This window comes from Flavobacterium succinicans, from assembly GCF_001662485.1.
Classification (GTDB): domain Bacteria; phylum Bacteroidota; class Bacteroidia; order Flavobacteriales; family Flavobacteriaceae; genus Flavobacterium; species Flavobacterium succinicans_A.
This window is the reverse complement of the sequence record NZ_JMTM01000017.1, coordinates 346029-403699: the sequence shown is the minus strand read 5'-3', so window position 1 is coordinate 403699 and position 57671 is coordinate 346029. Positions and strand designations below refer to the sequence as shown.

45 protein-coding genes and 1 pseudogene (2 of these 46 cut by a window edge) are annotated in these 57671 nt (G+C 35.0%); 18 read left to right on the top strand and 28 right to left on the bottom strand.

The window, feature by feature from the left end; translation table 11 throughout:
• The 4 genes from FLB_RS03955 to FLB_RS03940 all read right to left on the bottom strand — a co-directional run.
• Nucleotides 1-61, bottom strand: the 5' portion of a protein-coding gene (locus FLB_RS03955) for a DUF3820 family protein (protein ID WP_064714652.1). Its footprint begins 170 nt before the window's first position; 61 of the gene's 231 nt are visible here — the first part of the coding sequence; its start codon is at nt 59-61; its stop codon lies beyond the left edge, outside the window.
• A gap of 8 nt (nt 62-69) precedes the next feature.
• Nucleotides 70-2031 carry a LysM peptidoglycan-binding domain-containing protein gene (locus FLB_RS03950; RefSeq protein WP_064714651.1) on the bottom strand — a complete coding sequence of 654 codons (1962 nt, stop codon included), beginning with the start codon at nt 2029-2031 and terminating at the stop codon, nt 70-72.
• A gap of 124 nt (nt 2032-2155) precedes the next feature.
• On the bottom strand, nt 2156-3685 hold the full coding sequence (guaA, locus tag FLB_RS03945) for a glutamine-hydrolyzing GMP synthase (RefSeq protein WP_064714874.1): 1530 nt from the start codon (nt 3683-3685) through the stop codon (nt 2156-2158).
• Nucleotides 3686-3763: 78 nt separating this feature from the next.
• The gene (locus tag FLB_RS03940) at nt 3764-4438 is read right to left on the bottom strand and encodes a hypothetical protein (protein ID WP_064714650.1); all 675 of its coding nucleotides are present in this window, start codon (nt 4436-4438) and stop codon (nt 3764-3766) included.
• A gap of 402 nt (nt 4439-4840) precedes the next feature.
• Between FLB_RS03940 and FLB_RS03935 the strand changes: the two genes are divergently transcribed.
• From FLB_RS03935 to FLB_RS03910, 6 genes are all read left to right on the top strand, one after another.
• Complete coding sequence (locus tag FLB_RS03935) at nt 4841-5227, top strand: RidA family protein (RefSeq protein ID WP_064714649.1); 387 nt, start codon at nt 4841-4843, stop codon at nt 5225-5227.
• Between the two features lie 59 nt (nt 5228-5286).
• Nucleotides 5287-6540, top strand: coding sequence for a chloride channel protein (locus tag FLB_RS03930; protein ID WP_064714648.1), 1254 nt, complete (start codon nt 5287-5289; stop codon nt 6538-6540).
• A gap of 171 nt (nt 6541-6711) precedes the next feature.
• The gene (locus FLB_RS03925) at nt 6712-7716 is read left to right on the top strand and encodes a DHH family phosphoesterase (protein WP_064714647.1); all 1005 of its coding nucleotides are present in this window, start codon (nt 6712-6714) and stop codon (nt 7714-7716) included.
• Between the two features lie 4 nt (nt 7717-7720).
• The gene (gene gldI, locus FLB_RS03920; RefSeq protein WP_064714873.1) at nt 7721-8350 is read left to right on the top strand and encodes a gliding motility-associated peptidyl-prolyl isomerase GldI; all 630 of its coding nucleotides are present in this window, start codon (nt 7721-7723) and stop codon (nt 8348-8350) included.
• A gap of 16 nt (nt 8351-8366) precedes the next feature.
• A complete protein-coding gene (locus FLB_RS03915; protein ID WP_064714646.1) occupies nt 8367-9473 on the top strand; it encodes a peptidylprolyl isomerase in 1107 nt (368 codons plus the stop codon).
• 94 nt (nt 9474-9567) lie between these two features.
• Nucleotides 9568-10782 carry a peptidylprolyl isomerase gene (locus FLB_RS03910; protein WP_064714645.1) on the top strand — a complete coding sequence of 405 codons (1215 nt, stop codon included), beginning with the start codon at nt 9568-9570 and terminating at the stop codon, nt 10780-10782.
• Nucleotides 10783-10984: 202 nt separating this feature from the next.
• Here the strand turns inward: FLB_RS03910 and FLB_RS03905 are convergent, their stop codons facing one another.
• From FLB_RS03905 to FLB_RS03850, 12 genes are all read right to left on the bottom strand, one after another.
• Entirely contained in the window at nt 10985-11425 is a 441-nt protein-coding gene (locus FLB_RS03905; protein WP_064714644.1) for a hypothetical protein, read from the bottom strand.
• A 239-nt stretch (nt 11426-11664) separates the two neighbouring features.
• Nucleotides 11665-12261, bottom strand: coding sequence for a GNAT family N-acetyltransferase (locus FLB_RS03900; RefSeq protein WP_064714643.1), 597 nt, complete (start codon nt 12259-12261; stop codon nt 11665-11667).
• A 401-nt stretch (nt 12262-12662) separates the two neighbouring features.
• Nucleotides 12663-13019: a hypothetical protein gene (locus tag FLB_RS03895; RefSeq protein WP_024981137.1), complete on the bottom strand. Its 357-nt coding sequence runs from the start codon at nt 13017-13019 to the stop codon at nt 12663-12665.
• A gap of 128 nt (nt 13020-13147) precedes the next feature.
• Nucleotides 13148-14326, bottom strand: a complete 1179-nt coding sequence (locus tag FLB_RS03890; protein ID WP_064714642.1) for an AIR synthase related protein — start codon at nt 14324-14326, stop codon at nt 13148-13150.
• A 141-nt stretch (nt 14327-14467) separates the two neighbouring features.
• Entirely contained in the window at nt 14468-15949 is a 1482-nt protein-coding gene (locus FLB_RS03885) for a carboxypeptidase regulatory-like domain-containing protein (protein ID WP_064714641.1), read from the bottom strand.
• Nucleotides 15950-15994: 45 nt separating this feature from the next.
• Nucleotides 15995-17368, bottom strand: coding sequence for a CsgG/HfaB family protein (locus FLB_RS03880; protein ID WP_064714640.1), 1374 nt, complete (start codon nt 17366-17368; stop codon nt 15995-15997).
• A 1-nt stretch (nt 17369) separates the two neighbouring features.
• Nucleotides 17370-17774 (bottom strand): curli production assembly/transport component CsgF, encoded by a 405-nt coding sequence (locus tag FLB_RS03875; protein WP_064714639.1) that lies wholly within the window; start codon nt 17772-17774, stop codon nt 17370-17372.
• Between the two features lie 12 nt (nt 17775-17786).
• On the bottom strand, nt 17787-18086 hold the full coding sequence (locus tag FLB_RS03870; protein WP_064714638.1) for a CsgE family curli-type amyloid fiber assembly protein: 300 nt from the start codon (nt 18084-18086) through the stop codon (nt 17787-17789).
• A gap of 23 nt (nt 18087-18109) precedes the next feature.
• A complete protein-coding gene (locus FLB_RS03865) occupies nt 18110-18526 on the bottom strand; it encodes a hypothetical protein (protein ID WP_064714637.1) in 417 nt (138 codons plus the stop codon).
• 2 nt (nt 18527-18528) lie between these two features.
• On the bottom strand, nt 18529-19047 hold the full coding sequence (locus FLB_RS03860; RefSeq protein WP_064714636.1) for a hypothetical protein: 519 nt from the start codon (nt 19045-19047) through the stop codon (nt 18529-18531).
• A gap of 65 nt (nt 19048-19112) precedes the next feature.
• On the bottom strand, nt 19113-19958 hold the full coding sequence (locus FLB_RS03855; RefSeq protein WP_064714635.1) for a hypothetical protein: 846 nt from the start codon (nt 19956-19958) through the stop codon (nt 19113-19115).
• A 347-nt stretch (nt 19959-20305) separates the two neighbouring features.
• On the bottom strand, nt 20306-22495 hold the full coding sequence (locus tag FLB_RS03850) for a glutamine synthetase III (RefSeq protein WP_064714634.1): 2190 nt from the start codon (nt 22493-22495) through the stop codon (nt 20306-20308).
• Nucleotides 22496-22790: 295 nt separating this feature from the next.
• Between FLB_RS03850 and FLB_RS03845 the strand changes: the two genes are divergently transcribed.
• Complete coding sequence (locus FLB_RS03845; RefSeq protein ID WP_064714633.1) at nt 22791-23744, top strand: TerC family protein; 954 nt, start codon at nt 22791-22793, stop codon at nt 23742-23744.
• 68 nt (nt 23745-23812) lie between these two features.
• On the opposite strand, the gene FLB_RS03840 is transcribed toward FLB_RS03845, so the two are convergent.
• The 3 genes from FLB_RS03840 to FLB_RS03830 all read right to left on the bottom strand — a co-directional run bounded on the left by FLB_RS03840 (nt 23813) and on the right by FLB_RS03830 (nt 26175).
• Nucleotides 23813-24310 carry a hypothetical protein gene (locus FLB_RS03840; RefSeq protein ID WP_064714632.1) on the bottom strand — a complete coding sequence of 166 codons (498 nt, stop codon included), beginning with the start codon at nt 24308-24310 and terminating at the stop codon, nt 23813-23815.
• Between the two features lie 74 nt (nt 24311-24384).
• On the bottom strand, nt 24385-25236 hold the full coding sequence (locus tag FLB_RS03835) for an alpha/beta hydrolase (RefSeq protein ID WP_064714631.1): 852 nt from the start codon (nt 25234-25236) through the stop codon (nt 24385-24387).
• Between the two features lie 66 nt (nt 25237-25302).
• Nucleotides 25303-26175, bottom strand: a complete 873-nt coding sequence (locus FLB_RS03830) for an AraC family transcriptional regulator (RefSeq protein ID WP_064714872.1) — start codon at nt 26173-26175, stop codon at nt 25303-25305.
• A 184-nt stretch (nt 26176-26359) separates the two neighbouring features.
• Here FLB_RS03830 and FLB_RS03825 point away from each other — a divergent pair, with 184 nt between their 5' ends.
• Nucleotides 26360-26755, top strand: coding sequence for a FimB/Mfa2 family fimbrial subunit (locus tag FLB_RS03825; protein ID WP_064714630.1), 396 nt, complete (start codon nt 26360-26362; stop codon nt 26753-26755).
• A gap of 90 nt (nt 26756-26845) precedes the next feature.
• Here FLB_RS03825 and FLB_RS03820 read toward each other — a convergent pair.
• From FLB_RS03820 to FLB_RS03805, 4 genes and pseudogenes are all read right to left on the bottom strand, one after another.
• Nucleotides 26846-27076, bottom strand: a pseudogene (locus FLB_RS03820) (hypothetical protein); the annotation flags it as partial.
• Nucleotides 27077-27122: 46 nt separating this feature from the next.
• Nucleotides 27123-30143 (bottom strand): Ig-like domain-containing protein, encoded by a 3021-nt coding sequence (locus FLB_RS03815; protein ID WP_082923201.1) that lies wholly within the window; start codon nt 30141-30143, stop codon nt 27123-27125.
• A gap of 2 nt (nt 30144-30145) precedes the next feature.
• Nucleotides 30146-34222, bottom strand: coding sequence for a S8 family serine peptidase (locus tag FLB_RS03810; protein WP_064714627.1), 4077 nt, complete (start codon nt 34220-34222; stop codon nt 30146-30148).
• Nucleotides 34223-34697: 475 nt separating this feature from the next.
• Nucleotides 34698-38138, bottom strand: a complete 3441-nt coding sequence (locus FLB_RS03805) for a methylmalonyl-CoA mutase family protein (protein ID WP_064714626.1) — start codon at nt 38136-38138, stop codon at nt 34698-34700.
• A gap of 287 nt (nt 38139-38425) precedes the next feature.
• Between FLB_RS03805 and purU the strand changes: the two genes are divergently transcribed.
• Nucleotides 38426-39280, top strand: coding sequence for a formyltetrahydrofolate deformylase (gene purU / locus FLB_RS03800; RefSeq protein ID WP_064714625.1), 855 nt, complete (start codon nt 38426-38428; stop codon nt 39278-39280).
• A 43-nt stretch (nt 39281-39323) separates the two neighbouring features.
• Nucleotides 39324-40040, top strand: coding sequence for a DUF4197 domain-containing protein (locus FLB_RS03795; protein ID WP_064714624.1), 717 nt, complete (start codon nt 39324-39326; stop codon nt 40038-40040).
• A 193-nt stretch (nt 40041-40233) separates the two neighbouring features.
• On the opposite strand, the gene FLB_RS03790 is transcribed toward FLB_RS03795, so the two are convergent.
• The 4 genes from FLB_RS03790 to prfA all read right to left on the bottom strand — a co-directional run bounded on the left by FLB_RS03790 (nt 40234) and on the right by prfA (nt 44291).
• A complete protein-coding gene (locus tag FLB_RS03790) occupies nt 40234-41019 on the bottom strand; it encodes an alpha/beta fold hydrolase (RefSeq protein ID WP_064714623.1) in 786 nt (261 codons plus the stop codon).
• Between the two features lie 97 nt (nt 41020-41116).
• Entirely contained in the window at nt 41117-41923 is an 807-nt protein-coding gene (locus FLB_RS03785; protein WP_064714622.1) for an ABC transporter substrate-binding protein, read from the bottom strand.
• 297 nt (nt 41924-42220) lie between these two features.
• Nucleotides 42221-43042 (bottom strand): orotidine-5'-phosphate decarboxylase, encoded by an 822-nt coding sequence (gene pyrF / locus FLB_RS03780; RefSeq protein ID WP_064714621.1) that lies wholly within the window; start codon nt 43040-43042, stop codon nt 42221-42223.
• 172 nt (nt 43043-43214) lie between these two features.
• A complete protein-coding gene (gene prfA, locus FLB_RS03775; protein WP_064714620.1) occupies nt 43215-44291 on the bottom strand; it encodes a peptide chain release factor 1 in 1077 nt (358 codons plus the stop codon).
• Nucleotides 44292-44816: 525 nt separating this feature from the next.
• Here prfA and FLB_RS03770 point away from each other — a divergent pair.
• The 8 genes from FLB_RS03770 to FLB_RS03735 all read left to right on the top strand — a co-directional run bounded on the left by FLB_RS03770 (nt 44817) and on the right by FLB_RS03735 (nt 56459).
• Nucleotides 44817-46241, top strand: coding sequence for a TlpA family protein disulfide reductase (locus FLB_RS03770; RefSeq protein WP_157490525.1), 1425 nt, complete (start codon nt 44817-44819; stop codon nt 46239-46241).
• A 162-nt stretch (nt 46242-46403) separates the two neighbouring features.
• Complete coding sequence (locus FLB_RS03765; protein ID WP_231891037.1) at nt 46404-47246, top strand: retropepsin-like aspartic protease; 843 nt, start codon at nt 46404-46406, stop codon at nt 47244-47246.
• Nucleotides 47247-47490: 244 nt separating this feature from the next.
• Nucleotides 47491-47967 (top strand): DUF6265 family protein, encoded by a 477-nt coding sequence (locus FLB_RS03760; protein ID WP_064714617.1) that lies wholly within the window; start codon nt 47491-47493, stop codon nt 47965-47967.
• Between the two features lie 191 nt (nt 47968-48158).
• A complete protein-coding gene (locus tag FLB_RS03755) occupies nt 48159-49670 on the top strand; it encodes an ankyrin repeat domain-containing protein (RefSeq protein ID WP_064714616.1) in 1512 nt (503 codons plus the stop codon).
• A 107-nt stretch (nt 49671-49777) separates the two neighbouring features.
• Nucleotides 49778-50257: a DUF2271 domain-containing protein gene (locus FLB_RS03750; protein ID WP_064714615.1), complete on the top strand. Its 480-nt coding sequence runs from the start codon at nt 49778-49780 to the stop codon at nt 50255-50257.
• 113 nt (nt 50258-50370) lie between these two features.
• Nucleotides 50371-52554: a PepSY domain-containing protein gene (locus tag FLB_RS03745; RefSeq protein WP_064714614.1), complete on the top strand. Its 2184-nt coding sequence runs from the start codon at nt 50371-50373 to the stop codon at nt 52552-52554.
• A 390-nt stretch (nt 52555-52944) separates the two neighbouring features.
• Nucleotides 52945-53937 carry an FAD:protein FMN transferase gene (locus tag FLB_RS03740; protein ID WP_064714871.1) on the top strand — a complete coding sequence of 331 codons (993 nt, stop codon included), beginning with the start codon at nt 52945-52947 and terminating at the stop codon, nt 53935-53937.
• A 227-nt stretch (nt 53938-54164) separates the two neighbouring features.
• A complete protein-coding gene (locus FLB_RS03735) occupies nt 54165-56459 on the top strand; it encodes a TonB-dependent siderophore receptor (RefSeq protein WP_064714613.1) in 2295 nt (764 codons plus the stop codon).
• Nucleotides 56460-56535: 76 nt separating this feature from the next.
• Here the strand turns inward: FLB_RS03735 and FLB_RS03730 are convergent, their stop codons facing one another.
• Nucleotides 56536-57671, bottom strand: partial view of a valine--tRNA ligase gene (locus FLB_RS03730; RefSeq protein ID WP_064714612.1) — the 3' portion only. The gene runs 1498 nt beyond the window's last position; only the last 1136 of its 2634 coding nucleotides appear in the window; its start codon lies off the right edge, out of view; its stop codon occupies nt 56536-56538.

Below are 57671 nucleotides of genomic sequence, written 5' to 3'. Positions count from 1 at the left end.
ATTTTCCAAATGGCATTTTAGTGTGTGCCAATTGAATCAAGTGTTTTTGATTTTGATCCAAAACAACAATTAATTAGCTTGCTTAATCGTCATGTCCGAATCGTAATACAAAATATAAACGCCTTTATTCGTATAGCCGCCGTCTTCTTTTTTATAATACTCAAAACGGTTTTCTACTTGTTCTGTAGCGGTATTTTCTATGGTTTCTTGAAATGTTTTATCCTGAGCCATTCGCATCAGCGTATCAAAAGTTACATCAAAACCTCTTGTAGCAAACGAACTAGGATACACTTTATTTTCCTTTCGATATTTTTGTGCAAATATTCGCGCTTCTTCCGTTTCGTTTTCTCTAGTTGCCGAAGGATACATCAACTTCAATTTAACCAAATTGGCAAATGAAATTTCGTCGGTATCCAACGTAGGATTAGTTTCTAGGGTAACTAATTGTACATTATGTGTTTTCATTACAGACAACAAAGTAGCTATAGTTGCTTTGATCATCATTGTACTTCCTGTCTCTAAGATAACATAATTCGTTTTGTCTTTTTGCAACAAACCTTTCAATGCTTCAACATTTATGCCACCTGCTGGAGTGAGCGGTGCGATTTTTACCTCTTTTTGAAATTGATTAAAATAATTTCTTGACGACTCTTTTTTCTTATCGACAACGGCAATAATATTTCCGTTCTTACTTCTCATGTAATCAAAAACAGCATTTTTGACAACATCAGCAGAAACAATAGATTGATACAAATTTGGAAATGCTTTGCCAGACTCTTTTGATAAAGGAGAAATGACAGCTACATTCGTTTCACTGAGCAATTCAGCTGTTTTCTCAACATTATTTTGATAAAATGGACCAATTACCACTTGAGCCTTTTCAATATCATTACTTTTAATTAAAGAAGGAACCTGAGAACTCATTTTGGTTTCTTGAGAATCAAACACCTGAACATCCACATCAATTCCTAATTGTTTAGCCGAATCTACAGCAACCAAAGCACCAGAATAGAAATCCAAAGTCATATTCAAAAACTTGTCTTTTTTTAAACGTTCTGTGGTAGAATTTCCTGCTTCATTGGCAATTGTCGCCATATTAAACGGAAACAACAATACCAATCTTTTTTTATCTCCTGTGTTTTGATGATTTAGCTGTACGATTTCTTTTTTGGTTTCTAATGGAGCGATCAGTTTTACAGCTGCAGGTAACTTAATAATCATCCCTTCTTGAACACCATTTTTCAATTCAGGATTTAAAGCAACCAGTTCATCTTGTGACAAACCAGCCATCTTGGCCAAACTGTATAAGGTTTCCTTTGATTTAATTGCATAATTTTGAAAATCAGCAACAATAGGTTTTGTAATAACAGTTGTCGGAAGGTCTTTTTTATCAGCAATTACGGGAATCTCTTTCGTTTCCTTTGGTCGATTTCCTTTAATCAATAAATTAAAACCAACCGGAAGATTCACCACAACTTCTGGGTTTTTCTTTTCTAATTCTTCTATGGTAATGTTATACTTCTTAGCAATAGAAAACTTGGTTTCCTGAGGTTGAACCAAATGAAAAACTGGAGTTACGGTTTTTGAAGCTACTGTTACAGTAGTAGTTTTACTAACAACGCCGTTTGGAATTACAAGTGTTTGACCAATTTGTAGCCCATCTTTTTCTAAAAAAGGATTAGCTTTAAACAAGGCTTCTTCAGTAATATTATATTTTTTTTGGATTCCAAATAAGGTTTCCTTGGGTGTTACCTCATGGGTAATTTTCTTTGAGACAACCACAGCATTAGTGGTCGTTTTCGGTTGAACTTTTGTACCCGCTTTTGGAATCAACAAAAGCGTATTTTGGCTAATTCCTGCTTGAGCATCTGGATTTAATTGATAAATGTCGTAGGGACTTACTTTGTACTTTTGAGCAATTTGTGCTATGGTCTCCCCTTTAGCTACTTTATGAGTGATTGCTTTGTCTTGAGCAAAGACAGTTCCAACAAAAAACAAACTGCAAAGCCAAATCTTTCTATAATAGTGCATCCGAATAAATTATAAATTAGTACCGCCAAAGATAGCAAAACGGTATCAAATTTTAATTCAAAATCTGATACCGTTTGCGTTTTATTAATTTACTATTTCTAAAAAAAGTAAGTAATACATTCAATTATTCCCACTCAATTGTGGCAGGCGGTTTGGAACTAATGTCATAAACCACGCGATTTACTCCTTTTACTTTATTGATAATATCGTTAGAAACTTTCATCAAAAACTCATAAGGTAGATGAACCCAATCCGCCGTCATACCATCGGTAGATTCTACCGCTCTTAGCGCTACTACTTTTTCATAAGTACGCTCATCGCCCATTACTCCTACACTATTTACGGGTAACAAAATTGCACCTGCTTGCCAAACTTTATCATAAAGCCCCCAAGATTTTAAACCATCGATAAAAACTTTATCAACATCTTGCAAAATTTGCACTTTCTCTGGCGTAATATCTCCCAAAATACGAATGGACAAACCTGGTCCTGGGAAAGGATGTCTACCCAAAAGTTCAGGATCTATTCCTAAAGTTGCTCCAACTCTACGTACTTCGTCTTTGAAAAGCATACGCAATGGCTCAACAATTTTCAGTTTCATAAAATCTGGCAAACCACCTACATTATGATGCGATTTGATTGTTGCAGAAGGCCCTTTTACCGAAACAGATTCGATAACATCAGGATAAATAGTTCCTTGAGCTAACCATTTCACATCTTCTAATTGATGTGATTCGTCGTCAAAAACTTCGATAAAAACACGACCGATAATTTTTCTCTTGGTTTCTGGATCGCTAACTCCAGCCAATTCTGACAAGAAACGATCTCCAGCGTCTACTCCTTTTACATTCAATCCCATTCCTTTGTATTGATCCAATACACTTTGGAATTCGTTTTTGCGTAACAAGCCGTTGTTTACAAAAATGCAATATAAATTTTTACCAATTGCTTTATTCAATAATACCGCAGCTACTGTTGAATCTACTCCGCCGGAAAGACCCAAAACCACTTTATCGTCTTGAATTTTCTCTTTCATTTCGGCTACAATTTCTTCAACGAAAGCGTTTGGTGTAAAGTTCTGAGGCACTTCGGCAATTTTCACCAAGAAATTCTCCAACATTTTAGAGCCATCTGTAGAGTGAAAAACCTCTGGATGGTATTGAATAGCGTAAGTAGTTTCGCCTTCAATTTTATAAGCGGCAAATTCTACATCGTGAGTACTCGCTAATTTAACACCGTTGGTTGGCAATGCTTTGATACTATCACTATGGCTCATCCAAACTTGACTGTTCTCAGAAACACCTTCGAAGAAGATTTCATTTTCTTTGATGAAAGACAAATTGGCTCTACCATATTCCCTAGTATTAGAAGCTGCTACTTCTCCACCGCTAAAATGCGCTAAATATTGTGCTCCGTAACATACGGCCAGCATAGGAAGTTTTCCTCTAATTTGAGATAAATCTGGATGTGGCGCATCTTCTGAACGAACAGAAAATGGGCTTCCGCCAAGAATTACTGCTTTGTAAGATGATAAATCACTAGGAAAGTGATTGTAAGGGAAGATTTCGCAGAATATGTTTAATTCTCGAACTCTTCGCGCAATAAGCTGAGTGTATTGCGATCCGAAATCTAAAATAAGTACGTTGTGTTGCATGCGCAAAAATACTTCTAAATTTCGGAATTGAAAAATCGAATTTTGAAAAATTTTAATTTTGTACAAAAGAATAAAACCTTACTCTTTCACCAAGAGTATAGTCCCCTTAAAACCAGTGGCTAAGTTGTCCCAATAATTTTTGGAAAGCACTTTTTTATGGTCATCGATGATGATGATTTCGGCGGTGTTGCCTCCACTGGTTCCTGTATTAAGCGCCTCGAAATCTAGTTTATTAAAGCCTTCGCCTAATAAAATTTTAATATCAGTAAAAGAGTCCCCAAGAAAAACCTGCTCTCTTACTATAGTTGCATTTTGATATATTCGAAGTAAATCACCATCTACATAAATATAATCTCGAACCCTTACAATTACATACTTGGACTTGGTATTGATTTGACCAAAATCGAAATTGCGACGGAGCAAAGGCATATTATTTTCGTTCAACGTTTTATCGACGTCCTTTTGCATCTTTTTTAAATATTCCTCGCCCACGTTGATAAATTTCTCTTTAGGAAACATATCCACATCATTCGACTTTGAGATTGAAGTTGATGCTTTATTGGGATTTTCTGGCGAATTAAACACGTTGGGTTGTTCTATTTTGGGCAACTCGGCTGGTGGAATAACTTTTTTCTTTGGCGCTGCAGGAAATTTAGCTGGCGGAATGGGTTTGAATTTTGGACCAAACTCCGCTTGAGCATTTCCTTTGAATGCCAATACCAAGAATAAAAAAAGGAATAGAAATTGTTTCATGCGCTAAGATGCTTTTGTAATTTCGATTGATTACAAAGGAAGAATCCTTTTGTGTTTGCAAAACTAACTTATTTCTTATTTTATACTAAGGTATTAGAAATATCTTAACATTTAATAGGTGTTTTCTATGTTTGTTTCTCGTTGTTCCTAGAAATATATTAAAAAATGTATACAAAAAGACTCCTTGTTTCCTGCTAGCCCCGGGAGGAGCGGCATCCTTTGCTGCCGGGGTTCGGCGGCAAAGATATAGCGGATCACGGGACGATGATGGCAAAAATGCGCGTTGTTTCTGCTACAAAAAAAATGTAACTTTTAAGGTACCGTAATCGTTTTTTTATTGAACGATGATTGCCTAGTTTTGTTGTTCTATTTATAACCAAAAAGTAATTTTAAATTAGGAAAATGAAAAGACAAAATATTTTGACTGGCTCTCCGTGGGAGGATAAAATGGGGTACTGTCGTGCGGTTCGTATTGGAAACATCATAGAAGTTTCGGGAACTGTAGCGATTGTGGATGGCGAAAAAGTGAAGGCGAATGATGCGTATGCTCAAACGCTGAACATACTCGAAAGGGTTGAAAAAGTTTTACAGGATTTGAATGTGGGGATGAAAGACGTGATTCGAACTCGCATTTTCACAACCGATGTTAGCACTTTTGAAGATGTTGCGAGAGCACACTCGGCATTCTTTAAAGAGGTGAAACCTACGACTGGTTTTTATGGCATTAATCAATTGGTCGCGCCAGAATATTTGGTTGAAATTGAATTTACGGCTATTGCGGCTGAATAGTGCTCAAAATTTATATTGAATGCTTACATTAGCAACATTATTTGCTTTTGTTTCTCACTATGACTTTTGACACTATAAAAAATAAAGGGCTTACGCTACTCCAATGGATTTTCGTTTGTGTAGTGGTAGGCTTTTTTTCTGGGTCGGCATCTGCGCTTTTTTTGTTGGCTTTAGAAAAAGTTACACAAATTAGGACGGCTAATTTCTGGATTATTGGATTCTTGCCTTTGGGTGGATTTGCCATTGGGTTGTTGTACCATTACTACGGGCAAGCAGTAGTCAAGGGCAATAATTTAATTTTGGAAGAATACGACACCCCACAACAAACCATACCATTCAGAATGGCGCCTTTGGTTTTGATTACCACCTTACTCACACATCTTTTTGGAGGTTCTGCTGGACGCGAAGGTACAGCGGTACAAATGGGAGCAGCGATTTCGGACGGAATTCAGCGCTGTTTTAAATGGGCTGTTATTGACCGAAAGACTATGTTGGTTCTCGGTATCAGTGCGGGTTTTGCTTCGGTTTTTGGAACACCAATTGCGGGTGCGCTCTTTGCTATGGAGGTACTGAGTTTTAAAAAAGTAACTTTTAAGACCATCTTTTTGTCTTTTGCAGTGGCTTACGCAGCCTATTATACTGTAGAATTATGGCCGGTGACGCACACTCACTATAGCATTCCGATTGTGCCTGAATTTTCGTTTACAACTATTTTATGGACCGTTTTCGCAAGCGTTCTCTTTGGACTTGCCGCACTAGTTTTTTCGCGTTCGACTCACTTTTGGGGTCATTTATTTAGCAAAACTATTGCTTATGCACCTTTTCGACCTTTGGTAGGCGGTTGTATTTTGACTTTGGTGATTTTTACTTTTTCGGTGCAAACTTATATTGGATTAGGAGTACCAGTGATTGTTGACGCTTTTAGTACTGCAAATCCTTGGTATGCTTTTTTATTGAAAATTCTATTTACTGGTTTCACCTTGGGCGCTGGTTTTAAAGGAGGTGAAGTTACTCCTTTGTTTTTTGTGGGCGCTACTTTAGGAAGTGCTTTGTCGCTTGTTGTTCCGATGCCCATCGCACTTTTGGCAGGAATGGGATTTGTGGCTGTTTTTTCAGGCGCCACACACACACCTATTGCTTGCACCCTAATGGGTATAGAGCTTTTTGGTTTAGAAAGCAGTATTTATATCGCTTTGGCGTGTATCATTGCTTATTTTTGCTCTGGAACATTAGGAATTTACAAATCGCAAATTGTAAAAGGGCCAAAAGCTATTTTATATGAGAACATTAGAAGGAAACTTCCCTTTCGTTAATATCCCAAATAACTCTTAATGGTTTTTACATTAGATAAAAAAATGTAATTTCGCAACTTATGAAATGAACATCACTTCTAATGGAGTTCAACACCCATAACTAAACATTTTGGTCAACAATGAAAAAGCAAAGCAGTTATTTGGTGTTCTTTAAAAAAATCAAAATTACGAATGACAATACAAGATATTCAAACTGTTCAAGAGCTGTTAGCTACACCTAAAAAAATTGCCATAATTCCACATCGCGGACCTGATGGTGATGCCATGGGCTCTACTTTGGCCTTATATCATTTTTTACTGAAACAAAATCATCAACCTATTGTGATTGCCCCTAATGAATTTCCGGATTTTCTGGCTTGGTTACCAGGTTCTGAAACCGTAAAAATATACGAGAAGGACAAGGACAATTGTACCGCAATTTTAAAGGATGCCGAACTTGTTTTTACCCTAGACTTTAACGCTTTTCATCGTACTGGCGAGATGGAAACGGTTTTAGAACAACTTACCGTTCCTTTTATCATGATAGATCACCATCAAAAACCTGATGATTATGCTACTATCATGTATTCGGATACGCAATTTGGTTCAACATGTGAGATGATCTATAATTTTATTTCCTTTTTGGATCAAAAAGCAAGTCTAGACAAAACCATTGCAACTTGTATTTACACAGGTATTTTAACCGATTCCGGTTCGTTTCGCTTTCCTAAAACTACAGGAAACACGCATCGCATTGTTGCCGAATTGATTGATTTAGGTGTTGAAAATACCGTCATTCCAACCCAACTTTTCGACAACAGTTCTTATGACCGATTACAATTGCTAGGAAGAGCTTTGCAAAACATGAAAGTCATTGCTGAAAAACAAACTTCTTACATTACCCTTACTCAAGCCGAATTGAATGAATTTCATTTTGTAAAAGGCGACACCGAAGGCATTGTCAATTACGGATTAAGCATCAAAGGCATTGTATTTTCGGCTATTTTTATTGAAAATCAAGAAGAAAAAATCATCAAAATCTCGTTCCGTTCTCAAGGTAATTTTGATGTCAACGAATTTGCAAGAAACCACTTTAATGGAGGAGGACACATCAATGCTGCTGGTGGAAAATCAGAAGAATCGCTTAGTGCTACAGTAGCAAAATTTGAAGAATTAGTGCATCAACTTAATGTATAACCCCATGAATCGTACAAAAAACAATATAGTATTAATTCTTCTTGCTTTTAGCATCTATAGCTGCCAACAACAACAAGAAGCTAGACGACCCATTTCGCAAGCCTCGGGTAGTTTTATGAAAAAATCGATCGATCGAAACAAAAAATTAGTTGCTTCTGAAGAAGATCAAATAAAAGCGGTCATCAAAAAAAATGCAGCGATCGAGTTTTTAGCTTCCAAAAAAGGGTATTGGTATCATGTTTCAAATAAAAACATTACAGACACCCTTACTGCGAAAAAAGGAGATATTGCTTTCTACGACTATGAAGTGAAAGATTTAAAAGGTAACATCATCTACACTAAAGAAGAAACCCAACCTCAAACCTATTATGTGGACAAACAAAACATCATGATGGGACTAAGAGATGGTATCAAATTAATGCGTAAAAAAGAAACGTTTGTTTTCTTGTTTCCTTCACACATGAGTTATGGCTATCACGGAGATAATAAAAAAATTGGCACTAATGTACCCTTGCTTTGCACCGTTACTTTAAATAATTTCATGTCTGAACTTGAATTCAAAAAACAAGAAGCACAAAAAGCCAAAGCACTTTTGCCACAAAAAACTATTGTAAAAGACACATTACATCAATAAAATTAATACACTAGAAATGAAAAAAAGAATTATTCTTGGATTACTGACCTTAACAGCATTCTTCTCTTGTAAAAATGAAGAAAAAAACGATTTACCCGATGGATTATATGCCAAAATTGAAACCAATAAAGGGGATATTATTTTGCAATTAGAATACGAAAAAGCACCAATAACAGTGGCTAGTTTTATTACACTTGCAGAAGGCAGCAATGAATTTATCACCAATCCAAATTTAAAAGACCGTCCGTATTATGATGGATTAAAATTTCACCGTGTCATAGAAGATTTTATGATTCAAACGGGAGATCCATTAGGGACAGGATCTGGTGATGCAGGTTACAAATTCAAAGACGAATTTAACGATCTCCGCTTTGATAAAGGAGGGGTTTTGGCGATGGCCAATAATGGGCCTGCAACCAACAGCAGCCAATTTTTCATCACACACTTAGATACGCCTTGGTTAGACGGAAAACACACTGTTTTTGGTCACGTTGTAGGTAACGGAATGGAAGTAGTCAACCAAATCAAGCAAGGCGATCACATGAAAAAAGTGACCATTATCAGAAATGGAGAAGCAGCCAAAAAATTCAACGCTGTAAAAACATTTCATGATTACTACATCGTAGAAGCAGAAAATCAGAAAAAACTTCAAGCTGAACTAGACGCTTATAATGCAAAATTCAAAGCTGTACAAGATCAAAAAGTAGCCGATTTCAAAGCCTTAAAAGCAAAAGCTACCAAAACCAATACAGGTTTAGAATACGTTATCACTCAAAAAAGCAATGGTAAAAAACCTGCTGTTGGTGCGAATGTGTACATTCACTATGCTGGATTTTTAGAAAACGGAACTTTATTTGATAGCAGTATCGAAAGCGTTTCAAAAACCTTTGGAAAATTTGATGCCGCTCGTGCCGCAGCCAAACAATACCTACCAATTCCTTTTGAATATGGTAAAAAAGATGGTTTGATTCCGGGATTTATTGAAGGAATTGAAAAATTAAAATTTGGTGAAAAAGCTACTATTTTCATCCCATCAGCTTTAGGTTATGGATCACAAGGTGTAGGACCAATTCCACCCAATGCCAATATAATTTTCGAAATTGAGTTATTAGAGAAAATGTAGTGTTTAGTGAATAGTACTTGGTGATTAGCTATTTACTAAGTACTATTTACTAACAGCTAAGGACTAAGTACTAATTAAAAAACCATCAACACAAATGAAATCAAAATTGTTTTTTTTGTTATTCTTCGGGATAGTAAGCATCAATGCACAAGTAAAAAAAATAGCTACTCCTGCTAAAAAACCAGCAGCCAAAACCGCTGTTAGTCCAACAAAAGTTGCCCCTGGAGAAGGAATATTTGCTACCATCGAAACCAATAAAGGAACCATTGTTTTGACACTTGAGTTTCAAAAAACTCCGGTAACCGTAGCTAATTTTGTAAGCTTAGCAGAAGGAACTAATCCTTATGTAAACAAAGAAAAACTAAAAGGAAAACCATTTTATGATGGATTAAAATTCCACCGAGTAATCAAAGACTTTATGATTCAGGGTGGTGATCCAGAAGGCAATGGTTCTGGAGATCCAGGATATAAATTCAAAGACGAATTTACCGATTTGAAACACGACAAAGGCGGTATTTTATCTATGGCGAATTCAGGTCCCGCAACCAACGGCAGCCAATTCTTCATTACACATAAAGATACGCCTTGGTTAGACGGAAAGCACACGGTTTTTGGTCACGTAACCGAAGGAATGAATGTAGTAAATGCCATCGAACAAAACGATGTAATCACAAAGGTTACCATTACACGTAAAGGTGCTTTGGCTAAAAAATTCAATGCTACTAAAGTTTTCACAGACTATTATGCCAATAAAGCAGAAGATGCCAAAAAACAAGCCGCTATTGATGCTGAAAACAAAGCGAAAAAAGCCGCTTTAGAAGCCGAAGCGAAAAAAGCCTATGAAGCAAAATTTGGTCCCGTTATGAAAGCAAAAGCCGATTATATTGCCTCAGTTAGAGCGTCAGGAACAAAAACGCCTTCGGGATTGATCTATCAAATCATCCAAAAAGGAACCGATGTAAAACCAGCTGATGGAACTCCGATTTATTTTCACTACGCCGGTTATTTTGAAGATGGAAACCTGTTTGACAGCAGCTACGAGGACGTCAACAAAGCTTACGGAAAATTCGATGCGAACCGCGCAGCTCAAAACGGCTACCAACCTTTTCCTTTCGAAGCTGGCAAAAAAACAGGCATGATACCTGGTTTTATTGAAGCCTTGGGTATTTTGAATTTAGGTGAAAAAATGATTGCCATTATGCCCTCCAATTTGTGCTATGGCGAAAGAGGCGCTGGCGGAGTAATTCCTCCCAATGCTAATCTTGTATTCGAATTAGAAATAATGGATAAAAAACCAGAAACAAAATAAATCTAATAACTTCTATAAATAGTCCATTTTGTCAGTTCGAGCGCAGTCGAGAACCCTCACTATATCTCGACTGCGCTCGATACGACAAAAACACGATTGGACTATATTTAAATAGTGTTTGATGTAAATTTCATTTTGTAACAAAATAAAAAACCGATAACAAGTAAAATGTTATCGGTTTTTTTTATGCTTTAGAAAGGGCTTATTTCTTTCCAAATTTCCAGTCAAATTCGTCTTTTTGATTGATAATCGCGCCAATCTCAAACTTTACTACTTCTTCAAATTCAGTTTGTAGAATAAACCAATTGTCTTCGTTGAAGTAATTTTCAAACGTATCAAATTCTTCTTGAGTGAATTTGGTTATTCCTTTTGCAGCCAAGTCTTTTTTAACCGATGCAATGGGTTTATCAATAATCAAATTACCAAACAATTCTAATTTTGGACTCGAAGCTACGATATAGCCTAATCTCAACTCTTCTTCTTGATAAAAAGTCAAACGCATTTTCAATTTGTTGTACACCAAAATCACGTTATCATCTTCGTCTTTGTAATTGCGGTCTGGTTTACCATAAATGGCGGTCACATCGTTTTGTTTCATCCCGAACAAAAGCTGCTCAATCCCGCTTTTTAAATTTATTTTCATATGAAAGTGTGTTTAAATTGTATAACTAAAGCGCAAAGGTATTTCCATTTTTTGGGATAACCACCCAATTCCAAAAAATAATATCGAAACATTATTTTATATCAGGAGCAGATACAAAAGGCTTTATCAGGTAGCATCGTCCCGCTTTCCGTTACAATCTTTGCTGCCGAACCCCGGCAGCAAAGGATTTTCACTGCAATCAGGGCTAAAGAGAAACATCCTGCCTTTTTGGAAAGAGATTACAATTGTTGCTCCAAATTCATTTTCACTTTATCGAACCACTCATCCCTCAAAATACTCAAAATAATACTATCTCTTCGTTTTTCGTGAGTATGCGTAGGCATATGACTTCGCAAAATACCTTCTACCGTGCAACCAATACGTTTCATCGCCGCAATACTGCGTTGGTTATTGGCATCGGCTCTAAATTCTACGCGCTCCATTCCTAAAGTCTCGAAAGCAAAACAAAGCAACAAATATTTGCAATGCTTGTTGAGTCCTGTTCCTCTAAAATCCTTTCCGTACCAAGTGTAGCCCAATTGCAGCGTTTTGAATTCAATATTGATATCATAAAAGCGAGTGCTTCCAGCATATTTGCCCAATTGTTTATCATAAACGATAAAAGGAAATTCTTTCTGGGTTTCCTTTGCCTTCAAGGCTAATTGAATATAGTTTTCGAGATTGGCCTGACCATCGGCTTTTACTAACGAGAATTCCCAAGTTTCGGGTTCGTGTAGAGAAATAGGCAATAAATGAGTAACATCATCCATTTCTAGCGGGCGCAATTGCACACGGTCATTTTCTAAAATAGCGTTGGAGAATAAATTAAAGTTCATGATCACAAATTTAGTCTTAAAGATAAAAATTTACTTGACTATACGTTACTTGTACCAATAAAAAAAAGGAACGCGGATGACGCAGACTCAAACAGATCTTTTATATACAAATCATTGAAAATCAGTAAAAATCCATATCATCCGTGTTCCATTGTTGAAATGTGATACACATAGCGGACAGTCATAAAAATTTAAACGTTTTATCAACTTTAAAAACCATCAAAAATAATCAAAACTATGTAGCGACCTACTTAGCCCAGACCGCAGTGGAAAGCCCGGAGCAAAAAAAATTGATTTTTCTTGTTCTAAAAGAGCGACCAACGGAAGCTCCTTTTAAAATATAGAAAAATCATTTTTTTTGTGAGGACTTGTAACGGAGCGCTGGAAATAGCTCCTAAAAATTATTCATTGAACTCGTCGTAACGAACGGGAACTTGCGGATCGTAAACAGGACATTTAAACTCTTCGAGCGTATCTGCCAATAGGTTCATCGTTTTCCCATCGGTGCCGTAGCAGTCAATTTGAATGCTTTGCGGCGTGGTTTTGACCTGAAAAGCGCCTTTGCCTTTGGTGTTTTTCCAACTGCTGTCGTCTACTTTTTCCCAAGTTGCGAAAACACTATTCAACCGATTGAGAATAACCTCGACAGGTAAATCTTCTAAACCCTCAACGATTTCTTGTTCGACCAAGGCTTCGTAAACCAAATGATGATTGAGGTAAATGCCCTCTTGATAGCGCCAAAAAAGTAGTTCGTACATGGGGAAAAGGGGTTTAGGGTTATTTAAAGTTTATAATTGTTTAAAGTTTAAGGTTGTTTAAAATACGAATCGTTAGTTCCTTAAACAATTTTAAACTTTAAAGTTTAAACTTTAAACTTTTAAACAATTTAATATTCGAAAGTACCGTATTCGCTGTTGATGGTTAGTTTTTTCGAATCCGCAGCTTCTACTCTACCTACAATTTTCGCATCGACATTAAACGATTTTGAAATCGCAATGATGTCTTGTGCAATAGCTTCTGGCACGTACAACTCCATTCGGTGTCCGCAATTGAATACTTGATACATCTCTTTCCAATCCGTTTTGGATTGTTCTTGAATCAATTTAAACAAAGGCGGTACTGGGAACAAATTGTCTTTTATGATGTGCAAATTATTAACAAAATGCAAGATTTTAGTTTGTGCTCCACCGCTACAGTGTACCATTCCGTGTACTTCGTTAGCAGAATATTTATCCAAAATTGCCTTTATAATCGGCGCATAAGTTCTAGTTGGCGACAAGACCAATTTACCCGCATCGATAGGCGAATTTTCAACAGCATCCGTTAATTTTACTTGACCAGAATAAATCAATTCTGAAGGAACAGCGGCATCGAAACTCTCAGGATATTTGGCTGCTAAGTATTTTTCGAAAACGTCGTGACGGGCAGAAGTTAATCCGTTACTTCCCATTCCTCCGTTGTATTCTTTTTCATAAGTGGCTTGCCCAAAAGATTCCAAACCAACGATAACATCGCCGGCTTGAATATTGGCGTTGTCAATTACTTTGGAACGTTTCATACGAGCGGTAACCGTTGAATCCACAATGATGGTACGAACTAAATCGCCTACATCGGCTGTTTCTCCTCCTGTAGAATGAATGGTTACTCCAAAAGTAGCTAGTTCCTGAATTAATTCTTCAGTACCATTAATGATTGCCGAAATCACCTCGGCAGGAATTAGATTTTTGTTCCTTCCGATAGTAGAAGAAAGTAAAATATTGTCAGTAGCTCCTACGCACAATAAATCATCAATATTCATGATTAATGCATCTTGTGCAATGCCTTTCCAAACAGAAATATCCCCAGTTTCTTTCCAATACATGTATGCTAATGAAGATTTGGTTCCTGCACCATCGGCATGCATAATCAAGCAATAATTTGGATCTTGGGTAAGGTAATCGGGTACAATTTTACAAAATGCTTGTGGAAATAAGCCTTTGTCTATATTTTTAATAGCATTATGCACATCTTCTTTGGATGCCGAAACACCGCGTTGTGCATATCTTTTAGAAGTATCTGAACTCATGAAATTAGTTTGTGTTGATGTGGTGCAAAGATAACCAGTTTTTTTAAATTCTTGGTTTAAACCCAAACTTGGATATAAAAAAACCGATAGATCCTAAAATCGTATCGGTTTTAAAAACAAAATGAAAAAATGAAGTGGTATTTATTTCCAATCAGGCATAGAAGCACCTGAAAACAAGACAACTCTTGATTCTACGTTTGTCATACTTATTTTTTGAATATTCTTTGAAGATATACCATCATTTGACGTGTTTACATAAATAACTTCGGCTTGGTTTGGAGAAAAACGAACATCCAAATCATTAAATCCTGCTGGCTTATTACTATTGAGTTCAGTAATTACTTTAGAAGCAGTATTAAAAATATAAATTCGTGAATCCAAACGGCGGTATTCTAAATTTTGAAATCCTGAAACGTCACGAGTAAATACTATCTTACTATTGTCCACTGTCATGTCTAGCCCACTTACTGCACCACTAATACCATTTAAAACAGAATATTGTGAAACTCCAGACGCAGAAATCACATATACTTCCACCTCATACCCGATGTTGTTGTTAACTTTTAGTACAATAGAATTTCCATCATTACTCCAGACACACTCAGAAATAAACTTCCCGTTTGGTGTTTGATAAATCTGCGTGAGTCCGGTACCATCGACATTAATTTTGTATAATTTATCAAAATTAGGGTAAATCAATTGACTGCCTGTTGCATCCCAACTGAACCCAATATGCTCCATATTAAATCCAGCAACAGGAACGGTATTGGTAACTTTTTTTATTGATGAACCATCGGTATTCATGGTATAAATATGATTTTGTGAACCATCAGAGCTTATAAATGCTAATTTATTGGCTTGTAAATTCTTTCTTGGACGATAACAATTCATCTCAGAAGGGGTTAATTGCAACTGATTCCCCGCTTCATCAGCAGCAAAAATCGCATTATTAGCATTTACTTTTTTCACAAACAAGTACCTGACATTTGGAAATGGTAACGTTGTAAAAGAAAAAGTGACGCTATTTACTGGCTTATTAATCCCATCAGAAACAGAAACTTGCCAAAAATATTTGGTGTTATAACTTAAATTAGTCAAATCTAAACTTGCAGTTTTCAAATCGGCAAAAGTAGTTACGGCATCTGAAGTTGCATTTTTTAGTGTAACGGTATAGGTCAAAGGATCTTTATCGATATCTTTTGCTGTCCAAATTAATTTTGTAGTAGTAAGTTGTTTGGTGACATTATCTAAGGGAGCTGTTAATATCGGAATTTCTGGCGCCTTATTATTGGCGGTTGACACATCCAATTCAAAAACAATTTGACTCACTCCATTAAGGGTTACAGTGGTTGGCTCAAATTTTGCTAAATACCCGTCTTTCTGAGCCTGAAAAGAGTACTCTCCTGTAGGTACGTCATCAATGACAAAGTATCCATCCTTATCCGTAAAAATAGTACTAGTAGTTGGACTTGAAGTAATTTTTGCATTGGCTATGGGTTCAAATTTTACTTTATCTACTACCCTTCCTCTTACCGTTCCCTTGCCTGCATCATCAATTTGCTCTTCGCTACAAGCTAAAAACAATGAAAAGCAAATTATTACTATAAAATATATCTTTTTCATTTATTTAATCATTATCTAATATTAACTGCTTTCAAAAAATGAGAATTATCGTTTTTTTAACTTTAGTTTTTTTGGAAAATAATAGGTCATGCCCAATCCAAATCGCCAATAATAATCGTCCCTTACTCCATTACTGATGTAATCAATCTTATCTGAAAAGGTCATGTTGTATTCTCCGTACAATTTTATTCCAAAATTATTTGTTACTAAATATTCTAATCCGCCTCCATATTGGATTTTAGCATGAATATTTTCGTATTTTGAATTGAAACCTGTACCTGTCCCAATAAAAACATAAGGAGTCAAGGCATCATAAGGAAGCATCAAAAATTCTAGATTAGCATCTAATGTTGCATAACCCACATCAAGTTTATTCTTATTTCCAAGTTTGAACACATTTGTAGAGGCACTAATACAGAAGTTAGGGGTAAAATAAAACTTTAGTGCTCCCCTTCCCATTGGTTTAACCGTGGGATCAGTGTAATCTCCATCCATATAGGTAACTCCTCCACTAGCTTCAATTCCAAAACGTCCTCTTTTTTCGTTTCGATCTCTTCCAAACAACAAGGCATCATCTGCAGCAACTTTTTCATCATCATATTTTGCAACTAAATCATCTACAACTTTTTGAGGCGCATTAGCTTTCCAAATATCATCTTTAAGCCCTTCAATAACAAGAGATTCAACTGCTTTTTCAATTGCTTCGGTCACAGCCATATTAACGGGTTCGTTGGTAGTATATCCTGTCTCAACTTCTAATAATCTTTTGAAGTTAACATATCGAAATAAACTTTGATCTATTGCTTGAGAGAGTATCGTTTTAGAAACATAAACAGATTTCAAGATTTTGCCATTGGCTGTAGATATCATGCGAAGATATACACTCACCCTATCTTGTCTATATTTAACAGAGCCTCCAGCTCCAAAATATCGAGCTCCAAAACCTCCTGTAATGATATTTGAATCATAAGAAATTATTCCTCCTTCTAACAAAACTCCTGCATATAATAATGGTGAAATTTGTGTTTCATTAGGATTGGAATTTTTGGCATACTCTTGTCTAGTTGAACGAATCAGATTTCTTTCTTGAAGTAAATTTCCTATATTTTCTCTTTCGATAGGAACGAACCATTTGGAATCTTCGAGTGCTTTGATTAAAATAGAAGTTGCGCCTTGTGTCACAGCTGTACTAAAGGTAGTTCCATTTTCAGCGTCTTTATATTGTCCTGTTTGGTCTCTAAATTTATAAATACCTACCACAACTTGCTCCTTAGGCAGCGGTAATTTTTTTAGTGAGGAAGTCGCTGGAGTACTTTCTCCAATAATAGCTTTTTGAACCCCAGTTGGCTGATTAAAATAAGCCCCGCAACTATTCAAGACAAAGGACAAAATAAAAAGTAGGTTTATGTGTTTTTTCATATTATTTCTTTGGGATGATCACTTTAGTTTCTTCTCCAGTTTTGGTATCTAAAATACTGACGGTTAGACCTCCTTCAGAAGGATAAACGTCTACTGCCAAACTCCCAAATGTGTAAGAACCAACTGAAATTCCATCTGTTCCAAATTGCTGTGCAAAAAGTGATCTAGATACTTGACTAAGCAATTGGGAATTTAAACTTTGCGTAAATTGTTCTAATTCTGTTTTGTTTTTGTTAGAAACAGATTTATCAACATGCTTATTTTGATTTTCAGCTGAACTAAGTAACCATTGATAATTAAAAGTATCACCTCCAAAGGCAGGATTCTTAGGCTTATAAACCATATCTTGCGCAGTAAGTGAAAAACAAGTAGTAAGTAATAAAATGAGAAGTAAATTAAATTTCATAAGACAAAAAAATTAATACTGTGTGAAATATTTGCTTTGCGATTCTAACTCTTTTAAATAATAATAAGTTGCTTCTATTGATTCTTGGGCTACGGCTTCAATAAAATCATCTTCAGGTCTGGATAAAAATTCATAAATAACTTCATTATTTACGGTAATTATTATTTTAGTGTTTCTACCAAAACTAAATTCCTCACCTATTGTCACTATTTTGTTAGCATTTATTCCAATATCATTATATTTATAATAATACTTATCATAGAAATCTTTTCCTATCTTAGTTTTCGTATCATCTAATATTATTCCTTTCATTTCAAAACCATCAATAGGAATTATTAGATCCTCTTTTTTTTTTCATCACCTATAACCACTCGATCCTTGCCTATAATCTGTTTATTTTCATCATATAGAATCAGTAAAATTATAATATTATCTTCCTCACCTCTTGAAACTTGGGTAACACAAAGTTTTTGAGTTTCTCTGGGATTTAATGTAAATACTCCTTCTTGGGCATTGTTTGATTGATTTTCATTAGAAGTACTTGCATTATTTTTTATTACAGATAATTTATACGTGGCGCTTTTGGTCACAGCTGTCAAATTTTCAACCATTCCAGTTACTTTTATTGAACTTTCTATAGTTTCTAATTCAATTTTCGCCTTTATTTCATTTTGAGGAACCTGACTATATGCAATAGTTAACCCAATGAAGAAAGTCAACAGATAAATAAAACAATTATATAACTTATGCATATTTAATTTTTATTAAATATAATTACCGAAGATCCTGTCCCGGTTTGAATAATCTTCATGTCTTTAGATAATGAATTGGTACCATAATTTTGAACACTTTGATTGTCTCCATTTTGAACAATCTCCATATTAATAGCGTTATAAGTAAAAGAGCTATAATCCGTGATAAAATTATTCCTCCCTTGTTGGGCAATATTTTGTCTAACCGAATTAGCTTCTTTGCTAATCATAAGATTATTCCCAGTACCAGTTTGGTTTACAGAAACCTCAACATTTTTTGCATTTACATTTGTAAATGTTTGATTATTATTTCCAATTTGTTGAATCAAAACACTATTAATACTAGTCCCCCTAAAGTCGTTGCTAGCTTTAGTATTCATAGCAGAAATTACGTTTAATGCATTATCGGTTGAATTAAAAAGTGTAGAACTATAATTTTTAAATTGTCCACTTTTTTCATTTTCTTGACCAAATAAAATAGTGGATAATAACAGAAAGAAACAAAAGAAATTTGTTTTCATTTTTATTTATTTAAAAAAAAAGATAGTCTAATTAACATTAGACTATCTCATTTGCATTAAAGGTATTACAATCCTGTTTGAGTTACAGTTATTGAATTTCCGGCACCATTTTGATAGTTCACACTACTGTGACCATATCCAGTTTGAGAAACCCAAGAAGTGTTATTAGCTCCAATTTGAAGGCTGTTTTGTGTCAATTTTTTACCATTTTGCAAAGTCGTTGCCAAATTTGAAGTACCATATTGATAATGGTTTGAAACATTTTTATCAGCAGCTATTGTACCTCCAGGAGAAGTTTGTGTTTGATAAGATTTATTAGTTACTCCACCTTGGCTTGCATAAGCGGTATTAAAATCCCCAACTTGTGTTTGTGTAGCTTGATTGTTATTGTGTGGGTCTACAGGTACAGCTACACCATTTGCGGCAGCAATTTGACTAACAGAAAATGGAGAACCAGTTGGTTTATCATTACCAGTAGTTCCTTGATCAATAGTGGCTTTGTTATCTCTTCCTGTTTGAGTTTGCCAAGCTTTGTCATTTCCGCCTAAAGCTGTTGCAGATCCTACCACTTGATCTTGCCAAATAGTAGCACTATTCCTTGCTCCAGTTTGAGTTTGGTAAGCTTCATTGTTTTTGTTGCTTTGAGAAATAAAACCTGAATTGCTTGTACCATCTTGATTCACAACTGCCTTGTTGTCCTTAGCATTGTAAGTGTTTGGTTTAACACCTTGATAAACTTCTGATTTGTTATTAACTCCGAATTGATCTACATCAGAAGAGTTAGCCCCTCCATTTTGAGTAACAATTGATGTTTGAGTTGCCCCAGACTGAGCAACATTACTGGTATTTGCTTGTGCAAATCCAAAGACCGAAACTAGCATCGCTGAGACGCTTAAAACTACTTTTTTCATAATAAATATATTTAATTGGTTATTAATACAACTTATCATGTAGGTTTTCAAAAAAGTAATTAGGGGCATTCACTTTTTCGTTATAAGCAGGCTTTATCTTTAATAATAAATCAAGCTTTGCTTATTTGTTGAGCCAAAGATAGTATGGTTTAGAGACACATCAAAAAACTAATTTGCCGTATTTTAATTTATTAATCAACTTTTCGATAAAGTGTGTTTGTAGTCCGACTAACTGCAATTTGAAGTTAAAACTACGTAGGAAAAAATACATACAATTAGAAAGAAAATACGCAAAAAAAAAGGAACCTAAAATTAGGTTCCTCTTCAAAGTAAGTAGTAGTTGTATATTATTTAGTAAACAATAACTCTCTGTATTTAGTCAAAGTCCATAATTCATTGTCTACCAATAGCTCTAGTTTATCACAGTGATTACGAATCGCTTCAAAGTAAGGCTTCACTTTATTACAGTAAGCTTCAGCCATTTCTTGAGCATCTGTCAAGTTATTTGCAACTTTTCTTTCGTCTGTCATCAAAGCTACTTTAGAATTGATTCCTTCAATGTGACCAGAAATTTGTTTAATCAAAATAATTTGCTCTTTGGCTACTGTTTCATAATCCGAACCAAAAATATCTTTTAATCCCTTAACATTCTCTATTAAAGTATTTTGGTAACGAATAGCCGTTGGTATTACGTGATTTTTAGAAATATCACCTAATACACGTCCTTCAATTTGAATCTTCTTAGTATATTCTTCTAATTCAATTTCATAACGAGCTTCAACCTCAACATGATTCATGATGCCTAACTCAGCAAATAAATCTAATGCTTTTTTAGACGCTCTAGCTTTTAATGCTTCAGGTGTAGTTTTGAAATTACTTAGCCCTCGTTTTGCAGCTTCATTAGCCCACGCTTCGCTGTATCCGTCTCCTTCAAAAAGAATCTTTTTAGATTGCTTAATATATTCTCTTAATACATTGAAAATAGCATCATCTTTTTTCATGTCTTTTGCTTCGATCAAAGCATCAACTTCCACTTTAAAATCTCTCAATTGCTTCGCAACAATAGCATTCAAAGTAGTCATTGCATTAGAACAGTTTGCAGAAGAACCTACTGCTCTAAACTCAAACTTATTCCCAGTAAAAGCAAATGGAGAAGTTCTGTTTCTATCCGTATTATCCAAAAGTACGTCTGGAATTTTGCCAACAACGTTCAATTTTAAGTCAGTTTTTTCTTCAGGAGATAATTTTCCAGCGGTTACACCTTCTAACTCAGCTAATACTTTTGTTAATTGCTCACCAATAAATACCGAAATAATTGCTGGTGGTGCCTCATTAGCCCCTAATCTATGATCATTACTAGCAGTAGCGATAGAAGCTCTTAATAATTCTTCATAATCATTAACGGCTTTGATTGTATTTACAAAGAAAGTTAAAAATTGTAAGTTGCTCATAGGTGTTTTACTTGGACTCAACAAGTTAACCCCAGTATCTGTTGCTAATGACCAGTTGTTATGCTTCCCTGAACCATTTACGCCTTTGAATGGTTTTTCGTGTAACAAAACCGTTAAGTCATGTCTTTCTGCGACTTTACCCATCACATCCATTAACAAACAGTTATGATCTACAGCTAAGTTTGTTTCTTCAAAAATAGGTGCTAACTCAAATTGGTTTGGCGCTACCTCATTATGACGTGTTTTTACAGGAATTCCTAGTAGCATACATTCTTGTTCCAAATCTCTCATATACATTAAAGCACGAGATGGAATAGAACCAAAATAATGATCATCTAATTGTTGTCCTTTTGCAGAGGTATGACCTAATAAAGTTCTACCAGTCATCATCAAGTCAGGACGAGAATTTGCTAAAGATTTATCGATTAAGAAATATTCTTGTTCCCATCCTAGAGTAGCGGTAACTTTCTTTACGTTTTTATCAAAATATTTACATACTTCAGTAGCAGCTTCATCCATGGCTGACAAAGCTCTTAACAATGGAATTTTGTTATCTAAAGCTTCTCCTGTATAAGAAATAAAGATAGTAGGGATACATAAAGTTGTACCATAAATAAACGCTGGAGAAGTAGGATCCCATGCCGTATAACCTCTTGCTTCAAAAGTATTTCTAATTCCTCCATTTGGAAAACTTGAGGCATCTGGTTCTTGTTGCACCAATTGTGCGCCACCAAATTTTTCTACTGGATCGCTTCCATCATAAGATGTTTCAAAAAAAGCATCGTGTTTCTCAGCAGTTGTACCTGTTAAGGGCTGAAACCAGTGAGTATAATGCGTAACGCCTTTAGACAAAGCCCACTCTTTCATACCCATTGCGATATAGTCAGCAATCTTTCTATCAATTTTGGTTCCGTGCAAAACAGCTCCTTTAACTGCTTTATAAGCGTCTGAAGTCAAATATTGCTTCATGGCTTTATCATTAAACACATTTGAACCAAAAAGAGATGATTTTCTATCTGATTCTTCAAATTTAACTGGCTTTCTTGTAGATGCTTCTCTTAAAGCTTGAAAACGTAATGTAGACATAAAAGATTATTTTTATTTATTAAACCCCTATTATTTTGTGCAAATATAAAAGAATTATCAGTTTAATGAAATTTTACCTATACATTTTAAGGGGTGCAAATTAAATTTTAAACATTTCTCATTTTAACCCCCAAATAATAACAAGTTGATAATTTTAAAGCTCTTTTATTTCTTACCTTCAAGAATTAAATTCCCTGTTATTAAATCTTTAGTGACTTGCAAATAACTTTTAATCAAAAAATTTCACTAATCTAAAACCAACAACTACATTTGTAACAATTCTAATCTTATATTTATGCTTGTTTGGATTTTATTTATCACACTGATTATGGGTATTTTGGCACTAGATTTAGGTGTCTTTAATAAAAATCCTCATATAATCAATACTAAAGAAGCCAGCAAATGGACTTTAATATGGTTCACTTTATCCATGATTTTTTCGGGAGTAATCTATTGGCTTTACAATTATGGATATGTTGAAAATCCAACCGCCTTAAAACCTACTGTAGCTGCAATGAAATTCATTACAGGCTACTTAATTGAATTATCATTGAGTGTGGATAATATTTTTGTTATTGCCATTATCTTTTCTGCTTTCAAAATTCCACAGAAGTATCAACATCGAGTGCTCTTTTGGGGAATTTTAGGTGCTATCGTTTTTAGAGGATTGATGATTTTCTTTGGCGTGTTAATTATCAATAAATTTGCTTGGACCACTTATTTATTTGGAGCATTCTTGCTTTTTACTGCCATCAAGATGTTTTTTGCTGGCGAAGATGATGAATTTGAACCTAAAGAATCTTTTATTTACAAAACTCTTGGCAAAATCATGCCTTTAACTTCACATACAGACAAGGAACATTTTTTTATTAAAATCAATGACAAGAATCACGCGACTCCTCTTTTTGTAGCCTTAATAGTTATTGAAGTAATGGATGTGTTGTTTGCCGTTGATAGTGTTCCTGCCATTTTAGCCATTACCTCAGATCCCTTTTTGGTATTTAGCTCAAACATTTTTGCTATTTTAGGATTGCGTTCTATGTATTTCTTTTTAGCAAATATGTTGGCCAAATTTAGTTATCTAGAATATAGCCTTATCGCTATTTTAAGTTTTGTAGGTTTAAAAATGCTACTCCATGATTACATTGAAGTTCCTGAATGGGCTTCGCTTGGATTTATTGCCCTATCACTACTTACCGGTGTACTAGTTTCTTTAAAACTCAGCAAAGATGAAGATATAATTGAATAATAAATGCACAAAAAAAGCTGTGAGATCTAGAATTCACAGCTTTTTTTTTATTCAATTTCGAAGTACAACTATAATCTAATTTGTTGTACTTGATTTTCTTTCAAATTCAAGGCTTTCATTACTGATATGTAATTATTTGTATCCAAAGTTTTGGAGAAATAACCAGGTACAATCACAATTCTAAAAGTTTGATTATTTAGAAATTGCGGCGTCAAAGCCAAGTTATAATTTCCGCCAGCATAGATTGTAAAATCCTCTTTACTGAAATCAAAATCATAATCCAACTCCCCTTGAGATGTATACAAAGTTCTTGGAATTTGCTGCCAAACAGGTGTAGAAGCATCAATAGTTCCAATCATTCGATAAATTAGAATAACATCTGAGGAAAAAATTTTAGGATTTAAAGATCTATAAATATTATAACCATCTGTTGCATTATAATCAAAATTAACATTCTTTAACTCAAACACTTCAGCAATAGTATCTGAATCTACATTGTCTTCATTTGTACAACCTGAAAATGCTACTAATCCTATAATAGCAAATAATGTAATTATTCGTTTCATAATTATTTATTTTTTTATGTTATGTAATGCGCTGCTCAAAAATCGAACCAAAGTTTTGAAATAAACCAAATTGACTATTTTCTAGACACTATTTTATTAAAAAACAAAACATGAAATGGCAAGGCGTTTTCCCAATATTCCCAGGTATGTGCACCAGGACGCTCGGTATAGTCATGTTCTATTTTATTATATAGCAATCTGCGGTGTAATTCTCTGTTGGGTTCAATTAAAAAATCATCAACACCACAATCTAGTACTAAAGGCAATTTATTAGACTTTATGGAATCTATTAATTGTAAAACGGAGTATTTCACATACATCTCTCGATTAGCGCTTTGATCACCAAAAACAGGTTGCATTAGTTGTACTACTTGTGCCGATGATTCTCTATTAAGCATAGCACTCATATCAACAGCACCACTCATACTTCCAGCCGCACAAAACAAATCTGGATGTTTGGCAGATAAATAAAGAGCACCATGACCTCCCATAGACAAACCCGTGATAACACGAGCACGTTTATCTGCAATTGTTCTGTATGTTTTATCAACAGTACTAATGACTTCTTTGGTGATAAATGTCTCAAATTGGCTTTCCGAATTTACAGGGCTATCCAAATAAAAACTGAACGTTTCTCCTTCTGGCATTACAATAATCAGATCATATTGATCCGCAAGGTTTTTGACTAAATCTTTATTGGGCGTTCTACTTAACCAATCATTAAAATGACCGTAAGCGCCATGTAACAAATATAAAACTGGATATGCTGTTTTGCTTTTTGCATAAGAATTTGGAAGCACAACTGCGGCTTTGTATGTTTTATGCATCGCTATACTTGCTACTTGAAGTGTATCGACTTTGGCTGCAAAAAGAAATGAACTGCTAAAAAATAAACACCAATAGATTATGGATTTCAGTTTTTTCATTTTAAAAAATTTATATACTGCAATTTACAAAACTTAAAGTTTGAAACTTCGATAAAATATAACAACTTACTTTAAAATTGTTTTCAATTCGTTACGGTATTGAGAAGCACTTTTGCCTGTATAAGCTTTAAACGATTTATTAAAATGACTAAAATTATTAAAACCACTCTCAAAACACACCTCATTAATACTCATGGGTTTTTCGGCTAAAAGCTTAGATGCATGTACGATTCTGTATTCGTTTACAAAAGTGGTAAAAGTCTTATTAGTTATTTTCTTAAAATACCTACAAAAAGAAGGACTCGTCATACTCACCAAATCGGCCACTTCTTCCAATGCAATAGGCTCTTGATAATGATCTTTTACATAATTAAAGACCACATTAATTCTGTCGTTATCTTGGACTTGCAATTCTAAAGAAAAACCAACAGCATTCAAAACAAGATTTTCATTAGACACACTCATATCATGAAGTACGCTCCAAAGTGCCATCAACCTATCAAAAGGATTCATTTGATTCATCAATTCAATTTTTGCACCAATTTTTTCTTTAGTTTCACCCAAAAAAGCTATGCCTGCTTTTGCTTGTTGCAACAAATTCTTTACTGCTGCCATTTCAGGAATAGAAAAGAAATCATTCCCCAAAAAATCAGGTTTCATTTGAATCACCGTTTCAGATTCATTACCCGTCTGGGAATTGGTAAAACCACAATGAGGTAAATTACTACCAATCAATATAAGATCACCATCAGTGAAATAGGAAAGATGACTTCCTATTTGACGCTTTCCGGATCCTCCATGCACATAAACCAATTCAATTTCTGGATGATAATGCCAAAGATGTGCTTTACTGTTGGTACTTTCATCATATTTAGCTATGGTAAACGAACTACCATAAGACGGAGAAATTACTTCTAATGCAGCTTCTACTTTTTTCATTACTTCAGCATTGATTACAAACAAAACTACTAAATCACAACTCAATTTTACCTTTATTTAACATAAAACGTTTTCTTAAATGGTAAAATAACACACATATATGAAAAACATGTTGCGCTAATTCTTTTAAAATCAGCGTAATTTAGCAAAATAATTAATGACTAATAATTAAAATAAAGAGATTATGAAAATGATGAAAAAATTAGGTTTAGTAGCAGTATTTGCATTAGCAAGTTTAAATACTTATGCAGTAGATGGAGATTTTTTGCTAAACGTAAAAAAAGGAAAAGGAAACGAAATTAGTTTTGCAATGAATGGCATTGAAAAAGCCAGCATCGCTATATATGATGCAGAAAATAACTTAATTTTTTCTGAAAAAGCTTTGGGTCAGAATGGAATTGTAAAAAACTACAACTTAGATGAATTACCAATGGGAACTTACACATTAGTAGTAAAAACTGATCTTAAAGAAGTAACACACGAAATAAAAGTATCAGCCTCTGAATCTTCATTGAGCAAAAGAGCTTACTTAGAGGTTTACAAGACTTCATTTGCAAACCAAAATGTTGCTTCTAATTAAATAGTACTTCGACAATAAAAAATTCATACTTTTTAAAAGGCTGCCCAAAATTCTTTTGGACAGCCTTTTTTTTTTAAAACTTATTCAGCATTACATATTTCTTCTGTACTTTCCCCCCACCTCAAACAAAGAAGCCGTAATTTGCCCTAAAGAACAAACTTTTGTTGCTTCCATCAAATGATCGAAGATATTCTCATTGTTGATTGCTGCTTCTTGTAAGGTTTTCAAATGTTGGGCAACCAAATCAGCATTCGCTTTTTGCAAATTATCCAACATGGAGATTTGGTATTACTTTTCTTCTTCGGTAGCACGAATAACTTTTGGCATTGTCACTATTTATTTAACTACTTTCAGAAAACTACAATAGTTACATCTTAATTATTTTTTTTGAAATACTCCCTTTCGATGTAAATATTCTTAAAAAATAATTTCCTGTAGCAAAATTTTGAAACGGAATTATATTTGTACTATATCGCCCTACCAATTCACCTAAACTATTATACAATTCAATTTTTTCCAAAACCAATTCTTCAGGTATTGCGATTTCAACAATATCTCTTGTTGGATTTGGATGTGCTACGACTTCGATTGTTTTTTCATAGGAATCTGTTGATAGATTTTTTGTAATTGAAATTGACACTATCACAACATTACTATTCCTGTATCCATCATTTGCTTGATAAGTAAAACTATCCGAAGTTGTTTCAGAACCATTGTGAACATAAGTAAAAGTTCCGTTACTGTTCAAAGTCAAAGTTCCATTGCTCACACCAGATACCAAGACAGCACTAAGTGGATTGTTTTCCGCATCGGTATCGTTGGTCAAAACACTAATTGCACCTCCAACAAGAGTAGTTGCTGCACCTGCTTCAACCACTATGATTTGATCGGCAACCGCTATTGGAGCATCATTCGCTGGGCTAACTGTAATAGTAACTGTAATTGTGTTGCTATTTAAATTTCCATCATTTGCTTGATAAGTAAAACTATCCGAAGTTGTTTCAGAAGCGTTGTGAACATAAGTAAAAGTTCCGTTACTGTTCAAAGTCAAAGTTCCATTGCTTACACCAGATACCAAGACAGCACTAAGTGGATTGTTTTCTGCATCGGTATCGTTGGTCAAAACACTAATTGCACCTCCAACAAGAGTAGTTGCTGTGCCTGCTTCAACCACTATGATTTGATCGGCAACCGCTATTGGAGCATCATTCGCTGGGCTAACTGTAATAGTAACTGTAATTGTGTTGCTATTTAATTTTCCATCATTTGCTTGATAAGTAAAACTATCCGAAGTTGTTTCAGAACCATTGTGTACATAACTAAAAGTTCCGTTACTGTTCAAAGTCAAAGTACCGTTGCTTACACCTGATACCAAGACCGCAATAAGTGGATTGTTTTCTACATCGGTATCGTTGGTCAACACACTAGCTGCACCTCCAACAAGAGTAGTTGCTGTACCTGCTTCGGCTACTGTGATTTGATCGGCAACTGCTATTGGCGCGTCATTGAGTGTTATTTTCCCTTCCTCTAATGCTATACTAGCGATATTTTGATTTGAAGTGTTACTAAAAATAACGTTGGAATAAACAAAAGAATAATTCCCGGAACTGAGATTAGCATTTAAAAACACAGGGAAGTTTATTATTGATTCACTACCTGCACTTATAGATGCACTAGAGAAACTATACAACAAAATCCTATATTTATTTCCACTTAATAATGAAGCCGACACATTAAAACCTGCTGACCTCGCTGTAGTTGTGAGATTTGAGGATTGTAAAATAAAACCAGAAGGAAGTTCAACGTCAAACTGTACTGCTCTTACGGCATCATTATTCTTGAGTAGGATTGAAAAATTATTCAATTGATTTTTAATTCCCACTTGGTTTTGAATCATTATATAATTAGGAGAAAAAACAGAAGCCTGAACATTTACTATTTTTTGTAAATCGGAACCGTTATATCTAAAAGAAATTGTTTCAGAAAAAGAACCACTATTCGTTGGCTTATATTTGAGCTCCACCATTATACTTGCACCGGGTACAATCTCAATTGGCAAAGGAGTGCTTATGACCATTTGGCTAGAAGAGGTTACGATCGAATCTATAATCAGAAGCGAAGAACCTGTATTATATAAAGTCACATCAGTTGTTCTTGATTCTGTAATAGGAATGTTTCCGTAAGAGATGGAATTAGTGCTTAAACTTAGATTTGGTGCGTTAATTTGTATAGAACCATTGAATGCATCCGACACAATATTACCCAATGTGGTATTAGAAAGTATCGGATTGGAAATACTCAAATTATAAACCCCTGACGAAACCGCAGGCTTTAATTTGAATCGAAAAAATTCGCCATTGTTTCCATTGAACTCTTTGTTTGAACTTGAAAATGCGATAAACCGCAAGGTATTCCCATTTACAACAGAAGCACTAATACTATGACCATTAAACCGTGAGGATTGTATAATAGAATTGTTCACATAGGTGATATCAGCGGGAAGCAAAACATCAAATTGAAAACCATTAAAAGCTTCCATGTTATTGACATAAACTGGAATCTCAATTTCGGTATTAATAGTGCCACTGCCGTTACCAATATGAATTTCATTAACAGCATAAACTTTTGCACTTACGGCAATAGCTTGTATGTTTCTGATGGGATCTGGGTCATTATTTTGAAACCCAAGATGCAACGTAGTATTTATTTTGGTAGCCGTATTTAACCCAAATGTTAGGTTCTTGGTTTCGTTTGGACTTATGCTAACAGGATACGTATCAAGAAAAGCAAAAGGTGGAATCGAGGTATTTCCGCTAAGTACCAAAGGAAGATTGCCAGTGTTTTGAATCGAAATTTGGCGTGTTGGGGTACTCCCTATTGGAGTTTTACCAAAATCTATACTGCTGTTCAAAAGGGCGAGCATCGGGCCTTTTACTACAACATTTTGATTGCTACCTGTGATAGGAATCTCAGTCCCTAGTGCAGAGGATCCAATTACATTACTAAAACTACAATTAAAAGTACCCGCTACCGTTTTCGATTTCATTTTAAGCCGCACCAATAGACCCGAGATCGGATTTAGCACTGCGTTAGATGCCGAATAAATGATAACTCGTACTATTCCAGGCAACGGATTGCTTACGGAAAGGGAATGGTTAGGGGCCATACTAGTTAAAACATGGCCGCTCAATAATTCAATTGCAGTTGCATTGTAACTCAGGTCAAATTGCAAAGCAGCAATATGATCTTGATTTTGCAATGAAATGCTTATCTCAAAATCAGAACCAGTTCCAACTTCAACAGCTTGAAAGGAAAGCGTATTTTGAGCCAGAAATTTTAATGGTACTAAAATGATTAAGACCATTAAGAAAAAAAGTTTACATTTCATTGTTATTTTTTAACAATTATTTTTTTAACAATTCTATCTTTTAGTTCTCCATTTCTCTCCACATCCATGACCAAAATATACACATTGCTGCTAAGATTGTTCAATTCTAGATTGGCCGTGCCATAACCCACGGTATTTTTAAAATTACCTTGATTCCATACTTTTTGACCTAGTAAATCAAAAACACTGAATGAAACGGCATCCATCTTTTCTGGCAAGTAGTACTCTATATTCACTGTTCCTTTGGTTGGATTAGGAGACAGACTAGTGATGACAGAAAAATTAGTTTGCACAGGTGCATTAATATCAGGTATTGCGTTTTTATTATATAGTGCATTTAGTTTGCTACCATTTGGTGTTCCTACCACCGCTTTGCTAATATCTAAATCTCCTTCTACAGCCGCATTTTTGGTTAAAAGCTTGGTTTTTCCAGCTGGAATCGCAGTACCATTAAAACTATAGATCATAATAACTTTTTGATTGTCTTGTGTATAAGCAATCGATTCAAAACCAGAAACGGCAGCTGATTTTGTATAATCGAAATCCGCATTGAATGCAAGTTGGACACCTCCTATAGCTTTTTTTGATTCCACATATAAATCATTTCCTTCCCAATAAAACAATGCCTCACCAATAGCTTCTTTGGAGTAAAAGGTGATGTTGTTTTTGGCAGACGCTGTTTTTCCTGTTTTAGGTTTTAAAATGATATCAACCGTTCCAACAATATCTAAAACATTGATGGATTGGTCTGCATTGACATCAGCTGCTTTGAAAATAAAAGGAGTCGGGTTGTTACCCAAAATATAATCCACAGACTGCACTAAATCCATTACATTCACATCGAAATCACCATTACCATCTCCAAGCTTTGAGGTCAGTGGACTAGAAGCCACCACCTTCGAATAATCGGTTTCTTCTAAATTGGTTCTAAGAATTTTATATTGGTAGTAATAGTTTTGCCCTTCTACCACATCAAAGTCAGTATAGATTGCTGTTGGAATAAGATTTTGGTTTATCTTTATTGGATTTGTAAACGAGCCATCTGTATTAGCTTTATAACGATACATATTGTACCCCAAAACATCTTCGAGTACAGTACCCGAAGGCGCCTGCCAATCTAATACAATTTTTCCTAAACCAGGAGTAGCCCCAAAACCTGTAGAGGCAGATCCTGCACTTTGCACCAACATATTGAACCTGTAATCCTCAACAGGAATATCAAAATAATCCAAATCTCTGGCACCTTCTACTCGTATCCTATTGATTCCATCAGCAGCTCCAATTTTTACTTCGTGTGTCACGCTGTAAATTTTAGCATCAGGTGACCAGGTCCCTTTTTCTGCAATAATTTTTTGGTTGTATGGTTCTCTTACTCCATAACTTATTTGTGGCGGATAATTAGTATCCATTGCTCTGTTAAAATAGATATCAAATTGATGCGTACCTATTCCTACTGGATCCAATTGCTCATACTCATCTTGGGCATCTTTACCATTTACTAGTACTTTCCAAACTATACCGTGGTTTTCTTCGTAAGGAATTTTGGAAATACTACTTGTATTCATTAGTCCAGAATAACTTGAATAGTTCAGTACATCTCTTACCTCTCTTCTATATTTAGATTGGTCTGATGTGCCCAAATAAGCAGAAATTGGCTTTGTGGTTCTATCACAATTAATATCAAAAGAAAGTACATTATCAAATATATTTAATTCACTAAAATAGTTATAATCTTGATTAAAAAGAATTCCTGCATAATCTGGATTGTTCTTTATTATATTTAAATTACTACCTCTAACTGATAGGTTATATCCTAAACGCCAAGTCTTATTATAATAAAAATTACTTTTGGAAAAAATGGTATTATCACTATAAATTAAAAATTGGAAAAAACTTGAAGCAACTAGTAAATTGGAAGCGTTTATATTTCTTGAATTACTCCCAAAAAGAGAACTTGAAGATACACCTTTAAATGTAACAAAATATAATATTGAGGCATTTGGATTATCACTCAAAAATTCAAATCCAGACCAGAAATTTGCCTCATTTTGAAAAGTAATTACTCCTTCTCTATTGCCTAAAGCAACGATGCGAGAACTATCAAATAAAGAAATTTTTTTATTATCAGCAATTTTAATAGTCGTTCCAGGTTCAATAGTTATGGTCGCATTTTCAGAAAAAATAACATTATCGGACACCAAGTATTCCTTATTGGCATACAGAGTCATATCTTTATTTATAATCCCAAATAAAAGAATAGAATTCTTTACAGTAATCACATATTCCCTAGAAGTTAGAAACTCTTTATTTGGACCCGACCACACTTTTAAAATAAACTTGATGTTGACATTATTGGCTACATTTGGTGCAATTTGTATTTTTAATGACTTTGTCAAATCTTGCAGGCTTGCATAGGCCTTTATGGAGCCAATAGCTATTTCGGGTACTAGAATAGTGGCTTTCGATTGGTCTTCAAATTCCGCAAATTCAATCCCTATCCTTACATCTGTAGTCGGTCCCCAGTAGTTTTTAATGAGTGGAAAAACATCCACAATTTCATTCGGTTCCAAGAAGCCATTTCCGTTTTGCCCATTGCTATTGTCCTTGTTGATAGCAGACAAGACTTTCAATTCGGGTGTTGGAGTAACCTCCATAGCCGCTTTGAAATTCACAAACGAAGATGAGGTATTTATTAAATTACCAAACAACAATTCTTTACTATCGTTCGGTTTTTGTTGCAAGTATAATGCAATACCACCAGAAACCAAAGGAGCAGCCATAGAAGTACCAGTCAAAGAACGATATCCTCCATTGGGTACCGTACTCATGATCCCAGAGCCCGGAGCCTTAACTTCATAATTTAACAAATTAGGATAGCCCGAAAAGATGGGGCCATCTTGATCATAGTTTGAATATTGAGCGATGTCTTGGGTTCCCAAAACAAAAGAGTACGCCCCAGGGTAAAATGGAACTCCTGGTAAATTATCTAGGCATCGACCAGGTCCTATGCATTTTCCATCATTCCCAGCTGCACCAACCAATACACTAGTGGCATAGGCATTTTCTAAGGCATTACGTAAGGTTATCGATTCAGCAAAAGAACCAAAACTCATGTTAATGATAGTCGCACCATTAATACTAGCATATTGCACAGCTAAAGCAATGGTGCTTGCATTTCCCTCACCATTGCTTTGAAAAACTTTTAGAGGCATCAGTTTGACATTCCATGCAGCACCGGCCACTCCAAGATTGTTGCCACCTACTGCACCAGCTATTCCTGCTACGTGCGTCCCATGCATATTATCATCAAGTGGTACATTATCATTATTGATAAAATCCCAGCCTCGTATATCGTCTATAAACCCATTGCCGTCATCGTCAAATCCAGCAATACCATTCAACTCTTTGGTATTTGTCCAGATATTAGCTTCCAAATCAGGGTGGTTGTAATCTACTCCTGTGTCCAAAATGGCAATAGTTTGGGAACCATTACCTGTACCATAGGTATCCCAAACTTCGTTAAGGTGTGTTGCTGCAATGTTAGATTGTTGGCTAAACAAAGGGTCGTTTGGAGTAACAAGTGTAGTTGTTGCTTTTGTATTTTTTAAATCGGCTTCCGTGTAGATTTTCGAATCAACTGTAAAGTCATTTACACTATAGTTATAATCAGGTTCGGCATACTCTACATTTGGATTTGCTTTAAGATTTTCCGCAAGCGCTAAAACATTCTCTTGTTTATCTTTTAAATCGAGTACAAAAGTGTTTTTCAAAGAATGTACTTCCTTTAATCTACTGTCTTTAAAACCAGCTTGTTTTCGCATCGCGCTTTTTTCAACAGACTGCTGCGAAAACATCACTGTTGATGTCGCCACTTTGTTTTCAATCCCTAGCAGTTTACCAATGTTTTCGCTAGTTGTACCCACACCTTTGCTCGTATAGGAAATTTTCGCATTAACATTGTCTTTTAATTTAACGATGATCTTTCCCGGAGTAAAATTCATCATATCCTGACGTGGATCATGTTTTTGTGACCAGATACACTGAGAAACCAAAAACATTAGCAATAAAGTTTTTTTCATAATAAAAGATAATTCAAAAAAAATACACAACACCTTGACCAACAAAACATTAAAAGTTGTATTTTTTTTAGTAATTTGTAATTAAATTTATGTTAAAATTTGACAATAAAGCAAATATAATTAATTATTTTAATTATTTTAATTATAACACACATACTTCATCAAACATCATATTTTAGTCCACTTATCTTAACGACATATACCACTTATTCCCAAAAAAATCACAACCAATTTTAGACATTATTATAATGACGCGTAGTTTAAATACAAAACACAACTAAATTAAATTTTAATAAAAAACAATGATTCAATAAGGTATTGACTAGAATTACAATTTATTTTCACACATTAAAAACAGAATCTCTTCCAAAAAGAGCATGTATCCTAGTATTAGATTTTAAATTCTATTTAAAATACAAAAAGAAAGGCTGTCAGTATTGACAGCCTTTCTTTTTGTATTTTAATAAATTTAGGATTACATATTCCTCCTATACTGCCCACCCACCTCAAACAAAGAAGCCGTAATTTGTCCTAAAGAACAAACCTTTGTCGCTTCCATCAAATGATCGAAGATGTTTTCATTCTTAATGGCTGCCTCTTGTAAGGTTTTCAAATGTTGTGCAACCAAATCAGCATTTGCTTTTTGCAAGTTATTCAACATGGTGATTTGGTATTGCTTTTCTTCTTCGGTAGCACGAATCACTTCCGCTGGAATTACCGTTGGAGATCCTTTAGAACTCAAGAAAGTGTTTACTCCAATAATTGGGAACTCACCAGTATGCTTTAGTGTTTCGTAATACAAACTTTCTTCTTGAATTTTAGAACGTTGGTACATTGTCTCCATAGCTCCAAGCACTCCACCACGCTCTGTAATTCTGTCAAACTCTTGTAAAACGGCTGCTTCCACCAAATCGGTCAATTCTTCGATGATAAAAGCCCCTTGAATTGGGTTTTCATTTTTAGCCAAACCTAATTCTTTATTAATAATCAACTGAATAGCCATAGCTCTACGCACCGATTCTTCAGTTGGCGTTGTAATCGCTTCGTCATACGCGTTGGTGTGTAAGGAATTACAGTTGTCATAAATCGCATACAAAGCCTGCAAAGTCGTACGAATATCATTGAAATCAATTTCCTGAGCATGCAAAGAACGTCCTGAGGTTTGAATATGATATTTTAACATCTGAGCTCTTTCGTTGGCTCCATATTTATTTTTCAAAGCTTTCGCCCAAATTCTTCTGGCAACGCGTCCGATAACTGCATATTCTGGATCTACACCATTCGAGAAAAAGAACGATAAATTCGGTCCAAAATCATTAATATTCATTCCTCTACTCAAGTAATACTCAACATAAGTAAAGCCATTGGCCAAAGTAAAAGCCAATTGCGTAATAGGATTAGCTCCTGCCTCTGCAATATGATAACCAGATATTGAAACTGAGTAGAAATTTCTAACATTTTTAGAAATAAAATATTCCTGAACGTCGCCCATTAGTCGTAACGCAAACTCCGTAGAGAAAATACAAGTGTTTTGTGCTTGATCTTCTTTTAAAATATCCGCTTGAACGGTACCACGAACTTGCGCTAATGTTTTGGCTTTTATTTCATTATAAATTTCCAATGGCAACACTTGATCCCCTGTTACTCCCAAAAGCAGTAATCCCAAACCATTATTCCCCTCTGGTAAATCACCTTGATATTTTGGACGCTCTACTCCTTTTTCTTGGTAAATCACTTTAATTTTAGCTTCGACTTCTTCCACCAAATCATTCTGCTTGATATACATCTCACATTGTTGATCGATAGCCGCATTCATAAAGAATCCAAGCAACATAGGCGCTGGTCCATTGATAGTCATACTCACCGAAGTCATAGCGTGCACTAAATCAAAACCGGAATACAGTTTTTTAGCATCATCCAAGCAACAAATAGAAACTCCTGCATTTCCGATTTTACCATAAATATCAGGACGAATGTGTGGATCGTTTCCGTACAAAGTCACACTATCAAAAGCTGTTGAAAGTCTTTTGGCTGGTAAACCTGCACTTACATAATGAAAACGTTTGTTAGTTCGCTCTGGACCACCTTCACCTGCAAACATTCTAGAAGGATCTTCTCCTTCGCGTTTGAAAGGATACAATCCTGCAGTAAATGGAAATTCTCCTGGAACATTTTCTTGCAAACACCAACGCAAAATATCACCCCAAGCTTTATACTTTGGCAAAGCAACTTTGGGTATTTGTGAATGCGACAAACTTTCGGTATGCGTCGCCATTTTGATTTCACGATCTCTAACTTTAAAAGTATAAACTGGATCCTTGTATTTATTCACTTTATCATCCCAAGTCAGAATCATTTCCCAATTGTAAGGATCTAAATCCATTTTTACTTTGTCGAATTGATTCAAAAGTAAATTCAAAAAGATACGGTTTTCATCATGCGACGCTGTAACAGATGGCAATACAGACGCGTCATCAATTCCAGCTTTATTGAGTTCTGGCTTCTTATTAGAAACTGTTTCGATTGTTTTATAAATTCCGTATAACTTTTGAGCCACTTGCTCTTGACTTAAAGCCGTTTCATCATATTTACGGTTGTTCTCCGCTATTTCAGATAAATAACGGGTACGATGTGGTGGAATGACAAAAATTTTCTCGCTCATTTCACGAGTAATCTCGAAAGTCGATTTTAAGTCCGAACTCGTTTTCTCTACAATTTTATCCATAATCGATTTGTAGAGCGTGTTCATTCCTGGATCGTTAAACTGAGAAGCAATCGTTCCAAAAACCGGCATTTCATCTGGATTTACATCCCATAAATTATGATTGCGTTGGTATTGTTTTTTCACATCTCTAAGCGCATCCAAAGCACCACGCTTATCGAATTTATTCAAGGCTACTAAATCGGCAAAATCAAGCATGTCAATTTTTTCCAATTGCGTAGCTGCACCGAATTCAGGTGTCATTACATATAATGAAACATCTGAATGGTCCATAATTTCAGTATCCGATTGCCCTATTCCTGAAGTTTCTAAAATAATAATATCATATTTTGCCGCCTTAAGTACCTGAATCGCTTCGGCAACATATTTAGATAAAGCCAAATTAGATTGACGTGTTGCCAACGAACGCATATAAACTCTAGGATTATTGATTGCATTCATACGAATTCTATCGCCTAACAAGGCGCCACCTGTTTTACGTTTTGATGGATCTACAGAGATTAATCCGATTGTTTTTTCGGGGAAATCAATTAAAAAACGTCTTACCAATTCATCCACCAAAGAGGATTTTCCTGCACCACCAGTTCCTGTAATTCCTAGAACAGGAATTTTAGAAGTTTCATTTTTAGTATGAATTGTATCAAAAACTGGTTTTGCAATTTCAGGAAAATTCTCAGCCGCCGAAATTAATCTCGCAATAGCAGTTGGTGTTTTATCTTCAATTAATTCTAATTCATTAGACAATTGATCACCAATAGCAAAATCAGAATGTTCGACCAAATCATTAATCATTCCTTGTAATCCCATTGCGCGACCATCATCTGGAGAATAAATTCTGGTGATACCGTACTGATGTAATTCTTCAATTTCTGAAGGCAAAATAACGCCTCCGCCTCCTCCAAAAATCTTGATATGTCCTGCTCCTTTTTCTTGAAGCAAATCGTACATGTATTTAAAATATTCGTTATGTCCCCCTTGATAAGAAGTCATTGCAATAGCATTGGCATCTTCTTGAATGGCAGTATTTACTACTTCTTCTACACTTCGATCATGCCCCAAATGAATTACCTCCACTCCAGTTGATTGAATAATACGGCGCATAATATTTATGGCGGCATCATGACCATCAAAGAGAGAGGCTGCGGTAACAATTCTTACTTTATTAACAGGAATATAAGGTTTTTGTGGTTCCATTTTATGAATATGATAATTAATAGCGCCAAATTACACATTTTTTAAAATAAAAATTAGCATTTTATTGAATTACTATAAAACAACTAAATGCTGCTATTTCTTAAAAAAAATAAGTTAGATTTGGTAAAAAAGGATAACTAATCGCAATAGAATCAAAAGAAAACGTTTTCTTTTGATTCTAAAACAAACAAGATTTTGTCCTCAAATAAACAAAAAAATAGTCATTCAGTACGTTTAATGATAAAAACATTTTAAAACCTAGTAATAAAGCACGATTAAAAGAAAAAATGCAAAAAATTACCATCCTCATTCATTGTAAAGATCAAAAGTCAATTATAGCCTCAGTTACCAACTATATCGCCTCGATAGAAGGAAACATTATTTATTTGGACCAACACGTTGATGCCGATGAAAATGTTTTTTTTATGCGATTGGAATGCGAATTAGAATCTGAAAAATGGCCTATCGAAGCCATAAAAGCTGATTTTGAAACCAATCTAGCTCTTCCATTTGATATGGATTGGAAAATTTATCCGCAACAGCAAAAACCGAGAATGGCTTTGTTTGTTTCTAAATATGATCATTGTCTATACGATATTTTGGGACGTTATAGCGCTGGTGAATTACCACTTGAAATCCCTGTTATCATTAGCAATCATGAAGATTTAAAAAAAGTAGCAGAACAATTTGCAATTCCTTTTTATTGCGTTCCTTTTACCAAAGAAATCAAAGAAATTGGCGAAAAAGAACAATTGGAATTACTAGACCAATACAACATCGACTTCATTGTATTAGCGCGCTACATGCAAATCATTACCCCAAAACTGATAGAAAAGTACCAAAACAACATTATCAATATCCATCATTCTTTCTTACCAGCTTTTCCTGGGGCAAAACCTTATCATTCTGCTTTTAAACGCGGTGTAAAAATCATTGGCGCTACTAGTCATTATGTAACCGAAGGTTTGGACGAAGGCCCAATCATCGAACAAGATATTGCTCGTGTAACCCACAGTCACTCTATAGAAGATTTTATTATGAAAGGACGCGATTTAGAACGAATGGTTTTGGCAAGAGCCATTAAATTGCATGCAGAACGAAAAACTATGGTGTATAACAATAAAACCGTAGTATTTTTGTAGTATTTTTGTAGTCTTTTCAATTAAAAAAAAAACCAAAATCCTAATGAAGAAACTTTTAATCCTACTTATTTTATTCCCTGTTGTTTGTAACGCTCAATTCAAAAATATTCTAAAAAAATCATCCGAAACGGCAACTGGTATTTTAAACAAAAACGGAACGGTAGATATTGCTGCTGGACTAAAAGAAGCCTTAAACAAAGGAATCACCGAACAAGTTTCGAAATTGACCCAAGTAGATGGTTTCTACAAAAACGAATTGGTCAAAATCGTAATGCCCGAAGAATTATCTAAAGTTGACAAAACCTTACGAAAATTAGGAATGGGCTCGCTAGCCGATGACGGAATCAAAGCCCTAAACAGAGCCGCAGAAGATGCTGTAAAAGAAGCAACTCCTGTGTTTGTAAACGCCATAAAAAATATCAAAATTGCAGATGCCAAAACCATTTTGATGGGTAATGAAAATGCTGCAACAACCTATTTACAGCAATCCACCAACAAAGAATTATATGCTAAATTCCTTCCTGTAGTACAACAATCTATTGGGAAGGTTGGTGCCGATAAAATTTGGAATGGAATCATTCAAAAATACAACACAGTGCCTTTGGTTTCAAAAATCAATCCTGACTTGAATGATTATGTCACCAATAAAGCACTAGAAGGCGTTTTTAAAATGATTGCTATTGAAGAAAAAAACATCAGAACTGATTTACAATCAAGAACTTCTACAGTTTTAAAGAAGGTTTTTGCTATGCAAGATTAACATATTATAACAAGAAAAAAACACCAAAAAAACATTGTTAATTAGACTTAACTTATTGACAACAAAGTAATAACATAATTTTAACAATAACATACTAACTTATTCCTGACCTTTGTAGTGTAATAAACTGGTTATTTATTATTTGGTTTTGGTTAGTTATAAAAATGCCGACGTCTTTGGATGTCGGCATTTTTTATTGTGCTGTATTTAGAAAAGAAAGTACTGCTGTATTGAAAGCCAAAGGTTGCTCAACATTCACTACATGACCGCATTTTTCAATAACAAAAAGCTTTGAAGAGCGATAGTGATTTTCGACTACTTTTCGAACAGAAGGCAAAAACATATAATCTTCTTCTCCCATAACGTAAAGTGTTGGAATATTCAATTCTACTTGTCGAAACCACTTCAAAACAGGATTGATTTCGGCTGTGAGTTTAAACCATTTTATAAACTCTTTTTGGTATAATTTTTTAGCCTCATTGATAAACAATACTCTCGACTGCTTATGACTTTTCTTGGGCATAATAACGAAAGCAAAAAAGCGATACAATACCAAGTAAGGCAATACATATTTGAAGGCATTACCCAAGCGCATTAAAATTTGAGAACGGAAATTCATTTTCAAAATGGCACCACCCAAAATCATACTTTGCACTTTTTGCGGATACATTTCTGCTAATTGACGAATCAAAATCGTACCTAATGAAATCCCAACAAAATGAGAGCGTTCAATTTTTAAATGCTCTAAAACTTCCACAATATCATTCGCCAAAGCCGAAAAAGTATATTTCTGTTTAAAAGCCGTTTTCAGGCTTGGCTTAGATTCTCCATGTCCTCTAAGATCCAAAAGCAAAACGTTGTATTGTTTTTGAAAATCTCGAATTTGCTTAAACCATATCGACGAACTACCGCCTGCACCGTGGACAAAAGTCACCCATTGTGTACTTGTTTCATTCTTGTAGATAGTGTAATTAAGCATTCGTTAGTTTTTTTTGTAAAAATAGAATAATAATTTTAAACGCCAATTACTATATTATAATTAGAAATATAAACACAAACTATTATCTATCAAAAACTTAAACATTCAAAACTAACTCTTGTTGTAATTCTTTAAAATAAGAAAGCGCCTTAAGTAATCGACTGCCGTGCCAAGAGAAATACTCGCCATCGACTAAACGTATTTTGGCGTTTGGAAAAAAGGAAGTGAACTCGGCTACATCTTCATTCTTAAAAGGATAAGGTTCCGAAGAAAGCAACACCAAATCAACAGCATCGTATCGAGTCAACGCATCAACAGCTATTTCGGGGTAACGGGATTGCGTGCCAAAAAAATTATCGAATCGATTCAATTGTAACAACTCGTTGATAAAAGTACCTGAACCTGCCACCATATAAGGCTTTTTCCAGATAAAATAAGCTGCTTTTTGAGTAGGAATGGTTGCTATAAAAGTTGTAAAATCAGCCAAGGCCAAATGAATACTTTCATTCAAAATTTTGGTTTCGGCAGTTGTATCGAAAAGCAGCCCAAAATCAGTAATCATTTGAAAATTATCCGCAATGGTAACTACATTGGTCACCCAAACTGGCGCAATTGCAGAAAGTTCTTGCACCATTTCCAGCGTGTTTTCTTCTTTGTTGCAGATAATGATATCAGGTTGTAAGGCTTTGATTTTATCAAAATGAACCTGTTTGGTTCCTCCTACTATTTTTTTGGTTTTAAGCAAATGCTTTGGATGCACACAAAACTTGGTGATTCCAACGATTTGGTCTTCCAATCCTAAATCAAACAACAACTCCGTTTGTGAGGGAACCAACGAAACAATTCGACGCGGTGTCGATTCAAAAAAATGAGAAGTACCGATTTGATCTGTTAGTTGTTTCATATTGTTTGGATTTAACCGCAAAAAATTTAACCGCAAAGGACGCAAGGATTTACGCAAGGGTCGCAAAGAAAAAAAACTTGAATGACCTTAAATGCCTTAAATGGTTGAAAACTTAACCGCAAAGGGCGCAAGGATTTACGCAAGGGTCGCAAAGTTTAACATAGCTTTGTGTAGCTTCGTGACTTCTTTGTGTTTCTTAGTGGTAAAAAACTTAACCGCAAAGGGCGCAAGGATTTACGCAAAGCACGCAACGGTTCAACAAACAATATTAAACCTTTAAACTTTAAACCTTAAACTTTATACGTTTAAACTAAGAATCTCCTCCATTTCCTGTTGCATTTTCAACGCTTCGTTTCTAGCAACTTCGGCAAAATCTTCTTTATTCGAAGCATAAATAATAGCGCGAGATGAGTTAATCAACAAACCAACTTGACTATTCAATCCGTATTTACAAACCTCAGACAGACTACCGCCTTGTGCGCCAACACCAGGAACCAACAAGAAACTATCAGGAACAATTTTACGAATTTCAGTAAAGTATTCGGCTTTGGTGGCGCCAACCACATACATCAAGTTATGACTGTTTTTCCACGATTTTGAGGTTTCCAAAACCTGTTTGTACAATTCTGTACCATTTACCGATAAGGTTTGAAAATCAAAAGCGCCTTCGTTAGACGTTAAGGCCAACATTATGGTATGTTTATTCTCAAAAGCCAAAAATGGCTCCACCGAATCTTTCCCCATATACGGTGCTACCGTTACACTATCAAAATTCAAATCCTCAAAAAAGGCTTTGGCGTACATTGAAGACGTATTTCCAATATCGCCACGTTTTGCATCCGCAATCGTAAAGAGTTGAGGATAATTGGCATTGATGTATTCAATGGTTCTCTGCAACGACTGCCAACCTTTTATGCCATACGCTTCAAAAAAAGCTGTATTGGGTTTGTAGGCCACACATAAATCGTGGGTCGCATCGATAATGGCTTTATTGAATTCGAAGATTGGATCTTCCGTTGCTAATAAATGGGAAGGTATTTTATTCAAGTCAACATCTAAGCCTACGCATAGAAAAGACTTTTTCAATTGGATTTGTTCTAGTAGTTGTTGTGTAGTCAAAACAGTAGTTGTTTATTGTTTGTTGTTATTGGCAAAGTTCGCAAAGTTTTTTTCAAAGTTCGCGACCTGTTAAAAAAAATGCCAAACATTTCAGTATGGCATCTTTTCTGTTATCTTAATACTTAATACTTAGTACTTAGTACTTAATACTTAATACTTAATACTTAGTTAATTAAAAAACCTCGCTAGCTTCTTTCAGTTTTTCCATATTGTTCACCAATTGTAATTCGGCTACAATTTTCTGAATATCACCGTTCATAATGTTACCCAAATCATACAAGGTCAAACCAATTCGGTGATCCGTTACACGACCTTGAGCGTAATTATAAGTACGAATTTTAGCAGAACGGTCACCTGAACTCACTTGCGAAGTACGTTTTGAAGCGTCTTCCGCTTGTTTTTTGGCCAATTCCATTTCGTACAAACGAGAACGCAATACGTTCAACGCCTTGTCTTTATTCTTATGTTGTGATTTTTGATCCTGACATTGCGCCACCAATCCTGTTGGAATGTGTGTCAAACGAACAGCTGATTTCGTTGTATTTACCGATTGCCCACCAGGTCCTGACGAACAGAAAAAGTCCACACGAACATCATTCATATCAATTTGTACATCAAATTCTTCTGCTTCTGGAAGCACCATAACCGTTGCTGCCGAAGTATGCACACGTCCTTGTGTTTCTGTTTGTGGGACACGTTGCACACGGTGAACACCCGCCTCAAACTTCAAAGTACCGTACACATCCTCTCCTGTAACCTCAAAAATCACCTCTTTGAAACCACCAGAAGTTCCTTCATTCATATCCACAACCGATGTTCTCCAACCTTGACTTTCGCAATATTTAGTGTACATACGGAACAAATCTCCTGCAAAAATACTCGCTTCATCACCACCCGTACCGGCACGAATCTCGACCATTACGTTCTTCGCGTCTTCAGGGTCTTTTGGAATCAACATAAACTTAATTTCGTCTTCCAGTTGTGGCAAACGTTCTTTAGCTTCATCCAATTGCATTTTGGCCATCTCCACCATATCGGCATCGCTACCATCAGCAATAATTTCATTGGCTTCGTCAATATTGGCCAAAACCAAAATATATTCCTCACGTTTCTCCACTAGGGCTTTAATGCTCTTGTATTCCTGATTAAGCAGTACATAACGTTTTTGATCCGCGATAACATCCGGCTGAATAATCAAATCCGAAATCTCGTCGAAACGCTGTTTTACATATTGAAGTCTATCTAACATATTCTTGTCCTTATATTTTGGACGGCAAAAATACAAAAAAGAAAGCAATTTACAGAAACCCCTTTTCAGATTTTTTTAGGAGCTTAATCCTGCTGTCCGCTATATCTGTGGCTCTGAACCCCAGAGCCACAGGATGCCGCTCCCATCAGGGCTAGGAAGGTTAGCACGACACGAATCGAAATTCCAAATTTTAAATTCCAAATTCCAATAAATAAGAATTTATTATAAAAAGCTCTAAAATTAGCGCAATTACTCCCCTCTTGAAATCGAAGATGCAACGACTCCAAAAAAAAATAAACATATGGAGTTATAGGGGCTGGGGGGGGTGTGTTTTTTAATCCCAAACTTCAAAAACAAACCACAAATATAAACCATAAAAAAACAAAATTTTTGTAGTTAAAATTGTATATATTTGAAAAATCTACAATATGTGAGGAATATCAAACATTTACCCAATATAGGGTGGCCTTGAATGATTTTATCACAAGTATTAAAAATTTTACAGGCATTAACTCAAACAAAAAAATGAAAAAAACATTCATTTTATTTTTATCTATTCTTATCCTGTCTTGCAATAAAAAAGAGAATACTTACGACAAGAATAGTTTCATAACAATAATATTCAAAAATCCTCAAATAAATGACACGACTTTTTTTGGAAAAAATAATTATTCACTTGATGATAATAAGGTTTACTATAGATTTGAAAATGATTTTATAAATAATAAAATAAACATCAATAATACAAGCAAGACATTTAAAATTAAAACTACAAAACCTATATATCTATATCATAAATACTTTATCAAAGATTTTTGTATTAATTCTTATTATTTCTACCCAAATGACACAATTATTTTTGAATATAAGAATAGTGCTCCTTTTGTTAAAAGTTCAAAAAACTACAATTACAACTTTAATACTGCTTTTAATTTAAAACACCCATTGGATTTCAATGATTTAATTTTTTTTGAAAAACACAAAAGATTCAAAAATTTCAAAGAACTTGAAAATGATTCAAATGAGAGAAATAAAAGAGATTTAAAACAAATTATTTTTTTTGATTCTTTATATAATAAAGAATTATTAGACGAAAAAAACTATGAATTGAGTCTATCATATCTAAAAAATAAAGAAAGCATATTATCATTAGCACCTATAGACATTCTAAAACAATCATATGATTTAGGTAATGAAACTTATACTTATATCGTAAATAACGCTTTTGAAGAAATATTTAGACCAAAATTTATAGATATATCTGATGGAAGAATGACAGATTTTAAAGACCAATTTCGAAAAGCTGTCAATCTTAAAGAAATTAATACAGATAATAGAGAATACTTGATGTTTCATAGCCTTGAAAACATTGCAATTAAAGGAAGTAAAGAGGAATTTTTAAGCTGTTATTTTACATATAAAACAGAATCAAAGAATAGTTATGCAATTAGGTATTTCAAAACTAAATTCCCTAAATTGTTTAAAAGTACAATAGTCAATAAAAATGATGATATTCTTATTAATGGAGAAAACAATAAAAAAACGCTAACGCAAATTATTGAAAGTTGTAAAGGAAAAGTTATTTATATTGATTTTTGGGCGAGTTGGTGTGCACCTTGTAGGGTTTTAATGCCAAGCTCAAAAATACTTTATGAAGAGTATAAAAATAAAAACATTGAGTTTATATACATATCGATTGATAGTGATTTAAAAAAATGGAGTATTGCAAGTAAGAAAGAAAATTTAATAAGTTTAAAAAACAATTTTTTATCGTTAAATTATCCTAAAGCCAATATATATCAAGACTTGACAATGAAGACAATTCCACGTTTTATAATTTATGACAAGAAAGGTAAATTAGTCAACAGTAATGCTCCTAAACCTGATTCTAAAGCAATAAGAGATGAACTAGATAAATATTTGAATCAAAAAATACCTGCTCTCCGATAGTTCAGATTTACAACCCGTGCCTCCTCAAATATTTCACTAACAAATTCGCAAAAAACACACCTTTTTTTAAGTTCAATGTGACCTAAAATCGCAAATCCACCCTAACTTTTTGGTACTACTATTCGAAAAAATATGCAAAGAAAAATAATCCTAATTTTTGTAATGTTTCAACTGACATTATCAAATGGTTTCTCCCAAAATAGAAAACAGCTATCCAAAAAGGGTTATGTAAAACAAAAAGAGTATTTCGTTGAAATACCTTTTAACTATGTTAACAAGCATATTTATATCGAAGTAATTATTTCAGGCAAAAAATACAACTTCGTTTTTGATTCAGGCTATGAAGTAACCACCATTGATTCAAAAATTGCAAAGGAAATACAGTACAAAATCATAAAAGAAGTTAGTCTTTCGGGTAGTTCTTTTGCTGACCAAAAAGTAACCTTAGTTGAAGTACCAAACATTGCTATAGCGAATCTGGATTTTGAGGAAACTTATGGCATACTACAAGATTTATCCTTTACAAAAAAACCAGCAACCAAAAAAATAGATGGCATCATCGGAAATAATCTAATGCGAAAATCAAAATGGCAAATTGATTACGTTCAGAAGGTGATTCGTATCAGCAGCAAAATAGAAAATTTTAAAAACCTGCCAACTGCAAAAAAAATTGAACTTATTGGCAAAGATTGGGGCCTCGGCTTTGTGGCTATTGAACTTAACAATCAAAAGCATCAATTTCTTTTTGATTTAGGCTCTAGTGGCGAATTTACCGCCAACCTTTCTTTTGTGAAATTTCTAAAAGAAAAAGACACACTTCTGCAACAAGAAAAACAGACCTTTCCAATAGGAAAAATCAAAATAGGAGAAATTGAGTTAAATGATAAGTCAATAACCTTGGAAAAACGCGCTGGTTCGCTACTAGGAAATGCTTTTTTCGAAAATTATCTACTAACAATTGATTGGGATAAAAACATCTTGTATTTGAATCAAAATACAAACTAAAAACAGGGTACCCTTTAGTTATTGAGCGACTACCGCTGTGACTATAATTTTTCACTACTTAAAAAATTTCTAAAATTGGGTGACCTAAAAACAAGTTATTGAAGTTATAAAAATTAGTTTTTTCAAAAGCGCACTCAATTAAAAACAAAAAACATTTTCCTTTTTCATCTTCAGCAATTAATTCCTCTTTTTTCCTTCCTTTTTCATAAATTAGCGCCATCAATCCAAACAAAAAACTTGCATCATGTTTCAAAAAACGACACTTTTATTGGTCTTTGTAGCACTTGCGTCCTGTAACAACAACGCGAACAAAAATGAAAAAATCAAAGCTTCGCAATGGCTGTTGGGCACTTGGACCCAGCAATCTGAACAAGGAATTTTAGAAGAAACATGGAAAGCTGTAAACGACAGTACTTTTGAAGGGACTTCTTATTTTATAAAAGGAAAAGACACTTTGCATAACGAAACAATTGTGTTGCAACAAAAAGGAGAAAACCTTATCTATAAAGCTACTGTAATAGGCGAAAACAATGACGAAGCCGTATCGTTTCCCCTCACCTCTACCATCGAAAAAAACTTGGTCTTCGAAAATCCAAAACACGATTACCCACAAAAAATCAATTACAAATTAGCCGATGCAACTACGTTGATTGCAAAAATCTCAGGAAAACAAGCCGGAAAAGTTACATCCGAAACTTATACGCTTAAAAAAATGAAATAATTCAACCTCAATACTATAACCTCGGTTCTTACTGAGGTTTTTTTATTTATTCATCCAACCATATTAAACCTTTTTTACTTTTTTCATTCTTACGAATACAAAAGCTATTGGAAAATTAGTTTTAATACTTACATTTGTATTATTTTTATTTATTCTAAATAAACGAAATTGTTTTTAATCCATTCCAAAATATGAAGAATATATTCTTAACCCTATCTTTGATTACAACTGTTTGGTGCAGTGCCCAACAAAAAAATAGCTTACTCGACCAATCTTTTTGGAAAACTTCGCCCGATGTGGCCACTGTAAAAGCCGAAATCGAAAAAGGCAACAGTCCATCTGCGGCAACTCCCAATGCTTTTGATGTAACCGTAATGGCCATTAATAATGATGCGCCTGCTGCTACTATTAAATTCTTATTGGAACAACCTGGAAACGAAGTAAACAAACTGACCCACGATAACCGAATTTACCTGCATTGGGCCGCTAACAAAGGGAATTTGGAAATTATAGAATACTTAATCGTTAAAGGTTCTGACATCAATTTGGAAGACAGTAAAGGAGAAACTCCGCTTACCTTTGCTGCCATTGGTGGACAATCGAATCCAAAATTGTACGAGGCATTTTTCAAAGCTGGCATTGATCCAAAGAAAAAATATAAAGACGGGGTTAACCTGCAACTAATGACCATTGCAACAGATAAAAACTTAACGCTAAGTGATTATTTAGCTACAAAAGGCTTATCCCTAAAAGATGTAGACAGTAATGGCAACACAGCATTTGATTATGCTGCAAAAACTGGTAATGTTGCTTTCTTGAAAACCCTTTTAGCAAAAGGAGTAAAATACACCAACAATGCACTTCTTTTTGCCGCTCAAGGTACACGTAGAGAATCAAGCACACTTGAAACCTATAAATATTTGGTTGAAGAATTAAAAATCAAACCTACTACTAGCAGTAAATCTGGTGAAACAGTACTTCACTTTTTAGCAAATAAACCCAATCAAACAGAAATCATAACTTATTTTCTTTCTAAAGGTGTGGATCCTAACCAAGCAGACAAAGAAGGAAACACACCATTGATGCTTGCTGCAGCTGGTCGTGAAACCGCTACTTTGGAACAATTAATAGCGGTAACCAAAAATACCAATGCGCAAAACTCAAAAAAAGAAAGTGCCTTAACTTTTGCAGTTAAATCAGGAACACCAGAAGCAATTACGCAACTTTTAAATCATAAGGCTGATATTAGAGTAACCGATAAAGATGGTAACAATTTAGGCTACTATTTAATACAATCGTATCGTCCTCAAACGGGTGGCGGACGTGGTCCTGAAGCAGCCAACACGCCAAAACAAGACCCTTTTGATGCTAAAATAAAAATACTACAAGACAAAGGCTTTGTCCTTTCTACACCTCAAAAAGACGGAAATACCTTGTATCATTTGGCGGTGATCAAAAACGATTTAAATTTGCTCAAAAAATTAGCCGATTTAAAAATAGACAGCAACGTCAAAAACAATGATGGCTTAACAGCTTTACACAAAGCAGCGATGATTGCAAAAGATGATACTATTTTAAAGTATTTAATCTCTATTGGGGCACAAAAAGATGCTAAAACAGAATTTGACGAAACCCCATACACATTGGCGAAAGAAAACGAAACATTAACCCAAAAGAACATCGATTTAGAGTTTTTGAAATAGTTTAGTTAGTTCTTAGTGATTAGTACTTAGTAACTAGTGAATAGCCTAAATAATTCAAAACTCATAACTCAAATCACATCACTTAAAATTCATAATTTATCCTCATAATGAAATCATTCTTAAAAATAAGCTTACTTACCCTTATCAGTTTTTTATCTTTTCAAGCGACTGCTCAAACTAGCAAATACAAATGCATGTTGCAAATGTCTAACTATGTAGGGGAAGGCGCCTATATTGTAGTGTCGTTAATCAATCCAAAAGGGGAATACGAGAAAACGCTTTACGTAATGGGTGACGATAAAAAATGGTACAAAACCATCAAAGAATGGCATAAATTCCAATCAAAAAAACAAGAAAACATAAGTGCCAAAACTGGAGCTTCTGTAACTGGTGGAGATCGCAGCATTACTACTATCGAGATAGAAGATGCCAAAATCAACAAAGGCTATAAACTACGTTTTGAAAGTGCTGTAGAGGACAAAAAATACTATGTTGCCGATGCCGAAATCCCATTAACCACAGAAGGATTGGCTGCCAAAACAGATGGCAAAGGATATATCCGCTACGTGCGATTCAATAAAATCTAAAAAACATCTTGAAAAAATAGACAAAGTCATTTAAGATTGAGGAATCACAACCTTTATCTTATTTGACTTCGTTTTTTCAATTTGCACATCATAAAACTAAAAGTCCTTTTTCTATGACTCTTTCCTTTTGGCGCTACGCACATTTGGTTCTAGCGATTTTCTCTTCCCTTTTTTTAGTCCTAGCAGCCGTTACGGGTACCATTCTAGCGGTAGATGCCATTCAAGAAAAGATCCCTTCTTACCAAGCTAGTACTTTCGATGAAATAACGTTAGCAGAAACGCTTCCTGTTTTACGAAAAACCTATCCTGAAATAACAGCAGTAAGCGTGGATCACAATCAGTTTGTTCTACTTGAAGGAATAGATCAAGAAGGTAATGATGTTAATGCCTATGTAGATCCAACCAACGGTAAAATTCTAGGAAAACCAACCCCAAAAAGCGAATTCATACAATGGACTACGGCTCTACACCGCTCCTTGTTTTTAAAAGAAACTGGACGATTTATAGTAGGCTTTATTTCATTTTTATTGGCGCTTATTGCACTTTCTGGTTTGGCGTTACTCATTAATCGTCAAAGAAGCATTCGAAGTGTGTTTTCAAAAGTTGTAAAAGAAAATTTCGCCCAATATTATCACATCATTACTGGAAGAGTAGCGCTACTTCCAATACTTATCATTGCGATTACTGGTGCGTATCTTACTCTTGAAAAGTTTCATTTTTTTATAGAAAACGATGCTTCAGCAACCGAAACTGTAGCTCAGCCTTCGTCCAAAAAACAAAAAACATCTTTTTTCAAGACGGCGCTTTTGGCTGATGTCACCAAAATAGAATTTCCTTTTTCGGATGATCCTGAAGAATACTTTATCATTCATCTAAAAGATAAAGAAATAGAGGTAAATCAAGTAACTGGCGCTGTAGTTACAGAAAAAGCAATCGCAACCACCACACAATTGAAAGACCTAAGTCTCGATTTACACACCGGAAGAACCAGCATTTTGTGGGCTGTAATTCTTGGTTTGGCTAGTATCAATCTATTGTTCTTTATTTATTCTGGATTTGCAATGACGTTGCGACGCAGAGCCAGTCGCATCAAAAATAAATTCAAAGCCAAAGACAGCGAAATCATTCTCCTCGTAGGTTCAGAAAACGGAAGTACCCTGCGATTTGCCAATGCCGTGCAACAGCAATTTATTGCTCTTGGCAAAAAAGCCTATCTCGCCGAGATGAATTCCTATACCCAGTTTCCAAAAGCAGAACAATTGCTCGTTTTTGCAGCAACTCACGGGATGGGCGATGCACCATCTAATGCGGATCAATTTATTGAATTACTGAGCAAAACTACACAAAAACAAAAAATCAAAACCGCTATTATTGGTTTTGGGTCTAAATCCTATGCGGATTTTTGTGGTTTTGCCTATGCTGTCGAAACTGCATTGGCAAAACAAAATTGGAGCGAAACCATCGTACCGTTACATACTGTAAACGACAAATCAACTGAAGAATTTGTGGATTGGATTCAGTTATGGAATACCTCAACTTCCTTACCGCTTGCTACTACTCCATCGCTATACAATGCAATACCAAAGGGTCTACAAACTTTTGAAGTAGTTACCAAAACACGAGTATCCACAGACGAAGACACTTTTTTGGTGAGCTTCAAAACGCTTTGGACGACCAAATTCCAATCGGGAGATTTGTTAGCCATTTATCCTGCCAACGACAATAAAGAGCGTTTATACTCCATCGGTAAACACGACGGAAAACTACAATTGGTTGTCAAATTACACGAATACGGATTAGGTTCGGGTTATTTGAATCAACTTGAAATAGGTACCAAAATAAAAGCACGAGTAATCACGAATACCGCTTTTCACTTCCCGAAACAAGCAACCAAAGTTGCCTTAATTTCTAATGGAACTGGAATTGCGCCTTTCTTAGGAATGATTCAAGAGTCGACACCCAAAACGGAAACGCATTTGTATTGCGGTTTTAGAACCGAGACAAAAAGCGTTGCCAGTTATACAAAACTTGCACAAGAAATGATGGACCAACAAAGGCTCCAAAGTTTTAATTTGGCCTTATCCAGAATACCTAACGGCTGTCGTGTGACAGATTTGATAGAGCGTGATGCTGCTTTTTTCAAAGCGCTGTTGAATGAAAATGGAGTCATTATGATTTGCGGTTCTTTGGCAATGCAAAAAGATGTAGAAAAAGTACTTGAAACCCTTTTAGAGGAACCCAATACCAGCGTTTCAGATTATAAAGCCAAAGGGCAAATTTTGACCGATTGTTATTAGAAAGCCTCATCCCAACTTTCTACTAAGAAGAAGGAAAAAGCAATGTAAAGATTAATCGTGATACAACAATTTCCTGCAAGGTTTTCAAAACCTTGTAGGTATATTTGTTAAATTCAAATACCTACAAGGTCAAAAAAAAGACCTTGCAGGAATAAAAAAAATCAGGAGCGTCTATCATAGTTTGTAGAGCTTTATATCATTCCGTTTTTAACTACAATTCGAATAGTGGAACGCTAATTTTCTTTAGGAACGCTTGCGTGAGGGATGGCAGTGGAGCTCTTTTTTGAGCATTTTTTTTGCTCAAAAAAAGCGGGAACGTACAGCCCGACCCGACCTTTTTCGGGAGGGGCACGCCCAAAATCAATATATTTACATTATACAACATACGTTATGTCAACCCAAAATCTTTTCCTATTGCTATTCGTTTGGAGTGTTTCGTGTCACAGTCAGGTGTTACGAAAAAAAACGACTTTGCTTATGGGTGGGCGTTTTGACATTACGATTGTAGCTCAAGATTCGGCCACGGCAAAAGAAAACATCGATGCTGTTGTTACCGAAATCACTCGTATTGAGCATTTGATTTCGGACTGGAAACCCACTTCTCAAGTTTCGGAAGTGAACCAAAATGCGGGTATTCGCCCTGTAAAAGTCGACAAAGAAGTATTTGAGTTGACCAAAAGGGCGCTTGAATTTTCAAAGATTACCAAAGGTGCGTTTGACATTAGTTTTGCGGCTATGGATAGGATTTGGAAATTTGACGGGTCGATGACCGAGATGCCGACGGCAGAAGCCATTAAAAAGTCGGTTGAAAAAGTAGGCTTTCAAAACATTATATTAGACTCCGTTCAATCAACCATTTTCTTGAAAGTAAAAGGAATGAAAATTGGTTTTGGCGCTTTGGGCGAAGGCTACGCAACCGATAAATGTCGCGCTATGATGCTCGCCAAAGGCATTCCCGCTGGAATCATTAATGGCTCTGGCGATATGAGTACGTGGGGAACGCAGCCTAATGGTAAACCTTGGAATATTGGCATTACGAACCCTTTTCGACCCGAAAAAATTATGGCGGTCGTTCCCTTAAGGCAAGAAGCCGTAACCACTTCTGGTAGTTATGAAAAATATGTTGTTTTTGATGGCAAACGCTATTCGCACATTATTAATCCCGCGACGGGTTATCCTGCTACGGGTTTGTGTAGCGTGACCGTTTTTGGCCCCAATGCCGAAACTGCCAATGGTTTGAGCACTTCACTAATGGTTTTAGGACAACAACAAGGATTGCTTTTACTCGAAAAATTCGCGGACTACAGCTGCATTATGATTACCGATAACGGAAAAGTGATTCGGTCCAAAAACTTCAAAAAGAAATTGAAGACTAAACTTTAATCATTTTTACTTTCAATACACTCCAAAAAAATGGCTTTCTTCCATAAAATTGGCACAATAAGACTTTTTCAGTCACAAATCCATCACAAAAAAACATTCCAAATTACTGACAAACAAACACTTTAGAACTATTTTTTATTTTTATTCATATTTAATCTAAATAAGCTTTGTGGTTTCAAAAGAGGGCTTTATATTTGCATTGTTATTTTTAATTATTCCAAATAAACATGAAATATATCCTACTCTCTTCATTTATGCTATGTACTTTAGTAAATAATGCACAAGAAACAAATCTTTCAAACATCTCTACTGAGGATAAAAAAGTAGCGGTCGAATCATTCGAATTTGAAATCGATACTACGAAACACAAAAAAGGAGGCCTTTTGAACGAAGTTATTGTCAAAGCTCACAAACAAAGACAGCCCGTTACAGCCATTCGTTCTGGATTAAAACCAATGGACAACCCACAAACTGTTCAGGTTATTGGAGCCCAAATTATCGAACAACAACAAGCCATTCGATTGAGTGACGTCATTAAAAACGCTAACGGTGTTTATGTTGGATCTGCTCGAGGTGGCGCTCAAGAGTCATTTTGGTCTAGAGGATATGATATGACAGCGAACAACATGTTTAAAAATGGTTTTAGATTTAATGGCGGTTCTATTCCGGAAGTTTCTGGATTAGAAAAAGTAGAGTTTTTAAAAGGTGGAGCAGCTCTTTTGTACGGAAATGTCGCTCCTGGAGGGATCTTAAATATGGTTACCAAAGCACCAAAATTTAATGATGGAGGAGAATTTTCAATCCAAATGGGAAGTTATAATTATTACAAACCTGCCTTTGATGTATACGGTCCTTTGAATCAATCCATCGCCTATCGTTTTAATGGTTCCTATGAGAAATCAGAGAGTTTTAGAGATTTTGTGACTAATGATAGAATTTATTTTAACCCTTCGTTCTTGTTTTTACTTTCTGAAAAAACACAAATTACATTACAGGGAGATTATCTAAGTGCCGATTGGACACCAGATTTTGGAACTGGAATTATTGGAAAAGAAATTTTAGATTTGCCAAGAAACCAATTCTTTGGCGCCAAATGGTCAAACGGAAACACCAAATCGTCTAGTGCTTCAGTTCAACTACAGCATGATTTTAATAGTAACTGGAAATTAAACTTCAATTCATCGTTTCAAAATTACAACAGAACTCAAAAATCTACCGCTCAAATTTCTGGTTTAGAAACTTATGCAGTGCCTGGAACATGGAATAGAGGCTTAGTGCAAAATAAAAACTTAGAAAAAATATTTGGCGACCAATTGAGTTTACAAGGTACTTTTTTTACTGGAAAAGTAAAACATCAAATTTTCACTGGAGTAGATTATGAATACTCGATAGCAGACAATTACACTTATGCTTTTAATGAAAAAGCGGTTATGGTTAACGGAAAATACGATCCAAATTTATATGACACCATTAATCTTTTCAATTTTAATCCTAACAATCAAAGAAACGACATCCCAAATGCGACCAACACACAAATTGCAGTAACTGAAACCAGTCGTTTTGGTGGTTATGCCCAAGACTTGATTTCGTTTACCGACAAAATTAAAGTATTAGCAGGAATTCGTTGGTCATGGCAAGAAGCTCAAGTCACAACCACTGATTTTACTAAAAATACGATTACTAAAGGAGCTAAAAATTTAAACAAAGCCTTCTCACCAAAAGCAGGCTTGGTATACCAGCCCAACAAAACAACTAGTGTGTTTGGTAGTTATTCGAATTCTTTCACCCCAAACACAGGTACTACAGTAGATTTAAAACCACTTGATCCTTCAATTATTGATCAATATGAAGTGGGAATCAAAAAAGACTTTATGAAAGGTTTAATTACTACAAATATTACGGCTTACATTATAAAAAACAATAATCTAGCGCAAACTGCTGCATTTGGTTCAGATGGCGTTACACCAAACGTAAATTCAAATTTGAAAGAATTAGTGGGCGGCACTAGAGGAAAAGGGATTGAAATAGATATCAATGCTAATCCAGTTAAAGGTTTAAATATTTTGGCAGGGTATAGTTTTAATGAAACAAAAATCACTAAAACCTCTGGCACTAATGGAAGTTTGATTGAAGGTGATTTATTAACCAGAACGCCTAAACACACGGCCAACTTTAGCGTTTTTTACAAAATTCCAGAAGGATTTTTCAAAGGAATAACCCTTGGTGGTATGGCCAGTTATGTAGGTGATCGCGTGGGTGGATGGAATGACCGTTACGTATGGACTGAAAACAAACCTACTACGAATCCAAAAACGTACACGATAACCATTGAAGACCGTGACATCCCATTAAAAGGATATACTACCATTGATGTTTCTGTAGGCTATGATTGGAAAAAACTCTCTTTATTGTGCAAAGTTTCTAACATCACCAACGAATTGAACTACACCGTACACGAAAATTATAGTGTAAATCCAATTGCACCCACACAAGTAATGGCTATTTTGAAATACAAATTATAATCCAAATTATTAATCCATAAAAAAACCAATGTTGTAATTCAACATTGGTTTTTTTGGTTTTATATTTTAAAAGATGTTATTTCAATCCCGCTAAACTTTGCTCAATAGTAGCAATTTTGGCTAAGGCATCGGCTTCTTTTTTGCGTTCCATTTCAATGACTTTCTCAGGTGCACCAGCTACAAATTTTTCATTCGCTAATTTTCCTTGTACCGATTTCAAAAAGCCTTTGGTATAATTTAATTCCTCGGTCAATTTAGCAATTTCGGCTGCTACATCAATATTTCCAGTAATCGGAATAAAATACTCGTTTGATTTTACACGGAAAGACAAAGCACCATCCACCTTTTCTGAAACGTATGCTAATGAAGTGATATTCCCCAATTTAGTTACTATTGCATCGAAATAAGTAGAAGCTTTATCATTGTTCACCACTTTCAATTCGATAGTATCTTTAAACGGAATGTTTTTGTCTTTACGAATGGTTCTAATTCCAGAAATTACTTCGATTGTATTTTCGAAATCAGCTATTAATTGTGCGTTGAACGGTTTAATTTCAGGCCAAGTTGAAACAATTAAAGCCTCTTCTTTGGTTCTATCCGCGATTAAATGCCAAATTTCCTCTGTCAAGAAAGGCATAAACGGATGCAACAATTTCATGTTATTTTCTAACATTTCGATAGCTTTATCAAACGTAGCTTTATCAATTGGTTGTTGATAAGCAGGTTTGATCATTTCTAAGAACCAAGAACAGAAATCATCCCAAACCAATTTATAAATTCCCATCAAAGCATCTGAAATTCTATATTTTTCAAAATTGTCTTCAATCTCAGCTAAGGCTTGTTGCAACTTCGCTTCGTACCATTCAATGGCAACTTTTGAAGATTCGGGTTGTGGAATCGTTTCAGAAACTTCCCAACCTTTGATCAATTTGAAAGCGTTCCAAATTTTGTTAGAAAAACCTTTTCCTTGATTGCATAATTCTTCGTCGAACATAATGTCGTTTCCTGCAGAAGCACTCAAAAGCAATCCTACACGAACACCATCAGCACCAAACTTTTCAATTAATTCCAAAGGCTCTGGAGAATTCCCCAAAGACTTCGACATTTTGCGACGTTGTTTATCACGAACCAAACCTGTTAAATACACATTCGTAAATGGTTTTTCGCCAGCATATTCATATCCTGCTATAATCATTCTGGCTACCCAGAAAA

Bases quoted from the DNA above. Each gene is read 5' to 3' on its own strand.
- FLB_RS03950 (WP_064714651.1), bottom strand. From the start codon at position 2,031: ATGCACTATTATAGAAAGATTTGGCTTTGCAGTTTGTTTTTTGTTGGA.
- guaA (WP_064714874.1), bottom strand. From the start codon at position 3,685: ATGCAACACAACGTACTTATTTTAGATTTCGGATCGCAATACACTCAG.
- FLB_RS03940 (WP_064714650.1), bottom strand. From the start codon at position 4,438: ATGAAACAATTTCTATTCCTTTTTTTATTCTTGGTATTGGCATTCAAA.
- FLB_RS03935 (WP_064714649.1), top strand. From the start codon at position 4,841: ATGAAAAGACAAAATATTTTGACTGGCTCTCCGTGGGAGGATAAAATG.
- FLB_RS03930 (WP_064714648.1), top strand. From the start codon at position 5,287: ATGACTTTTGACACTATAAAAAATAAAGGGCTTACGCTACTCCAATGG.
- FLB_RS03925 (WP_064714647.1), top strand. From the start codon at position 6,712: ATGACAATACAAGATATTCAAACTGTTCAAGAGCTGTTAGCTACACCT.
- gldI (WP_064714873.1), top strand. From the start codon at position 7,721: ATGAATCGTACAAAAAACAATATAGTATTAATTCTTCTTGCTTTTAGC.
- FLB_RS03915 (WP_064714646.1), top strand. From the start codon at position 8,367: ATGAAAAAAAGAATTATTCTTGGATTACTGACCTTAACAGCATTCTTC.
- FLB_RS03910 (WP_064714645.1), top strand. From the start codon at position 9,568: ATGAAATCAAAATTGTTTTTTTTGTTATTCTTCGGGATAGTAAGCATC.
- FLB_RS03905 (WP_064714644.1), bottom strand. From the start codon at position 11,425: ATGAAAATAAATTTAAAAAGCGGGATTGAGCAGCTTTTGTTCGGGATG.
- FLB_RS03900 (WP_064714643.1), bottom strand. From the start codon at position 12,261: ATGAACTTTAATTTATTCTCCAACGCTATTTTAGAAAATGACCGTGTG.
- FLB_RS03895 (WP_024981137.1), bottom strand. From the start codon at position 13,019: ATGTACGAACTACTTTTTTGGCGCTATCAAGAGGGCATTTACCTCAAT.
- FLB_RS03890 (WP_064714642.1), bottom strand. From the start codon at position 14,326: ATGAGTTCAGATACTTCTAAAAGATATGCACAACGCGGTGTTTCGGCA.
- FLB_RS03885 (WP_064714641.1), bottom strand. From the start codon at position 15,949: ATGAAAAAGATATATTTTATAGTAATAATTTGCTTTTCATTGTTTTTA.
- FLB_RS03880 (WP_064714640.1), bottom strand. From the start codon at position 17,368: ATGAAAAAACACATAAACCTACTTTTTATTTTGTCCTTTGTCTTGAAT.
- FLB_RS03875 (WP_064714639.1), bottom strand. From the start codon at position 17,774: ATGAAATTTAATTTACTTCTCATTTTATTACTTACTACTTGTTTTTCA.
- FLB_RS03870 (WP_064714638.1), bottom strand. From the start codon at position 18,086: ATGAAAGGAATAATATTAGATGATACGAAAACTAAGATAGGAAAAGAT.
- FLB_RS03865 (WP_064714637.1), bottom strand. From the start codon at position 18,526: ATGCATAAGTTATATAATTGTTTTATTTATCTGTTGACTTTCTTCATT.
- FLB_RS03860 (WP_064714636.1), bottom strand. From the start codon at position 19,047: ATGAAAACAAATTTCTTTTGTTTCTTTCTGTTATTATCCACTATTTTA.
- FLB_RS03855 (WP_064714635.1), bottom strand. From the start codon at position 19,958: ATGAAAAAAGTAGTTTTAAGCGTCTCAGCGATGCTAGTTTCGGTCTTT.
- FLB_RS03850 (WP_064714634.1), bottom strand. From the start codon at position 22,495: ATGTCTACATTACGTTTTCAAGCTTTAAGAGAAGCATCTACAAGAAAG.
- FLB_RS03845 (WP_064714633.1), top strand. From the start codon at position 22,791: ATGCTTGTTTGGATTTTATTTATCACACTGATTATGGGTATTTTGGCA.
- FLB_RS03840 (WP_064714632.1), bottom strand. From the start codon at position 24,310: ATGAAACGAATAATTACATTATTTGCTATTATAGGATTAGTAGCATTT.
- FLB_RS03835 (WP_064714631.1), bottom strand. From the start codon at position 25,236: ATGAAAAAACTGAAATCCATAATCTATTGGTGTTTATTTTTTAGCAGT.
- FLB_RS03830 (WP_064714872.1), bottom strand. From the start codon at position 26,175: ATGAAAAAAGTAGAAGCTGCATTAGAAGTAATTTCTCCGTCTTATGGT.
- FLB_RS03825 (WP_064714630.1), top strand. From the start codon at position 26,360: ATGAAAATGATGAAAAAATTAGGTTTAGTAGCAGTATTTGCATTAGCA.
- FLB_RS03815 (WP_082923201.1), bottom strand. From the start codon at position 30,143: ATGAAATGTAAACTTTTTTTCTTAATGGTCTTAATCATTTTAGTACCA.
- FLB_RS03810 (WP_064714627.1), bottom strand. From the start codon at position 34,222: ATGAAAAAAACTTTATTGCTAATGTTTTTGGTTTCTCAGTGTATCTGG.
- FLB_RS03805 (WP_064714626.1), bottom strand. From the start codon at position 38,138: ATGGAACCACAAAAACCTTATATTCCTGTTAATAAAGTAAGAATTGTT.
- purU (WP_064714625.1), top strand. From the start codon at position 38,426: ATGCAAAAAATTACCATCCTCATTCATTGTAAAGATCAAAAGTCAATT.
- FLB_RS03795 (WP_064714624.1), top strand. From the start codon at position 39,324: ATGAAGAAACTTTTAATCCTACTTATTTTATTCCCTGTTGTTTGTAAC.
- FLB_RS03790 (WP_064714623.1), bottom strand. From the start codon at position 41,019: ATGCTTAATTACACTATCTACAAGAATGAAACAAGTACACAATGGGTG.
- FLB_RS03785 (WP_064714622.1), bottom strand. From the start codon at position 41,923: ATGAAACAACTAACAGATCAAATCGGTACTTCTCATTTTTTTGAATCG.
- prfA (WP_064714620.1), bottom strand. From the start codon at position 44,291: ATGTTAGATAGACTTCAATATGTAAAACAGCGTTTCGACGAGATTTCG.
- FLB_RS03770 (WP_157490525.1), top strand. From the start codon at position 44,817: ATGAAAAAAACATTCATTTTATTTTTATCTATTCTTATCCTGTCTTGC.
- FLB_RS03765 (WP_231891037.1), top strand. From the start codon at position 46,404: ATGTTTCAACTGACATTATCAAATGGTTTCTCCCAAAATAGAAAACAG.
- FLB_RS03760 (WP_064714617.1), top strand. From the start codon at position 47,491: ATGTTTCAAAAAACGACACTTTTATTGGTCTTTGTAGCACTTGCGTCC.
- FLB_RS03755 (WP_064714616.1), top strand. From the start codon at position 48,159: ATGAAGAATATATTCTTAACCCTATCTTTGATTACAACTGTTTGGTGC.
- FLB_RS03750 (WP_064714615.1), top strand. From the start codon at position 49,778: ATGAAATCATTCTTAAAAATAAGCTTACTTACCCTTATCAGTTTTTTA.
- FLB_RS03745 (WP_064714614.1), top strand. From the start codon at position 50,371: ATGACTCTTTCCTTTTGGCGCTACGCACATTTGGTTCTAGCGATTTTC.
- FLB_RS03740 (WP_064714871.1), top strand. From the start codon at position 52,945: ATGTCAACCCAAAATCTTTTCCTATTGCTATTCGTTTGGAGTGTTTCG.
- FLB_RS03735 (WP_064714613.1), top strand. From the start codon at position 54,165: ATGAAATATATCCTACTCTCTTCATTTATGCTATGTACTTTAGTAAAT.